This is a genomic window from Dendronalium sp. ChiSLP03b (genome assembly GCF_034531165.2).
Classification (GTDB): domain Bacteria; phylum Cyanobacteriota; class Cyanobacteriia; order Cyanobacteriales; family Nostocaceae; genus Dendronalium; species Dendronalium minutum.
Map to the genome: position 1 here is coordinate 1 of NZ_JAVRBR020000018.1, position 57,671 is coordinate 57,671.

At 43.0% G+C, this 57,671-nt stretch carries 57 protein-coding genes and 3 pseudogenes (1 of these 60 running past the window's edge); 28 read left to right on the top strand and 32 right to left on the bottom strand.

All coding sequences use genetic code 11. The features are described from left to right. Nucleotides 1-348 precede the first annotated feature (348 nt). A complete protein-coding gene (locus tag RMY31_RS04655) occupies nucleotides 349-1,149 on the top strand; it encodes a PhzF family phenazine biosynthesis protein (protein ID WP_322665307.1) in 801 nt (266 codons plus the stop codon). A gap of 117 nt (nucleotides 1,150-1,266) precedes the next feature. Further along, nucleotides 1,267-2,481 (top strand): calcium-binding protein, encoded by a 1,215-nt coding sequence (locus tag RMY31_RS04660; RefSeq protein WP_322665305.1) that lies wholly within the window; start codon nucleotides 1,267-1,269, stop codon nucleotides 2,479-2,481. 121 nt (nucleotides 2,482-2,602) lie between these two features. On the opposite strand, the gene ureC is transcribed toward RMY31_RS04660, so the two are convergent. Beyond that, a complete protein-coding gene (gene ureC, locus RMY31_RS04665) occupies nucleotides 2,603-4,318 on the bottom strand; it encodes an urease subunit alpha (RefSeq protein ID WP_322665303.1) in 1,716 nt (571 codons plus the stop codon). 79 nt (nucleotides 4,319-4,397) lie between these two features. Between ureC and RMY31_RS04670 the strand changes: the two genes are divergently transcribed. Next, on the top strand, nucleotides 4,398-4,772 hold the full coding sequence (locus tag RMY31_RS04670) for a GxxExxY protein (protein ID WP_322665301.1): 375 nt from the start codon (nucleotides 4,398-4,400) through the stop codon (nucleotides 4,770-4,772). A 30-nt stretch (nucleotides 4,773-4,802) separates the two neighbouring features. On the opposite strand, the gene RMY31_RS04675 is transcribed toward RMY31_RS04670, so the two are convergent. The 3 genes from RMY31_RS04675 to RMY31_RS04685 are packed head-to-tail and all read right to left on the bottom strand — an operon-like array spanning nucleotide 4,803 to nucleotide 6,290. Further along, the gene (locus tag RMY31_RS04675) at nucleotides 4,803-5,108 is read right to left on the bottom strand and encodes an urease subunit beta (protein WP_322665299.1); all 306 of its coding nucleotides are present in this window, start codon (nucleotides 5,106-5,108) and stop codon (nucleotides 4,803-4,805) included. A 21-nt stretch (nucleotides 5,109-5,129) separates the two neighbouring features. After that, on the bottom strand, nucleotides 5,130-5,432 hold the full coding sequence (ureA, locus tag RMY31_RS04680) for an urease subunit gamma (protein WP_322665297.1): 303 nt from the start codon (nucleotides 5,430-5,432) through the stop codon (nucleotides 5,130-5,132). Nucleotides 5,433-5,450: 18 nt separating this feature from the next. Beyond that, entirely contained in the window at nucleotides 5,451-6,290 is an 840-nt protein-coding gene (locus tag RMY31_RS04685; protein ID WP_322665295.1) for an urease accessory protein UreD, read from the bottom strand. Nucleotides 6,291-6,733: 443 nt separating this feature from the next. Here RMY31_RS04685 and RMY31_RS04690 point away from each other — a divergent pair, with 443 nt between their 5' ends. Next, nucleotides 6,734-7,423, top strand: coding sequence for an SHOCT domain-containing protein (locus RMY31_RS04690; protein ID WP_322665293.1), 690 nt, complete (start codon nucleotides 6,734-6,736; stop codon nucleotides 7,421-7,423). A gap of 120 nt (nucleotides 7,424-7,543) precedes the next feature. Here RMY31_RS04690 and RMY31_RS04695 read toward each other — a convergent pair whose 3' ends face one another. The 4 genes from RMY31_RS04695 to groES form a co-directional block, all read right to left on the bottom strand. Next, complete coding sequence (locus RMY31_RS04695) at nucleotides 7,544-7,849, bottom strand: hypothetical protein (protein ID WP_322665291.1); 306 nt, start codon at nucleotides 7,847-7,849, stop codon at nucleotides 7,544-7,546. Between the two features lie 125 nt (nucleotides 7,850-7,974). After that, complete coding sequence (gene groL / locus RMY31_RS04700; RefSeq protein WP_409877335.1) at nucleotides 7,975-9,609, bottom strand: chaperonin GroEL; 1,635 nt, start codon at nucleotides 9,607-9,609, stop codon at nucleotides 7,975-7,977. Between the two features lie 49 nt (nucleotides 9,610-9,658). After that, nucleotides 9,659-9,787 carry a hypothetical protein gene (locus tag RMY31_RS04705; RefSeq protein WP_409877337.1) on the bottom strand — a complete coding sequence of 43 codons (129 nt, stop codon included), beginning with the start codon at nucleotides 9,785-9,787 and terminating at the stop codon, nucleotides 9,659-9,661. A gap of 143 nt (nucleotides 9,788-9,930) precedes the next feature. Further along, nucleotides 9,931-10,242, bottom strand: a complete 312-nt coding sequence (gene groES / locus RMY31_RS04710; protein ID WP_322659061.1) for a co-chaperone GroES — start codon at nucleotides 10,240-10,242, stop codon at nucleotides 9,931-9,933. A 246-nt stretch (nucleotides 10,243-10,488) separates the two neighbouring features. Between groES and RMY31_RS04715 the strand changes: the two genes are divergently transcribed. The 3 genes and pseudogenes from RMY31_RS04715 (at nucleotide 10,489) to RMY31_RS04725 (ending at nucleotide 13,297) form a co-directional block, all read left to right on the top strand. After that, the gene (locus RMY31_RS04715) at nucleotides 10,489-10,962 is read left to right on the top strand and encodes a ferredoxin (RefSeq protein ID WP_322659062.1); all 474 of its coding nucleotides are present in this window, start codon (nucleotides 10,489-10,491) and stop codon (nucleotides 10,960-10,962) included. 326 nt (nucleotides 10,963-11,288) lie between these two features. Then, entirely contained in the window at nucleotides 11,289-11,966 is a 678-nt protein-coding gene (locus RMY31_RS04720) for a response regulator transcription factor (protein ID WP_322659063.1), read from the top strand. Nucleotides 11,967-12,524: 558 nt separating this feature from the next. After that, nucleotides 12,525-13,297: pseudogene (locus RMY31_RS04725) on the top strand (Rpn family recombination-promoting nuclease/putative transposase). 547 nt (nucleotides 13,298-13,844) lie between these two features. Here the strand turns inward: RMY31_RS04725 and asnS are convergent. Together asnS and RMY31_RS04735 are read right to left on the bottom strand one after the other, a co-directional pair. Continuing rightward, nucleotides 13,845-15,236, bottom strand: coding sequence for an asparagine--tRNA ligase (gene asnS / locus RMY31_RS04730; protein WP_322659064.1), 1,392 nt, complete (start codon nucleotides 15,234-15,236; stop codon nucleotides 13,845-13,847). A 2-nt stretch (nucleotides 15,237-15,238) separates the two neighbouring features. Beyond that, nucleotides 15,239-15,607, bottom strand: coding sequence for a hypothetical protein (locus RMY31_RS04735; protein WP_322659065.1), 369 nt, complete (start codon nucleotides 15,605-15,607; stop codon nucleotides 15,239-15,241). Nucleotides 15,608-15,651: 44 nt separating this feature from the next. Between RMY31_RS04735 and RMY31_RS04740 the strand changes: the two genes are divergently transcribed. Continuing rightward, a complete protein-coding gene (locus RMY31_RS04740; protein WP_322659066.1) occupies nucleotides 15,652-15,933 on the top strand; it encodes a DUF6439 family protein in 282 nt (93 codons plus the stop codon). Nucleotides 15,934-16,025: 92 nt separating this feature from the next. On the opposite strand, the gene RMY31_RS04745 is transcribed toward RMY31_RS04740, so the two are convergent. Together RMY31_RS04745 and rlmD are read right to left on the bottom strand one after the other, a co-directional pair. After that, nucleotides 16,026-16,478 carry an anti-sigma regulatory factor gene (locus RMY31_RS04745; RefSeq protein WP_322659067.1) on the bottom strand — a complete coding sequence of 151 codons (453 nt, stop codon included), beginning with the start codon at nucleotides 16,476-16,478 and terminating at the stop codon, nucleotides 16,026-16,028. A 402-nt stretch (nucleotides 16,479-16,880) separates the two neighbouring features. Next, nucleotides 16,881-18,272, bottom strand: coding sequence for a 23S rRNA (uracil(1939)-C(5))-methyltransferase RlmD (gene rlmD / locus RMY31_RS04750; RefSeq protein WP_322659068.1), 1,392 nt, complete (start codon nucleotides 18,270-18,272; stop codon nucleotides 16,881-16,883). 160 nt (nucleotides 18,273-18,432) lie between these two features. Here rlmD and RMY31_RS04755 point away from each other — a divergent pair, with 160 nt between their 5' ends. Next, on the top strand, nucleotides 18,433-18,918 hold the full coding sequence (locus tag RMY31_RS04755; protein WP_322659069.1) for an allophycocyanin subunit alpha-B: 486 nt from the start codon (nucleotides 18,433-18,435) through the stop codon (nucleotides 18,916-18,918). A 261-nt stretch (nucleotides 18,919-19,179) separates the two neighbouring features. On the opposite strand, the gene RMY31_RS04760 is transcribed toward RMY31_RS04755, so the two are convergent. Then, nucleotides 19,180-19,314 carry a hypothetical protein gene (locus tag RMY31_RS04760; RefSeq protein ID WP_409877341.1) on the bottom strand — a complete coding sequence of 45 codons (135 nt, stop codon included), beginning with the start codon at nucleotides 19,312-19,314 and terminating at the stop codon, nucleotides 19,180-19,182. Between the two features lie 584 nt (nucleotides 19,315-19,898). On the opposite strand from RMY31_RS04760, the gene RMY31_RS04765 reads away from it, so the two are divergent. The 6 genes from RMY31_RS04765 to RMY31_RS04790 all read left to right on the top strand — a co-directional run bounded on the left by RMY31_RS04765 (nucleotide 19,899) and on the right by RMY31_RS04790 (nucleotide 25,107). Next, a complete protein-coding gene (locus RMY31_RS04765) occupies nucleotides 19,899-20,066 on the top strand; it encodes a hypothetical protein (RefSeq protein WP_322659070.1) in 168 nt (55 codons plus the stop codon). After that, entirely contained in the window at nucleotides 20,053-20,454 is a 402-nt protein-coding gene (locus RMY31_RS04770; protein WP_322659071.1) for a type II toxin-antitoxin system death-on-curing family toxin, read from the top strand. Before RMY31_RS04765 ends, RMY31_RS04770 begins: the two co-directional genes overlap by 14 nt. A gap of 33 nt (nucleotides 20,455-20,487) precedes the next feature. After that, nucleotides 20,488-22,848, top strand: a complete 2,361-nt coding sequence (gene purL, locus RMY31_RS04775) for a phosphoribosylformylglycinamidine synthase subunit PurL (protein ID WP_322659072.1) — start codon at nucleotides 20,488-20,490, stop codon at nucleotides 22,846-22,848. 203 nt (nucleotides 22,849-23,051) lie between these two features. After that, the gene (purF, locus tag RMY31_RS04780; RefSeq protein ID WP_322659073.1) at nucleotides 23,052-24,551 is read left to right on the top strand and encodes an amidophosphoribosyltransferase; all 1,500 of its coding nucleotides are present in this window, start codon (nucleotides 23,052-23,054) and stop codon (nucleotides 24,549-24,551) included. Between the two features lie 160 nt (nucleotides 24,552-24,711). Further along, complete coding sequence (locus RMY31_RS04785) at nucleotides 24,712-24,927, top strand: TetR-like C-terminal domain-containing protein (RefSeq protein ID WP_322659074.1); 216 nt, start codon at nucleotides 24,712-24,714, stop codon at nucleotides 24,925-24,927. A gap of 30 nt (nucleotides 24,928-24,957) precedes the next feature. Continuing rightward, a complete protein-coding gene (locus RMY31_RS04790; protein ID WP_322659075.1) occupies nucleotides 24,958-25,107 on the top strand; it encodes a hypothetical protein in 150 nt (49 codons plus the stop codon). A gap of 210 nt (nucleotides 25,108-25,317) precedes the next feature. Here RMY31_RS04790 and trxA read toward each other — a convergent pair. Both trxA and RMY31_RS04800 read right to left on the bottom strand, forming a co-directional pair. Beyond that, a pseudogene (trxA, locus tag RMY31_RS04795) lies at nucleotides 25,318-25,665 on the bottom strand (thioredoxin); the annotation flags it as partial. Between the two features lie 395 nt (nucleotides 25,666-26,060). After that, entirely contained in the window at nucleotides 26,061-27,224 is a 1,164-nt protein-coding gene (locus RMY31_RS04800; protein WP_322659076.1) for a GuaB3 family IMP dehydrogenase-related protein, read from the bottom strand. Nucleotides 27,225-27,557: 333 nt separating this feature from the next. Between RMY31_RS04800 and RMY31_RS04805 the strand changes: the two genes are divergently transcribed. From RMY31_RS04805 to RMY31_RS04815, 3 genes are all read left to right on the top strand, one after another. Continuing rightward, nucleotides 27,558-30,026 (top strand): endonuclease MutS2, encoded by a 2,469-nt coding sequence (locus RMY31_RS04805; RefSeq protein ID WP_322659077.1) that lies wholly within the window; start codon nucleotides 27,558-27,560, stop codon nucleotides 30,024-30,026. Nucleotides 30,027-30,745: 719 nt separating this feature from the next. After that, entirely contained in the window at nucleotides 30,746-31,351 is a 606-nt protein-coding gene (locus tag RMY31_RS04810; protein WP_322659078.1) for a DUF3038 domain-containing protein, read from the top strand. A 104-nt stretch (nucleotides 31,352-31,455) separates the two neighbouring features. Further along, nucleotides 31,456-33,117, top strand: coding sequence for a DUF4335 domain-containing protein (locus tag RMY31_RS04815; protein WP_322659079.1), 1,662 nt, complete (start codon nucleotides 31,456-31,458; stop codon nucleotides 33,115-33,117). A 145-nt stretch (nucleotides 33,118-33,262) separates the two neighbouring features. Here RMY31_RS04815 and RMY31_RS04820 read toward each other — a convergent pair whose 3' ends face one another. The 8 genes from RMY31_RS04820 to RMY31_RS04855 form a co-directional block, all read right to left on the bottom strand. Beyond that, complete coding sequence (locus RMY31_RS04820) at nucleotides 33,263-33,724, bottom strand: ferredoxin (RefSeq protein WP_322659080.1); 462 nt, start codon at nucleotides 33,722-33,724, stop codon at nucleotides 33,263-33,265. Further along, entirely contained in the window at nucleotides 33,724-34,110 is a 387-nt protein-coding gene (locus RMY31_RS04825) for a DUF1257 domain-containing protein (RefSeq protein WP_322659081.1), read from the bottom strand. The genes RMY31_RS04820 and RMY31_RS04825 overlap by 1 nt, the downstream gene beginning before the upstream one ends. 38 nt (nucleotides 34,111-34,148) lie before the next feature. Then, nucleotides 34,149-34,358 (bottom strand): DUF2997 domain-containing protein, encoded by a 210-nt coding sequence (locus RMY31_RS04830; RefSeq protein WP_322659133.1) that lies wholly within the window; start codon nucleotides 34,356-34,358, stop codon nucleotides 34,149-34,151. A 687-nt stretch (nucleotides 34,359-35,045) separates the two neighbouring features. Then, the gene (locus RMY31_RS04835) at nucleotides 35,046-35,369 is read right to left on the bottom strand and encodes a type II toxin-antitoxin system PemK/MazF family toxin (protein WP_322659082.1); all 324 of its coding nucleotides are present in this window, start codon (nucleotides 35,367-35,369) and stop codon (nucleotides 35,046-35,048) included. After that, on the bottom strand, nucleotides 35,363-35,623 hold the full coding sequence (locus tag RMY31_RS04840; protein WP_322659083.1) for an AbrB/MazE/SpoVT family DNA-binding domain-containing protein: 261 nt from the start codon (nucleotides 35,621-35,623) through the stop codon (nucleotides 35,363-35,365). Before RMY31_RS04840 ends, RMY31_RS04835 begins: the two co-directional genes overlap by 7 nt. A gap of 125 nt (nucleotides 35,624-35,748) precedes the next feature. After that, nucleotides 35,749-35,922: a hypothetical protein gene (locus RMY31_RS04845; protein WP_322659084.1), complete on the bottom strand. Its 174-nt coding sequence runs from the start codon at nucleotides 35,920-35,922 to the stop codon at nucleotides 35,749-35,751. Between the two features lie 39 nt (nucleotides 35,923-35,961). Beyond that, nucleotides 35,962-36,087, bottom strand: coding sequence for a hypothetical protein (locus RMY31_RS04850; protein ID WP_409877348.1), 126 nt, complete (start codon nucleotides 36,085-36,087; stop codon nucleotides 35,962-35,964). A gap of 52 nt (nucleotides 36,088-36,139) precedes the next feature. Then, on the bottom strand, nucleotides 36,140-37,261 hold the full coding sequence (locus tag RMY31_RS04855; RefSeq protein WP_322659085.1) for a Fic family protein: 1,122 nt from the start codon (nucleotides 37,259-37,261) through the stop codon (nucleotides 36,140-36,142). A 473-nt stretch (nucleotides 37,262-37,734) separates the two neighbouring features. Between RMY31_RS04855 and RMY31_RS04860 the strand changes: the two genes are divergently transcribed. Continuing rightward, complete coding sequence (locus RMY31_RS04860) at nucleotides 37,735-38,757, top strand: saccharopine dehydrogenase-like oxidoreductase (RefSeq protein ID WP_322659086.1); 1,023 nt, start codon at nucleotides 37,735-37,737, stop codon at nucleotides 38,755-38,757. A 68-nt stretch (nucleotides 38,758-38,825) separates the two neighbouring features. Here the strand turns inward: RMY31_RS04860 and RMY31_RS04865 are convergent, their stop codons facing one another. The 4 genes from RMY31_RS04865 to RMY31_RS04880 form a co-directional block, all read right to left on the bottom strand. Beyond that, nucleotides 38,826-39,386 (bottom strand): hypothetical protein, encoded by a 561-nt coding sequence (locus RMY31_RS04865; RefSeq protein ID WP_322659087.1) that lies wholly within the window; start codon nucleotides 39,384-39,386, stop codon nucleotides 38,826-38,828. 76 nt (nucleotides 39,387-39,462) lie between these two features. Next, nucleotides 39,463-40,686 carry a type II secretion system F family protein gene (locus tag RMY31_RS04870; RefSeq protein ID WP_322659088.1) on the bottom strand — a complete coding sequence of 408 codons (1,224 nt, stop codon included), beginning with the start codon at nucleotides 40,684-40,686 and terminating at the stop codon, nucleotides 39,463-39,465. Nucleotides 40,687-40,817: 131 nt separating this feature from the next. Next, a complete protein-coding gene (locus tag RMY31_RS04875; protein WP_322659089.1) occupies nucleotides 40,818-41,942 on the bottom strand; it encodes a type IV pilus twitching motility protein PilT in 1,125 nt (374 codons plus the stop codon). Between the two features lie 56 nt (nucleotides 41,943-41,998). Beyond that, nucleotides 41,999-44,011, bottom strand: coding sequence for a GspE/PulE family protein (locus RMY31_RS04880; protein WP_322659090.1), 2,013 nt, complete (start codon nucleotides 44,009-44,011; stop codon nucleotides 41,999-42,001). Nucleotides 44,012-44,431: 420 nt separating this feature from the next. On the opposite strand from RMY31_RS04880, the gene grpE reads away from it, so the two are divergent. The 3 genes from grpE (at nucleotide 44,432) to RMY31_RS04895 (ending at nucleotide 47,810) form a co-directional block, all read left to right on the top strand. Beyond that, on the top strand, nucleotides 44,432-45,175 hold the full coding sequence (grpE, locus tag RMY31_RS04885) for a nucleotide exchange factor GrpE (RefSeq protein ID WP_322659091.1): 744 nt from the start codon (nucleotides 44,432-44,434) through the stop codon (nucleotides 45,173-45,175). A gap of 294 nt (nucleotides 45,176-45,469) precedes the next feature. Further along, nucleotides 45,470-47,431, top strand: a complete 1,962-nt coding sequence (gene dnaK / locus RMY31_RS04890; RefSeq protein ID WP_322659092.1) for a molecular chaperone DnaK — start codon at nucleotides 45,470-45,472, stop codon at nucleotides 47,429-47,431. Between the two features lie 157 nt (nucleotides 47,432-47,588). Then, the gene (locus RMY31_RS04895; protein WP_409877353.1) at nucleotides 47,589-47,810 is read left to right on the top strand and encodes a hypothetical protein; all 222 of its coding nucleotides are present in this window, start codon (nucleotides 47,589-47,591) and stop codon (nucleotides 47,808-47,810) included. 82 nt (nucleotides 47,811-47,892) lie between these two features. Here the strand turns inward: RMY31_RS04895 and RMY31_RS04900 are convergent, their stop codons facing one another. Then, on the bottom strand, nucleotides 47,893-48,159 hold the full coding sequence (locus RMY31_RS04900; RefSeq protein ID WP_409877355.1) for a hypothetical protein: 267 nt from the start codon (nucleotides 48,157-48,159) through the stop codon (nucleotides 47,893-47,895). 51 nt (nucleotides 48,160-48,210) lie between these two features. Between RMY31_RS04900 and dnaJ the strand changes: the two genes are divergently transcribed. The 6 genes from dnaJ (at nucleotide 48,211) to RMY31_RS04930 (ending at nucleotide 54,043) form a co-directional block, all read left to right on the top strand. After that, nucleotides 48,211-49,341, top strand: coding sequence for a molecular chaperone DnaJ (gene dnaJ / locus RMY31_RS04905; protein WP_322659134.1), 1,131 nt, complete (start codon nucleotides 48,211-48,213; stop codon nucleotides 49,339-49,341). Further along, nucleotides 49,341-49,595: a sulfurtransferase TusA family protein gene (locus tag RMY31_RS04910; RefSeq protein ID WP_322659135.1), complete on the top strand. Its 255-nt coding sequence runs from the start codon at nucleotides 49,341-49,343 to the stop codon at nucleotides 49,593-49,595. The genes dnaJ and RMY31_RS04910 overlap by 1 nt, the downstream gene beginning before the upstream one ends. Continuing rightward, entirely contained in the window at nucleotides 49,595-50,728 is a 1,134-nt protein-coding gene (gene rsgA, locus RMY31_RS04915) for a small ribosomal subunit biogenesis GTPase RsgA (protein WP_322659093.1), read from the top strand. The genes RMY31_RS04910 and rsgA overlap by 1 nt, the downstream gene beginning before the upstream one ends. A gap of 217 nt (nucleotides 50,729-50,945) precedes the next feature. Beyond that, the gene (locus tag RMY31_RS04920; protein ID WP_322659094.1) at nucleotides 50,946-52,535 is read left to right on the top strand and encodes a glycoside hydrolase family 57 protein; all 1,590 of its coding nucleotides are present in this window, start codon (nucleotides 50,946-50,948) and stop codon (nucleotides 52,533-52,535) included. A gap of 85 nt (nucleotides 52,536-52,620) precedes the next feature. Then, entirely contained in the window at nucleotides 52,621-53,277 is a 657-nt protein-coding gene (locus RMY31_RS04925) for a hypothetical protein (RefSeq protein WP_322659095.1), read from the top strand. A 148-nt stretch (nucleotides 53,278-53,425) separates the two neighbouring features. Continuing rightward, nucleotides 53,426-54,043 carry a 2OG-Fe(II) oxygenase gene (locus RMY31_RS04930; protein ID WP_322659096.1) on the top strand — a complete coding sequence of 206 codons (618 nt, stop codon included), beginning with the start codon at nucleotides 53,426-53,428 and terminating at the stop codon, nucleotides 54,041-54,043. Nucleotides 54,044-54,099: 56 nt separating this feature from the next. Here RMY31_RS04930 and RMY31_RS04935 read toward each other — a convergent pair whose 3' ends face one another. The 4 genes and pseudogenes from RMY31_RS04935 to RMY31_RS04950 form a co-directional block, all read right to left on the bottom strand. After that, the gene (locus RMY31_RS04935) at nucleotides 54,100-54,555 is read right to left on the bottom strand and encodes a hypothetical protein (protein ID WP_322659097.1); all 456 of its coding nucleotides are present in this window, start codon (nucleotides 54,553-54,555) and stop codon (nucleotides 54,100-54,102) included. Nucleotides 54,556-54,633: 78 nt separating this feature from the next. Then, nucleotides 54,634-55,899, bottom strand: coding sequence for a hybrid sensor histidine kinase/response regulator (locus RMY31_RS04940; protein WP_322659098.1), 1,266 nt, complete (start codon nucleotides 55,897-55,899; stop codon nucleotides 54,634-54,636). Between the two features lie 30 nt (nucleotides 55,900-55,929). Further along, nucleotides 55,930-56,294, bottom strand: a pseudogene (locus RMY31_RS04945) (four helix bundle protein). Further along, on the bottom strand, nucleotides 56,291-57,671 hold the 3' portion of the coding sequence (locus tag RMY31_RS04950; protein ID WP_409877358.1) for an ATP-binding protein. Its footprint extends 527 nt past the window's final position; the window shows 1,381 of its 1,908 coding nt (coding positions 528-1,908); its start codon lies beyond the right edge, outside the window; its stop codon occupies nucleotides 56,291-56,293. The pseudogene RMY31_RS04945 and the gene RMY31_RS04950 overlap by 4 nt, the downstream one beginning before the upstream one ends.

Genomic DNA, 57,671 nt, shown 5'->3' on the forward strand with positions numbered 1-57,671 from the left:
CCTTTCGAGGCTTTAATTTCTAAGTTTTGGCTATAAATTTTAGTTACTGTTAGAAAATAAAGGCTCAAAGCTTGACTCAATCAAAGTTTCAGAATCTTGCTTCGATTATTGTTTTCCGAGAGTGACAGAACAGGGATAAGCATCGCCTCTCAATGATTGCAGAGTGTCAAGATTGATTCGATGGGTAAAATTTTCAATGATTTCTCCCTTGCCCCATTTGAACTCGTCAGTTCAAAGTTGACAGACTATTACTATGTGAACATTTGATTGTCAGTGCTTTAATCTCTAACGCACTCATGATATATATACAAAGCTGCAAATTTGCTGGACTCACTTCCAGAGTGACCTATGGGACAAATCATTACTCAGGTTGATGCCTTTACCAATCAGCCCTTCGCAGGTAATCCTGCTGCTGTCTGTGTTTTGCCTACTCCCCGGGATGATGCCTGGATGCAAAACGTAGCGCACGAGATGAATTTATCTGAGACAGCTTTTCTGGTTAGACAAGACAATGGTTTTAATCTGCGTTGGTTTACGCCAACTGTGGAAGTACCGCTTTGTGGTCATGCAACCTTGGCTAGTGCCCATGTACTCTGGTCAGAGGCACATCTTTTACCCGATGAAGTCGCGCGTTTCCATACCAAAAGCGGAGTACTCATCGCTAAGCGGCAAGGTGAGTGGATTGAGTTAGATTTTCCAGTAAATCACTCACAAGTAAGAGTTGCCCCTCCAGAATTTAGCGAAGCCTTGGGTATACCTTACAAATCTGTCTTCCAGAATTCCCTAGGCTATTTGGTAGAAGTAGAATCTGAAGATTTGGTGCGGCAGATGCAGCCTAATTTCCAGCAGCTAAAAACATTGCCTGTTTCGAGTGTTATTGTTACAAGTGCTACTCACCCTGATTCTAAATACGATTTTATCTCTCGCTTCTTTGCACCAGGATTAGGTATTAATGAAGACCCGGTTACTGGTGCTGCTCATTGCTGTCTGGCTCCCTTCTGGCGCGATTGCCTGGGTAAAGATGAGTTCTTAGCATATCAAGCATCAAGTCGTGGTGGCGTGGTGAAGTTACGTTATAGGGGAAGCGATCGCGTTTTTCTCGCCGGCCAAGCTGTAACCGTGATGCGAGGAGAATTAACCGTCACCTGACCGAACGTAATTTAGTCAAACTCATCCTTAAGATAGTTACACTCGTGAAAATCTACAACTTTTAATATTAAGTGTGTTTTTTAATACAGCAGTTGCATTACAAGGAAATTCACGATTATGCCAGTTTTTGTTGGAACTTTGTTTAACGATACTTTAACTGGATATGTATACGATGACACAGTTAGCGGTTTAGCAGGAAATGATATATTACTCGGCAAAGCTGGCAACGATGATATCAGTGGCGGGGAAGGTAGCGATTGGCTTGATGGTGATGCTGGAAACGACACCCTACGTGGCGATCCTTTTATTAGTGAAGATGAAGATGAGATTTTGAGACTCAGTCCTAAGGCACGAGATGCTCTAAGAGGTGGCCTTGGTAATGATTTGCTGGAGGGCGGCGCTGGCAAGGATACCTTGATTGGCAGTGCAGGGGATGATGTTTTATGGGGTGGTTATAACGATTATGAAGGTGTACTACCATTCTCATCTGGAGATTATGGTAGTTTTATTGAAAAATACAACGACAATGGTAACGATCTTTTAGTAGGAGGATCGGGAAACGACACCTTACACGGCGATTCCATTTTTGCAGATATCCTCTTTAATGGAGTTTTTGCCATTGGTGGAAATGACACACTCGATGGCGGTTCCGGAAACGATCTTTTAGAGGGCAGCTTAGGAGAAGATTATCTCTATGGCGGCTCTGGTAACGATCGCATATATGGCGGTACTTTGAATCCCAACCGACGTCAAAGTGATGCTGGCGACGACCATCTCTATGGTGGCTCCGGTGACGATCTCCTAGCGGCCAGTATTGTAGATATCTATTTTGGTAGTGGGAGGAATGACTTTCTAGATGGTGGTGCAGGCAACGATACATTATATGGAGAGGCTGGAAGTGATTTCCTAGATGGTGGTGCTGGTAATGATGTGCTAATTGGTGATACTGATTTCGTTTTTTTTCGACAAAATACTGTTGATGTGGTTGACACCTTGACAGGTGGTGCTGGGTCAGACCAATTTATTCTAGGATCGGATGTGCATGGATTAACTCTGTATGGTCTAGCGTTTGGTGAAGAAAGTACTTTTACTGAATACGCAATTATTACTGACTTCAACACTAACCAGGACATTATCCAACTTGCCAAATCATATTATCCTAGCGATTTGGGTTTATATTACCCGGCCAATTATGTTTTGGGTTCTGCTCCTGTTGGTCAAACAGGGACAGGCATATATATTGACCAAGAAGAACAGGCAGATGTACTAGTTGCGGTTGTACAAGGAGTTTCCAATTTGAGTCTTAGCGAGAGTTATTTTCGTTTCGTTTAGACTAGACTAAAGCCGTTCTGTACAAGTGGGTTAATCGTTAGAATTCCAGAAAGCTGGGAAAATATAGCTCAATGACTTCTTTCCAAGGATTATCGTAATCACTGGATCGCTCGATCGGGAATTAAAACAAAAAGTACCTTTGCGCCATTGGTAAAACTGTTGCAGGTTCACAAATAAGCAACTCACCGTCTGCCCTGACTTCATAGGTTTCGGGATCGACTTCAATCTTAGGTAGGACATCATTCAGTTTCATATCCCGCTTACTGAGTTGACGTGTCCCGGAAACTGCAACTGCGGTTTTTCGCAAACTCAATTGTCTAGGAATATCCTTGTCTAAAGCCGTTTGGGAAACAAAGGTTAAAGAAGTTGCATGACGCGCACCTGCAAAACTGCCAAACATTGGTCGCATATGCACAGGTTGCGGTGTTGGAATACTGGCGTTGGCATCACCCATTTGCGACCATGCGATCGTGCCGCCTTTAATCACTATTTCTGGTTTCACACCAAAAAATGCTGGATGCCACAAACACAAATCTGCTAGTTTTCCCTCTTCCACCGATCCAACATACTGGGCAATACCATGTGTAATCGCCGGATTAATAGTATATTTAGCAACATATCGCTTTGCTCGGAAATTATCTGCCCTTTGTTCTGCTCCTTGTGGATTAAGGATTCCTCGCTGCACCTTCATTTTGTGGGATGTCTGCCAAGTCCGAATTATTACTTCTCCTACTCTTCCCATCGCTTGGGAATCGGAAGAAATCATACTAAACGCGCCTAAGTCGTGCAAAATGTCTTCGGCGGCAATGGTTTCTCGGCGGATGCGGGATTCAGCAAAGGCAACATCTTCGGCGATCGCTGGGTCGAGGTGATGGCATACCATCAACATATCCAGGTGTTCGTCTAAGGTATTGACGGTGTAAGGGCGGGTAGGGTTAGTGGAAGATGGCAAGACGTTAGCTTCACCGCAAACTTTGATAATATCTGGTGCGTGTCCACCACCTGCGCCTTCGGTGTGGTAAGTGTGGATTACGCGATTCTTGAAAGCGGCGATCGTATCTTCCACAAATCCAGCTTCATTGAGGGTGTCGGTATGAATTGCCACCTGCACATCATATTCATCAGCAACGCTGAGGCAAGTATCAATTGCTGTGGGTGTAGTTCCCCAATCTTCATGCAGTTTTAACCCCATCGCACCAGCTGTCACTTGTTCTGTAAGTGCTTTGGGTTGGCTAGCGTTACCTTTGCCTAAAAATCCTAAGTTCACAGGAAAAGCATCAGCGGCTTGCAACATCCGGTAAATATTCCAAGGGCCTGGGGTACAGGTAGTGGCGTTTGTACCTGTGGCTGGCCCCGTCCCCCCGCCAATCATTGTAGTAATACCGGAAGCGATCGCCACTTCAATTTGTTGGGGACAAATAAAATGAATATGACTATCAATTCCGCCAGCAGTGAGAATCATTCCTTCGCCTGCTAAGGCTTCAGTTCCAGGGCCAATAATGATATCTACATTATTTTGAATATAAGGATTTCCAGCTTTACCAATTTTGAAAATCTTGCCATCTTTAATGCCAATATCTGCTTTGACAATACCCCACCAATCGAGAATTAAGGCATTAGTAATTACTAAATCTACAGCACCATCCGCGTTAGAAATTGGAGATTGTCCCATCCCATCTCTGATAACTTTACCGCCGCCAAATTTCACTTCGTCGCCGTAAGTGGTGAAGTCTTGTTCAACTTCAATAAATAATTCTGTGTCTGCAAGTCTAACGCGATCGCCTACTGTCGGCCCATAAGTTTCGGCGTAGGCGCGGCGATCCATTCTGTAAGGCATAATACATTCCTTGAAACTAAGGTTAGAATCGAGTTTAAACGCAAAGGAGCGCAAAGATACGCGCAAAGGTACGCAGAGTATGGATGAGAATGATTTGAGTGGGACAATAATTGGTTGTGGAATGCGAGTGCATACGGCGTTGGAACCAGGGTTATTGGAGTCAGCTTATGAGGAGTGTTTGTATTATGAATTGAAGAAGAGATTTAATGTTGGTAAGCAAGTTCCATTACCGCTTATTTACGAAGAGGTGAAATTAGATTGCGTTTATCGATTAGATTTAATAGTCGAAAATAAAGTAATTATTGAAGTTAAATCTGTGGAATCGATTCACCCAATTCACTCCGTACAACTTTTAACTTATCTCAAACTGACTAATTGCAAACTTGGTCTTATTCTCAACTTTAACGTCCTCCACCTCAAAGAAGGCATTAAACGTGTAGCCAATAAACTCTAACTTTGCGTACCTTTGCGTTTACCTTTGCGTTTAAAGATTGCCATTAACTTTGCCATTAAAACCGTAAACTTGTCGACTACCAACCAAGGGTACTAATATAACTTCTTTTTCGTCGCCTGGTTCAAAGCGGACTGCGGTTCCTGCGGGGATATCGAGGCGCATTACTCGCGCTTGTTCTCTATCAAAGTTTAAAGCGGTGTTAACTTCATAAAAGTGAAAATGAGAACCGACTTGTATGGGGCGATCGCCTGTATTAGACACTTGTAATTTAACAGTAGAACGACCAACATTTAGTTCTATTTCACCTTCTGGTGTAATGATTTCTCCAGGAATCATAATAATTGCAAAATCCTCAAACTAACGAATTGGATTATGTACTGTTACTAACTTTGTGCCATCAGGAAAAGTTGCTTCCACTTGCACCTCATGTACCATTTCTGGTATTCCTTCCATCACGTCATCGCGTGTTAACAGTGTTACACCATAACTCATTAATTCTGCTACAGTTTTCCCATCTCTCGCACCTTCTAAAATAGCAGCAGAAAGATAAGCAACTGCTTCTGGATAATTCAGTTTCAAACCTCTTTCCTTACGTCTTTCTGCTAATAGTCCAGCTGTAAAAATTAATAATTTGTCTTTTTCCTGCGGCGTAAGTTGCATTCTTACCTCCTCTGGGGTTCAAACCTGCCAAACTCTTGGTATGCAATTACCACGACTCAAAAAATTAACTCGTAGCATTTGCCAAACAGCTGTAAACCAGTTTCTCACCTCAGATGTAGAATAACCACGATATCTACACAAAAATCCATTTTGTAATTGACTAACTCCAGCTTCGCCTTCCCCATTCCATAAATTTCGTGTTTTTTCGACGATTTCCACTGAAACAGGATTTCCAACCCAAACTAGACTACCCACTATGGGTTTTCCAAACAATCCGTGGGGACTGTGGAAAATTTCTTCGTTACCTAGTAGCCATTGCCGATCGATCCACAAGGGAACGCCTTGCTGCCAAATTTCGGTATGCGATCGCCATTCTCCCTGCAAGAATTTTTCTCCTCTAGCACTGCGACCAAATCGAGTAATTTCCCAACCTAAATAATTGGCTCCGGTTGCTAATTCTACCCGTAAATCTTGCCGATAAATCGCACCGTTAAATAAAATTGTTTCCTGTGGCAACCATTCTAAACAAGCACCAGCATCAACTTGTATTTCGATGGTTTGTCTAGCTTGCAAGCTGTTACTGCGATATATCTTACTGGCGGCGGCTGTGGTAATTAAAGCTTGTGCATCGGGTTGAAGGTGAAAATTCAGGGAAAGGCGATCGCCTCCCACAACTCCCCCAGCGGTATGTAAAATTACGCTATGGCAAACTTTTGCGCCTTCTGGATAAAACGGGCGTTGCACCTTTAGCGGTGCTTGATGGTGATTGTAAATTAGCTGGGTTGTGTTTTGGCGATCGGCATAAACTAAGTTAAGTTTGCCATGCCAGCTTTCTGCTGTTTGCGAGTTGCAAGTCATTTATAAATTAAACATTAAATTTCAGGTGCATTATATTTCGTGAAAGTACCTCACTACTTATTAACCTGAAATTTATTATTTTTTCGTCAAAATTCCTAATGAATGATAACCGCTAATATTGTCATCCAATGTTAAAAAAAATTAATAAATTTACGCTTTTACTCAATGGAGTATAAATCAGTAAATTCCCTCAAGCTTCTAGCAATATAGTTTTGATAAAAATTATTATGCAATTTACTTTTTTCTAAATATCACAAATTATGACTAAGAAAAATTATCAAAATAAAAACTGTGATTTAGATGTTTTAGTTCAGGATGTTCAATCTTGGTTCGTCCAGCAAGGATATCAAGTACAATTTAATAAAGCAGAAGGAGCATAGATTATACAACCTCAGAAAACAGAGACTTGGAGAAAAGTCGTTGGAGCATCAAGAGCTTTTAATGTGTTAATTGAGGGATATTCTAATAACTTTTCTATTGAATTAGGAACAGGAGAGTGGGCAACCAACTTAGCAGCTGTCGGTGTTGGTACTTTGTTGACGGGAGGTGTTAGTTTGATAGGCAGTGGATTAGCTGCTGGATGGTCGAAAAAAATAGAAGGAGATATTTGGAATTTTATTGAACAAAAGGTGATATTTGGTGAAAGAGCAAAATCGAACAGAGAAATTGCTGTTATAAAAACACAAGAATCTTTAGAAGAGAAGCTTAGGCAACTAAAAGAAGTATTTGAGCAGAATTTAATAGATGAAGTAACTTATAATTCCAAAAAAAAGGAGCTTGAAAATCAAGCAATAGACCAGAAAAAAAATAACGAACTGAACGAGAAATTGATGAAGCTTAAGAATGCTTTAGATACTGGTATCTTAAGTCAAATAGAATATGAAACAAAGAAATCAGAATTAATGACACAGACTTCAAATGCTGATTTAGAAAATAAACTTGCTCAGTTGAAAGCTGCTTTAGCTACAGGCATCTTAAGTCAAGAAGAATTTAATAAAAAAGCTGCTGATATTAAAAGAGAGATTTCCTTTAGTGAGAAATTGAAGCAACTTGAAGGTGCTAGGAATTCTGGAATTCTCACAAATGAAGAATTTGAACAAAAGAAGTCACAAATACTAGCTACTAATATCTAATACTAAATTAATTAAAACTAAACTATGATGGCTGTAGTCAATACAGATAATCATAACGGCGATCGCACTCTCTTTCAGATTGCAAGGTGCGATCGCTTTATTATCAAGCTATATAGATATTTAAAAACTGCACATAAATAATGTGTCAACATCAAAAAACATAGCAAAATGTCTAATGGAGTATTCTAACAGTCTTATTGCTCTTTCCACTTCTTGATGCATGTAGGGACTTTTTTGTATTTGTTGTCTAAATTTAATCGTAATCCATGTTAACTGATCAGCTTCATTCCATCTCAGATACTCAAGCTGACCTAGTGTATTTGGACTTAGACTTTTATCTTTAGCAGCTGCATTAAGGACATCTTCTAGTTTTAGATCGAGAAATTTTCGTGCATACATTGCTTGTATTTCTAATGTGTAATTCATAAAAAGTTTCCTTAAATAACTCGATTATAACTATTATTTTTTGTCTTATTATTCGCAGGTTATACAAAAAAACAGCCGCCTCCACAAGGGAAGCAACTGTTTTACAAATAGGAGGCTACAGGGTATTAGTAATCGAAGTCACCACCAGCACCAGCACCAGCAGCAGGAGCGCCGTCTTTAGGCTCAGGCTTGTCAACTACGATACATTCGGTTGTCAACACCATACCAGCGATAGAAGCAGCGTTTTGCAGAGCAGAACGAGTCACCTTAGCAGGGTCAACAATACCAGCGGCTAACAAATCGACGAATTCGTTGGTCGCAGCGTTGTAGCCAACGTTAAATTCTTTTTCTTTAACGCGTTCGGCGATGACAGCACCATTCTGACCAGCGTTTTCAGCAATCCGCTTCAGAGGCGCAGGCAAGGCACGAGCTACAATCAAAGCACCAATCAACTCTTCACCTTTGAGGTTGCCGTTTGCCCACTCTTCCAGAGAAGGAGCGAGGTGAGCCAGAGTTGTACCACCACCAGGAACGATACCTTCTTCTACAGCAGCTTTGGTAGCGTTGATAGCGTCTTCTAAACGCAGCTTCTTGTCTTTCATTTCGGTTTCGGTGGCTGCACCCACTTTCACCACAGCTACACCACCAGAGAGTTTAGCAAGACGCTCTTGCAGCTTTTCTTTATCGTAGGAAGATTCGGTTTCTTCGATTTGACGACGAATTTGCTCGACACGAGCCTTGACTGCAACTTCGTTACCTTCGGCAACAATTGTGGTGTTGTCCTTGGTAATGGTGATGCGGCGAGCTTTACCCAGACCATCAATCTTGGTGTTTTCCAGCTTCAGACCAGCATCTTCGGTGATTAATTGACCGCCAGTCAATACAGCGATATCTTCTAGCATAGCTTTGCGGCGATCGCCAAAACCAGGAGCTTTCACAGCAGCAACGTTGAGTACACCGCGCAAACGGTTGACCACTAAGGTTGCCAAAGCTTCTTTTTCAATATCTTCGGCGATAATCACCAAAGGACGACCAGCACGCGCAACTTGCTCTAACACTGGTACGAGGTCTTGTACTAAAGCGATTTTCTTATCGGTTAGCAGGATGAAAGGCTCATCGAAAATTGCTTCCATCCGCTCAGGGTCGGTTGCAAAGTAGGGAGAGATGTAGCCTTTATCAAAGCGCATCCCTTCGGTGATTTCCAACTCGGTGAACATAGATTTCCCTTCTTCTAGGGAAATTACGCCTTCCTTACCTACCTTGTCCATTGCTTGGGCAATCATCTGACCGACTTCTTCGTCGTTACCAGCTGAGATAGAACCGACTTGGGCAATAGCCTTGGAATCTTCCACCGGACGGGCGTATTCAGCAATTTTATCTACGAGGAAGCTGGTAGCTTTGTCGATACCACGCTTCAGCAAAATCGCATTAGCACCAGCTGCAACGTTCCGCAAGCCTTCTTTAACAATTGCGTGAGCTAAAACGGTAGCGGTGGTGGTACCATCGCCCGCAGCATCGTTGGTCTTAGAAGCAGCTTGACGAATCAGAGCTACGCCAGTGTTTTCAATATGGTCTTCTAATTCGATTTCTTTGGCGATGGTTACACCGTCATTAACGATTTGGGGAGCGCCAAATTTCTTTTCTAGGACTACGTTACGACCTTTGGGACCAAGGGTAACAGCTACAGCCTCAGCCAGGATATCGATGCCTCGCTCTAAGGCACGACGGGCGTTTTCGTTGTAGATAATGCGCTTTGCCATAGTTGTTTAGTTGTTAGTTGTTTAGTTGTTAGTTGTCTTTTGTTAGTTGTCAGTTGTGAGCCAGTACGGTCTTGGGGAGGCAGTGCGGTGGACGGGTTCCCCGGCATAAAGCACCTGCCGTGGTTTCCACACCACTTGCTTCAACGCTTTTAACCCGCACAACGCAGTGTCTCTCCAACGCAGTAGCTCCTCATAAGTAGCTAGCGTTAGCGATAGCGAAGTGTTAGCGAGTCATCGAGCGTCGGAACGAGCGTCATCCGAAGGAGCAGTTGTCAGTTGCCACTGACCACTGACCACTGACCACTGACTAATGACTCTTGACTAAGCAACGACTGCTAAAATGTCTTTTTCAGAAAGCAGTACATATTCTTCGGTGCCGAGTTTGATGTCGGTGCCAGCGTACTTGGAGTACAGCACCTTATCTCCGACTTTAATTTCCAATTCCTGACGGCTACCGTCGTCATTACGTCTGCCAGGGCCAAGGGCGACTACTTCCCCTACTTGGGGCTTTTCCTTGGCCGTGTCGGGCAAATACAGACCACCTGCGGTCTTTTCTTCAGAGGCGCTCACTTTCACGAAAACGCGATCGCCTAAAGGTTTGACTGTAGATACGCTTAGAGATACAGCTGCCATACAAATTTTCTCCAGAGTTAGCACTCTCAACTCCTGAGTGCTAATTTACCGAAGAGCGGCATGAAATGGCAATAATTCATTGTGTACGGGTTCCCGAACTAGGTAATCGCAGTCCCACGTAGGTACTAATACCTAATTATTTAGAGCTTGCGGGTTCTCTTCCGTAAGTTACGAATATTTTTATATGGTCAACTTTATTTGCAAAGCTTGGAAATTGTTATAGAACTGTAATCAGGGAGCCGCTCAATGAGTAACAATACAGTGATCCAGCCCAGCCGAAAAATCCCCAAAACCACTAAAAATCCAGACAATAAAGCCTTAAGTAATTGTGTAGAAACTCTAGGACTTGCAAAAATTCAGCGACACATTTTTATTTGTGCTGACCAGACAGTTGCTAACTGCTGTTCAAAACAAGCTAGTCTTGAATCTTGGGAATACTTAAAAAAGCGTCTGAAAGAGCTAAAACTCGATCGCCCGCACGAAAGTCGTCCCTTTTGCATCTTTAGAACCAAAGCCAACTGCTTGCGAGTTTGTTGTTCTGGGCCGATAATGGTTGTTTACCCGGATGGTGTCTGGTATCGCCAAGCAAACCCGGAAGTTATTGAGCGGATCATCCAAGAACACTTGATAGGCAATAGGGTGGTGGAAGAATATGCATTTTTAACCCATCCTTTGCCGGAAACTCCCTTACTTGCTTGCGATCGATTGATAGAGGCTTAACATCCGGAGGATATAGTAAAGCGGTAAGCCAATGAAAGCGCGGGTTGTTTTGTAGCTAGGGTCATCTTAAGCCAATACTTACTTGTGAACTAGAAGGATTATTATTTAATCAGTGTTTTTCCACCCGCTACTTTCAAAGGGATATATAATAGCGCATTATAAACACTACTGCTCTACGTATCCTTACTGGACTTTTGCCAATGAGCTAGTGGTCTCCCAGAAAGTAATTAATACTTTTGAGACTTCGAGGACGCAAAGGCAAGTTAAGTGGGAAAAAGAACAACATCTCGATAATCCACGATAGAGGATAACCATTCAAGACCTTGATGGACCGAAGCGCGACAAGTGCCACTGCTATGAAAGAGCCCAGCATGAAAGATCACAAACGACTTCTATTAATTGATGATGACCCTAACCTCATCTTGCTGGTGAAGGATTACTTGGAATTCAGAGGATATGAAGTCATCACTGCTGAAAATGGACGAGAAGCTCTGGAAATCTTAGAACAAGAAGTTCCAGATATGATCATCTGTGACGTAATGATGCCGGAAATGGACGGATACACTTTTGTCGAACAAGTCCGGCAAAACGAACGTACTGGCTGGATTCCCGTTCTCTTCCTTTCAGCCAAGGGACAAAGTGCAGACCGAGTTAAAGGGCTGAATAAAGGTGCTGATGTATATATGGTCAAGCCCTTTGAACCAGAAGAACTCGTAGCGCAAGTAGAATCTTCGCTGAAACAAACTATCCGTTGGAAAGAACACCAAGCCAAAGGAGGAGAAAACGGTTCCCGCATCCAAGTACCTTTTGATGTACAGTTAACCCCAACCGAGCTAAAAGTGGTGCAGTTTGTAGCTAGGGGTTTAGCTAACCGGGAAATTGCTGAAGAATTAAATGTCAGCCAGCGTACTGTTGAAAGCCATGTGTCCAACATGTTGGGCAAAACCAATCTCCACAACCGCACTGAATTAGCGCGGTGGGCGATTGAAAATCAAATGGCTTAAATAGCTATCAGCGTTCAGCCGTCTTTAACTGACTGCTGACAGCTGATAGCTTTATTATTGGTCTGTTGTTTTGGGGTAGATTGGCAGAAAATTGCAGCTAGCCAATCTCCACTTATTTTTGTGGCGTTGCATAGTTGCGGGATGATTTAGCAACTTCTAAAATTCTCCCCCTGCTTCCCCTGCATCCCCTGCCTCCCCTACTTACCCCAATTTATCCCACTGTTATGCAACGCCATTTTTGTTTATCCTATCAAACTTTTAGGTATTACCAAGGCAAGCGATCGCTAACACACATCCGACCAAGAGGGTAACTCAACCAACTTACACATGTTGCCCAAACAACCTCCATTTATTGGTAAAATAGCAGTTCTGCTCGTGGACAAGCATCTGTACCATGTTTTGCAAGCGATATTGCATTAATAACATTGTATACACATCCGTTCATTAAATTCTGCTATTAAAATGCTGAGAGTTTTAGGAAATTCTACTACGCCTCAACCCAACACAAAAAATTTAATTTTTAACAATAATACCTGATACCTTTTATTTAAGGTTGCCATGTATGACAATATCTGTAAATTCATTACCGAAAACTTCAAAGATGACTTGGCAACTTGGTTATTAGGTTCACCGATTTAATTAACAGAACTTAGCCCTACTGAATTATCAACTGAACCAATTCGTGCTGATTCGTTAATCTTATTACAATCTGATAATTTAGTTCTACATACAGAGTTTCAAACCGACGCTGATGAAGATATCCTCTTTAGGATGTTAGATTACCGGGTTAGAGTTTATCGCCGCTTTCCTAATAAACAAATGCGTCAAGTAGTAATCTATTTAAGAAAAACAAGTTCAGAACTAGTCAGTAAAACTAGTTTTAAATTAAACAACACTTACCACCAGTTTGAGGTAATACGGCTGTGGGAACAACCAACAGACAGATTTATGAGTATTCCAGGCTTATTACCCTTTGCCGTGCTAAGTCAGACAAACGATCCTACAATGGTATTAATCCAAGTAGTTAAAGCAGTTGAAGCAATTAGCGATCGCCAGCTACAAAGAAATATAGCAACTGCTAGTGGAATTCTAGCAGGTCTAGCTTAAAGAAAAATGTAATTAGCAAGATTTTAAGAAGTGAGATGATGCGCGAATCAGTCATTTATCAACAAATCCTAGAAGAAGGCGAAGCCAAAGGTAAAGCAGAAACAACAAGAAAGTTGGCTTTAGATTTGTTGCGAATTGGAATGAGTTTAGAGCAAATTGCTCAAGTTACGGAATTATCTATTGAGCAAATTCAAGTTTTACAAGAGGAGATTCAAAAAACTTAAATAAATCGGTGAGAAGAATACTGAGTTTCAAACCGACACTGATAAAGATATGCCCTTTAGCAAACCATTGATAATTACTGAGTAATTCTGGGAATACTTGTCTTAGGTCAAAAGTATCATACAGGGCTTCAGTATAGATTTGATGTCAGAAAACAATAAATCATCAGAATTAATCTATTTAGTCCACTGGGAATAACTATCGCCCTTGCTATTACGGGTGTATTGTGGAACTAACGGCAAATCACCTTTATTCTTCTGTGTCAATTGTCGCTTTTTTCAAGATATAGTGGCGTGGCAAGCTTAAATTTGTGCATTAGCAAACTCTTGTGGAATGGGTGTCCTCACCCCTCCTCACTGGCGGGCAAGATGCCCGCCCTACAAGAAAATTTATTGCATCATTTTAGTCTTGTTAATCCACTACTGGCGTGTCAAGGCTAAAGTAGTGCAATAGAAAAATTCGATTATGTGTCTAAACTTCAATTTTTCAGAGATTTTTAATGCAACATTTTAGCCTTGCCATGCCACTACATTGACTGTAGGAACTAATCTAAAACTCGGCATTTTGTGGTGTACGCGGGAAGGGAATTACATCGCGGATATTTCCCATTCCGGTGATAAATTGCACAAGTCTTTCAAAACCCAAACCAAAGCCAGCGTGGGGAACAGTACCATAACGACGCAAATCTAAATACCACCACAACTCTTCTGGATTTAATCCTTGTGCTAACACACGACGTTCTAAAACTTCTAAACGTTCTTCTCTTTGGGAACCACCAATAATTTCGCCAATTTTAGGTGCAAGAATATCCATAGCGCGGACGGTTTTTTCATCCTCATTCAAGCGCATATAAAAGGCTTTGATTTGCGCTGGATAATCTGTGACGATTACTGGCTTTTGAAACAGTTGTTCTGCTAAGTAGCGTTCGTGTTCTGATTGTAAATCTAAGCCCCAGCTTACAGGATATTCAAACTTTACATCAGCTTTTTCTAAAAGTTTAATGGCATCTGTATAAGTTAAGCGTTCAAACTCATTATTAATAATATTGTCGGCTGTTGCCAAGACGGTATTATCAATGCGCTGATTAAAAAATTCCATGTCTTCTGGGCAATTTTCCAACACGTATTTAAATATATGTTTGAGAAATGCCTCAGCTAAATCCATGTCCCCTTCTAAGTCACAAAAAGCCATTTCTGGCTCAACCATCCAAAATTCTGCGAGGTGGCGCGAGGTGTTGGAGTTTTCTGCACGGAAGGTAGGGCCAAAGGTGTAGACGTTAGAAAACGCCATTGCCATAACTTCCGCTTCCAATTGACCGCTAACTGTTAGATATGTGGGTTTACCAAAAAAGTCTTGCGTGTAATCTACAGCTTGGTTATCTGTGCGGGGAATTTTCTTGAGATCCAAACTGGTAACGCTAAATAGTTCACCTGCACCTTCGCAATCACTAGCTGTAATGATGGGTGTGTGTACCCACAAAAAGCCTCTTTCTTGGAAGAATTGATGAATAGCTGTAGAACAGGCATTTCTGACGCGGAAAACTGCACCAAAGGAGTTAGTACGCGATCGCAGATGTCCAATGGTTCGCAGAAACTCAAAGGAATGGCGTTTCTTTTGCAGGGGATACGTATCGGGATCGGCTTCTCCGTATACTTTCACCGCTTCTGCTTTTAACTCAATGCGCTGTCCTTTACCCAGAGATGCCACCAGCACCCCTGTCACCTCGACTGCTACACCTGTATTCAATTTTTTTAAAATAGCTTCGTAGTCTGGCAAATCCTGATTGATGACGACTTGCAAATTAGCTAGTGATGAGCCGTCATTGACTTCAATAAAAGCAAATCCTTTTGACTCGCGTTTCGTCCTTACCCAGCCTTGAACCAGTAGAGACTCATCAGGTTGACCACTTCGCAATGTTTCTGCAATCCGTCGATTTACCATATTTACCCAGCACAGGACTTTAATATCCAGCCTATAATAACGCCCATTCCACCAAAGCGGATGACTTGCCAGAAAGGTTTCTTGAGACTCGTCCAAGAGAATAACTGGCTTTCTAAGTTTATTTCTAACACTTCTAAATGCTGTTGAATTTGCCGCAACTCCGCTTTGATTTCTGGTGTCTGGTGTTTATTTTGTTTCAATTCGTGGCGGCGTTGTTGCCATTGTGCCTTTTGTTGGCGATCGCGTTGTACTTGAGTGTAGCGTTCTTTTAAGGATAGGAGCGATCGCTCTACTTCCTCTAGTTCTTTTTCAAAATCTGGTTCTTGATTTTCCTCTAGGGAATGCTGAGAAGATTGTTTAGGCGGCTTCATTTACAAGTAGTACAGTAGAGGTAAATGCAATTGTGCCAATAGTTATGTCTCAATTTACCCAGCTGCCTAAATCCAGTCAACTGAATGAATTTACCACTCTGGAACTAGCCCAAGCCCTCATGGAAAGGCTGAGTATTTCCCCTAACGATTGGCATCGCCTCAAGTCTAACCGCAATTCCCGCGCTAGCGAACAAGCAACCGCAGCTCTTGTGTATCTCCTCAACAATCAGCCACAAGAAGCCCTCGCCAGATTAGAACAAGCCGCTGGTTGGTTAGATCGCTCTATTTCCGCGCCTCCCTGTCCGACTCACGGCGAGAAGAGATGAGGAGACGCAGGGACACGGTGACGCGGGGGCGCGGGGAATATAAATGAAAAACTCTCCGCGTCTCCCTGTCTCCTCCTCTCCACGTCCTCTTCTCACCGTCGCAGAGATAAACGGGGACGGGTTTCCATTTGTTTACAAAGCCTAAGTTCTGTGCCTTTGCGGTTCCACTCTACCTGGTCGAAAATTTGGTGGAGAAGACATAGACCACGACCGCTTTCTGCTTCATCGGGTGGTAGATAGTCTGTTGGCTCATCATCATCATTAGCCGATGAGGGAGTAAAGCCTTGACCTTGGTCTGATATTACCCACCAATATTGATTATCTATAAGGGAAAAACGAACTACAACCGTTTTACTAGGATCGAGATTATTACCGTGTTTGGCTGCATTTACTAGAGCTTCTTGAAGCCCTAGCCGCAGCTCTGCTTGCAACTTTGCTGGTATCTCCGCCAGCAGTAAATCTAAAATAGGACAAAGATAGAGAGTTGAGGCGAAACTAATTGTGCCCCAATAACGTCCAACCGGACGGAGGGAAATGGTAATCACAAGAGAAACCCCGTAGCTTTCAGTTAGCTAGACATCAGTTTGCTTTTACAGGCACCCTGATAAAATTTGAGGTGGTCATGCTGCCTTCAAACTTGCGTCTTTAATACTAAAATTTTGAAAATGCTAGGGAGCATGGACTCTATTCATGACTTTAGATTGCTGATAGATAAAACGGCTGTGGGAAATCTGCTAGCGCAGTTAGCAACTTGAAAGATGCTGGAGATGCAAAAGAGTATTGGAATGCTCTTTGTATTGCCGATTCGTACTTTAGACAAGCCTAATTCACGCTTTTTAGAGCTAATGCAACTCTAATTTTTTTAACAAAATCATTTCTATTTCTAGGTTAATTCGATTTTAGCATTTTTATGATGCACTAGACTACAAATTTGAAATTTGAGTTTTTTAGAAAAACTCAGAACCCTTGCTTAAATGTGATAACACAAGAAAAGCGGCTGCTTCCACATGAGCTGTTTGGGGAAAAAAGTCAGCAGGTTGTACCCTTGCGATCGTGTACAGCCCATCTTGGCACAGCAGTTTCAGGTCGCGAGCAAGAGTGGCTACTTTACAGCTGACGTAAACGATGCGCGGAGGTTTCGATTTCATTAAAGATTCGATAACAGCGCGATCGCATCCTTTACGGGGCGGATCGAGTAAGACCACATCTGGTATTATGCCCATCTGCGGCAGCAATTTCTCTACTGCTCCGACTTGAAATGTCACATTCTTAATTTCATTACATTGGGCATTCAAAATGGCCTGCTGAACAGCTTCTGGTTGTAATTCCAATCCTGTCGCTTGTCGTACTTGTTTGGCTAGAGGCAACGTTAAAGTTCCAATACCACAGTATGCATCAATTAGAACTTCATGCCCTTGAAAATTTAGTTCTGATTGAATTACCTGTAATAGTAATTCTGCTGTTTCTGTATAAACTTGGAAAAATGTATCTGGGCGGACTTGAAATTCTAATTCAGCAAACTTTTCTCGCAGATAAGGAACTCCAACAATACAACGGGTTTCGGTTCCAAATATAGTATTGGTGCGATCGCTATTACGATTTAAGGACACTCCCACGAGTTGAGGATAGCGCTGTAACCATTCCTGCGCTTGATTTTCAATTTCTGGTAAATTCCAGTCCTTGACTACCAAAGTCAACAACATCTTCCCAGTGCGCCGCCCAATACGTAAACTGAGGTGGCGAACTTGTCCTTGATGACGCTGTTCGTCGTAAATTTGCCAACCGTGCTTTTGAATATCTTGCTTAACTTCAGCCAGTAGAGGATTTAATCGTGGGTCTTGTACTGGGCATTGATTCAAGTTAACTAATTGATGGCTACCTTTTTGGTAGTAACCAGCTTGTACTTGACCTGTAGCGGAAATACCCAGAGGATAGGTAGCTTTATTGCGATAGCCTAAAGGCGAGGTAGCAGTCAGCACCGGATCTACTGGTGGATCGACGAAACCGCCAATACGCTGCAAAGCTTGGATAACTTGATTTTGCTTGGCTGCTAATTGATATTCATAATTAATATGCTGCCACTGGCAACCACCACACTTATCAGCCACAATGCAACTTGGTCGAATCCGGTGAGGAGATGCTTGCAATAGCTGCTCGAGTTTGCCGTGAGCATATTTAGGTTTGACATGTACTAAGCGAACTATAACGCGATCGCCTGGGACAGTATCTGGGACAAATACCACACGTTCGTCAAAACGTCCTACCCCATCGCCAGTATCACTCAAGTCAGCGATCGTCACTTCAATTAATTCACCTTGTCGCCAAGTTGTTTTAGTCATTAGTCAGTGGTCAGTAGTCAGTAGTTAGTGGTTAGTAGTTATTCTCCTTATCTCCCCCTGCTCCCTCTGCTCCCCCTGCTCTCTTGTCCCCTGCCCTCTTCACTTGTGTACCTCAGACTCGTTAAACTAGCAAATAATATTTCGTGTGATTGCAATAATCATGACTGTAATTAGCCAAGTTATTCTCAAAGCCGACGACGAACTGCGCTACCCCAGCAGTGGCGAACTCAACAATATCAAAGACTTTTTGCAAACCGGCGAACAACGGACGCGGATTGCTGCTACCCTAGCTGAAAACGAAAAGAAGATTGTTCAACAAGCAACTAAACAGCTTTGGCAGAAACGTCCCGACTTTATCGCACCCGGTGGCAACGCTTATGGAGAACGTCAGCGTTCTCTCTGTGTACGTGACTTTGGTTGGTACTTACGCCTAATTACTTATGGTGTACTTGCTGGCGATAAAGAGCCAATTGAAAAAATTGGTTTAATAGGTGTACGGGAAATGTACAATTCTTTGGGCGTTCCTGTGCCTGGAATGGTGGAAGCCATTAATTCTCTAAAAAAAGCCTCCCTTGACTTACTAAGTGCAGATGATGCCTTAGAAGCAGCACCCTACTTTGATTACATCATTCAAGCGATGTCTTAATGCAAAGTGTGTGCTGATTCTAGGAATCTACTTCCGCTCTCATAGAGTGAGTGCAAGGTATTAGCACTCAATATCCATAAGATTTCTAATTTGATCATAACTTCCCCACGTTTGGTAGTGGCTCTGGCAAATTTGTCAAGTTATCAACCAAAGGTGGGGATATTTTATGCAATAGTCAATATTCAGTAGCTATTCAGTAAAGGACAACTGACCCTACCCTGCGGGTTCTGCTTTAGCAGTACGGGTGACGCTCCTGCGTCGCTAGCGCTTCGCTAACGTCAGTTGTTCATGGGGGAAACCACGCCACTTGCTACCCTGCGGGAAGCCGCGCAGAGCGCGTCTACAAGTCGGCAGAGCCGCCCAACGCAGTGGCTCCCCAAGACCACACTGACTCACAACTGACCACTAACCAATTACAAAAAGCCGACAGTCCTTTAGGAAAGGCTGTCGGCAATTAGTGTGTTCCCTATTAATGACTCGGCTAGAGTTCAGTTAGGTATAATTATGGCAATTAACTAATTGAAAAGAGACGATCTTAATCATTGGGTCTATGTGATTTTCATCACTTGATTGTTAACAACAAGCTGTATTTGCTTAAGTGATTTATTTTTCTTAGAATATATATACATAACATTCGATTTTAAATGTATTTAAAAATACAAAATTAGTATTTTTACTGAAATATTAAATTTTTGAACGATCAGGTTATTTGAATCATATTAATAATTCTATTAGATTGCGATCGCTCTTCCGAGGTAAATTGATTAGTTCTAAGCTAGAGTTAGCGGCAAAACGGATTCACAATGCTTTGCACGAACAATAGCTGGAGAATAACGATGGCAGCAGAACAAACGCATAGCCCCTACCTGTTAGAAGCAGAAACTCGTTTACATCAGCTTTCTGCTAAAAAATTACAATTAGCACTTGCTTTTCTGGCTTATTTGCAATAAACAGGAGAAAACGAAGTAAAAGAAAAACTATTGAGCATTCCTGGTTTAGCAGCGTCTTTGAGTGAAACCAACAACAGCAAAGACAAAGTTGGGGATACTGCCTCTAATCTAATTGCAGAAGACGCAGAAGTATGGCAGGCTTATTTAGCTTCTAAACAGAAATGGCAGGAGGTCTACCGTCGCTTTGCAGACTCCTAAGTTCCTTTATATTTCTCAAGTCTTAGCCATACACCAGGATCAGATAATTAGCTTTGGTGGTACTTCTGGTATTAGAGACGAAGGTTTACTAGATTCAGCTTTAGCGCAACCTCAAGCGACCTTTGCGGGCAAACTTCTCCATTCCACAATTCACGAGCAAGCCGCAGCTTATCTGTACCATCCAGCAATGAACCATCCCTTTGTGGATTGTAACAAGCGCGCTGCTTTTGCTGTTATGAATACCTTCATCACCTTGAACGGGTACAGCTTGAACTTATTAGAGGAAGAAGCCTACAACTTAGTAATTAGAGTAGTTCAAAGGGAAATATCCAAAGATAGAGTCATCTGCATTTCTAGAACTGCACCTACAGGGCAAGTAAATCGATAGAATAATCCTCTGTCCCCTTGGTGCATTACTTCCATGACCGCCACCTCAAGAGATCCGTTTTCCCCCCAAGAAATCGCTGGCGAAGGTCTGAAGCCAGAAGAATACACAGAAATTGTTCGACGGTTAGGCCGTCATCCCAATAAAGCTGAACTGGGAATGTTTGGGGTGATGTGGTCGGAACATTGCTGTTATAAAAATTCACGACCTTTACTCAAACAATTTCCCACTACTGGGTCGCGCATTCTTGTGGGACCAGGTGAAAATGCGGGTGTCGTAGACTTAGGCAACGGACTGCAACTAGCGTTTAAAATTGAATCCCATAACCATCCCTCAGCTGTCGAACCCTTTCAAGGAGCTGCCACTGGAGTAGGAGGCATTCTCAGAGATATTTTTACAATGGGTGCGCGTCCCATTGCTATATTAAACTCGTTGCGCTTTGGTTCTCTAGAAGATGCCAAAACCCAACGGCTGTTTAATGGTGTTGTGGCTGGGATCAGTCATTATGGTAACTGTGTGGGTGTACCCACAGTTGGTGGCGAAGTTTACTTTGACTCTGCTTACTCTGGTAATCCCTTAGTGAACGTCATGGCGTTGGGATTGATGGAAACGCCAGAAATTGTCAAATCTGGGGCATCGGGTTTAGGTAATCCTGTTCTGTATGTCGGTTCCACCACTGGACGCGATGGCATGGGAGGAGCGAGTTTTGCCAGTGCAGAATTAAGTGATGAGTCAATAGATGACCGACCCGCAGTGCAAGTGGGCGACCCCTTTTTAGAAAAGTCGTTAATTGAAGCTTGTCTGGAGGCGTTTAAGACAGGTGCGGTTGTTGCTGCACAGGATATGGGTGCAGCTGGTATTACGTGTTCTACGTCAGAGATGGCAGCTAAAGGCGGTGTGGGCATTGAACTGGATTTAGATAAGATTCCCGTGCGGGAAACGGGTATGGTTCCCTATGAATACCTGCTTTCAGAATCTCAAGAACGCATGTTATTCGTTGCTCACAAGGGATGCGAACGAGAGCTAATTGACATTTTTCACCGTTGGGGACTTCATGCCGTTGTCGCGGGTACAGTAATTGCTGAACCCATCGTGCGGATTCTCTTTCAAGGTGAAGTCGCAGCCGAAATTCCCGCTGAAGCATTGGCGGAAAATACTCCACTTTATCATCGGGAGTTATTGGCAGAACCACCAGAATATGCTGTGAAAGCTTGGCAATGGACACCCGAATCTTTGCCTGCTTGCACAACTGCTGGTATTGAAATCCAAGGACGTTTGCAAAGTTGGAATGATATTTTGTTAACTTTACTCGATACACCGACGATCGCTTCTAAAAACTGGGTCTATCGTCAGTACGACCATCAAGTGCAGAATAATACTGTCATCCTCCCAGGTGGTGCAGATGCAGCTGTTATCCGTTTGCGTCCGCTTGAAGAAATTCCCAATCTCAAATCTCAAATCCCAAATCTCAAATCAGGAGTAGCGGCTACAGTCGATTGCAATTCTCGTTATGTTTACCTCGATCCCTATGAGGGAGCTAAGGCAGTGGTGGCAGAAGCAGCACGCAATCTCAGCTGTGTGGGTGCAGAACCTCTGGCGGTGACAGATAACCTGAATTTTGGCAGTCCAGAAAAACCGATTGGATATTGGCAGTTGGCAGAAGCTTGTCGAGGTTTGGCAGAAGGTTGTCAAGAATTAGCAACACCAGTGACTGGTGGAAATGTTTCTTTATACAATGAAACCTTCGATTCCCAAGGAAACCCACAACCAATTTATCCCACCCCTGTTGTCGGTATGGTGGGATTGATCCCCGATTTAAGCAAGATTTGTGGTCAAGGTTGGCAAACAGCAGGCGATGTAATTTATTTATTAGGATTACCCATACAATCCAAAATTGAATTGGGAGCATCCGAGTATTTAGCCACTATCCACGACACTGTAGCCGGAAAACCCCCAAGAGTAGATTTTGACTTGGAACGCCGCGTACAGCAAGTTTGCCGCGAGGGAATTCATGCTGGTTGGGTACGTTCGGCCCATGATTGTGCGGAAGGAGGAGTGAGTATTGCTATTGCGGAATCTTGCATTGCTGGCAACCTCGGTGCTGAAATTAATCTAGAAACAACAAATCAGTTACAACGCTTAGATGAAGTTTTGTTTGGCGAAGGTGGTGCCAGAATTTTAGTTTCTGTAGTCCCAGAGCAACAAGAAAGTTGGGAATCTTACTTACAGGAACATTTGGGTCAAGAATGGCAAAAATTGGGTAAAGTTGGAAATTCCGATACAGGTTTGGCGGTTTTGACCACTGACAACCACATCTTAATAAAAGTTAGTATTGAAGATATGAAAGCTCGCTATGCCGATGCGATCGCCAGACGTTTAGCCATGCACACTACCTAAGTAAGGATCGAGTCTCAAGTTTAAAGAATGAATTGTTTTTACTTCACACTTTATACTTCATGCTAGCCTTCGGCAAGCCGCTATGCGTCTACATCCTTCTTAAGGTACTGTTTTAATAGATGGTTAAAGATTTGTTAAGAAATCACCAACTATCCAGCGACATATCCCTGTGACTTGACACCAACACCAGGAGCAAAGCCCGCATGATTCCCATCCATCCAATTACTTCGGATGAATACCCCCGACAGACCAACGACCCAATGAATAGTCTTGAAAATCATTCTGACAAGCCAGAAGAAGCTTGCGGTGTTTTTGGCATCTATGCACCCGGAGAAGATGTTGCTAAACTAACCTACTTTGGATTGTATGCCCTGCAACACCGGGGTCAAGAATCAGCTGGGATTGCTACCTTTGAGGGTACGCATGTACACCTACATAAAGACATGGGTCTGGTGTCTCAAGTCTTCAATGAATCTGTCTTAGAGCATCTGCCTGGAAGCTTAGCTGTTGGTCACACCCGTTATTCCACTACTGGTTCCAGCCGCAAAGTTAATGCTCAGCCCGCTGTGCTAGAAACTCGTCTGGGTTCAATAGCTTTAGCACATAATGGCAATTTAGTCAATACAGTGCAATTGCGCGAAGAGTTACTCCAGAGCAAATGTAACTTAGTCACGACTACAGACTCAGAAGCGATCGCTTTTGCGATCGCTCAGGCGCTCGACGCTGGTGCAGATTGGCTAGAAGGCTGCATTCAGGCATTTAACCGCTGCCAAGGAGCCTTTAGTTTAGTCATTGGTACTCCTATTGGTGTGATGGGCGTTCGCGATCCTAATGGCATTCGCCCTCTAGTAGTCGGTACTTTGCCTGGTAATCCCATCCGTTACGTTTTGGCTTCTGAAACTTGTGGTTTAGATATTATCGGAGCGGAATACCTTCGAGACGTGGAACCAGGCGAATTGGTTTGGATTACTGAAGAAGGTTTGGCCTCATACCACTGGAGTAAACAGCCCCAGCGCAAACTGTGCATCTTTGAGATGATTTACTTTGCCCGCCCTGATAGCGTCATGCACAACGAGAGTTTGTATAGCTATCGGATGCGGCTAGGGCGACAATTAGCGGCAGAATCTCCTGTGGATGCCGATATTGTCTTTGGTGTTCCTGATTCTGGTATACCGGCTGCCATTGGATTTTCTCAAGCTTCAGGTGTAGCTTACGCTGAAGGATTGATTAAAAATCGCTATGTTGGCCGAACCTTCATTCAGCCAACACAAACCATGCGCGAGTCGGGTATTCGCATGAAACTTAACCCTCTCAAAGATGTGCTGGTGGGTAAAAGGGTGATTATTGTCGATGACTCGATTGTGCGAGGTACTACCAGTCGTAAACTAGTCAAAACTTTGCGCGAGGCTGGTGCAGTGGAAGTACATATGCGAATTTCTTCTCCACCAGTAACTCACCCCTGCTTCTACGGTATCGATACCGATAGCCAGGATCAGCTAATTGCTGCTACTAAGTCAGTAGCAGAAATTGCTCAGCAACTGGAAGTAGATACTTTAGCCTATCTCAGTTGGGAAGGAATGCTAACAGCAACAGGAGAAGACCCCAATAGTTTTTGTTCAGCTTGCTTCACTGGAGATTATCCTGTGGCGATTCCTGAACAGGTGAAGCGCTCGAAGTTGATATTAGAAAAGGCAGGGGTTTAGGAACTGGGGATGGAGGGACAAGGGCGACAAGCAGGACAAGAAAGAATTATTAAAGAAGTTTCTCCCTTGTCTCCCTCCTCTACCTTGTCTCCTAGTAACCATTATGTTCATTTTTAGTTAGTTTAATTAACTAAATCATTGACGCAGTAGAATGTGATTAATGCTGCGATCTATCGTCTGTCTTCAAAGAATCAACGGACTAGACGATCCCCAGGCATTACTAAGGACAGAGGAACAGGCAACGAGGGACTTTGCGCGATCGCACCACAATCGCTATCGAGTTATGACCCAATTTCAACTCAATCTCCAAGATCCAGAAGCAGTACCACTGATTCAAGAAGTTTTCAGCTTCCTCAAACGCGTGCTGCAATCCTAAAATCTTAGGGAAACTAAATTAATTGACGCGATGCAAATGGTTAATGCAGCGATTGCTGGTTTGATCGCGAGCAAACAGGCTGGATTAATGACATTAGAACGTTTTACTGATGCTAGTTATGAGGTGATGATAGATAAGCTAGTAGTCGCAATCCAACATATTCAACAAGTTGACTCGTGATATCCAAATAGCTATCAACTAGAGAAATAGACTAAGGATTGCTTCTCAAGAAGTAACATATTAGTTTAACAGTAATAATCTGATACTGTTTACCACAGCAGAAAGTTTTTTGGAGACGCGAAGTTTCGCGCTCCGCAAACTTGTTGACAAATATTTACGTAAAGCTAAAGCAAAAAGACAAATCAAAAGGACTTGACTGCCGATTGAGTTTCAAAGATACTTTTCCACAGTATTAGCTAATGTAGATTTAGGTACGGCACCAACGACCATATCAACTTTTTGCCCACCTTTAAAAATCATTAATGTGGGAATGCTGCGGATACCGTACTGGCTGGCAACATTAGGATTCTCATCGGTGTTGACTTTCACAACCTTTAATTGACCTTCGTATTGACCGGCAATTTCATCTACAACAGGAGCTACCATCCGGCAGGGGCCACACCAAGGTGCCCAAAAGTCAACTAAAACTGGTACATCGCTGTCTAGTACTTCTTGCTTAAAAGTAGAATCCGTAACTTGTGTGGCTGTTGACATGCCTAAAAACCTTTGCCAATTATATTTCTGAGTTTCGTGAAAATTCTACCATAGCAAAAACAGCAGCTTGGAAGTGAAGGATGTACATTTGCAAAGAAGCTCTAGAATCTAGAATTTATTCACAAACATAAGGAACCGCCCGAACAGTAGTCCGGGCGGAGTGTGGTGTGAGGAGTGAACGGAAACATGCGTCTCCGCTATCTCTATTGTAGGCTACATATGGGATTTTTCCAGTGATTGTTTAAGAGTCTGGAAAAATTTCCTTAAGAATTTTAAGTTGATATTTGTTAGAGATTGGGAAAAGATAAGAGTTAGTGGTCAGTGGTCAGTGATCAATTGTCAGTTGTCAGGAGGCAAAAATAGTTATTATTTCTTCCTCATTTTCCCCTGCACCCTGCTCCCCTTGCTCCCCTGTCTCTTCATTTACCCATGCCTAATTGTTGGGCTTTTTGGTAGACTTTGCCTTCAGTTAACAGAGAAGGAGCGATCGCAACTTCAACTTGCTGCATTTCCTTGATATTTTTGGCTCCTAACGTTCCCATACTAGTTTTTAAGGCTCCTAAAAGATTATGAGTCCCATCATCTAATCCTGCCGGTCCGATGAGTATTTGCTCTAGGCTACCAGTACTTCCAACACGAATCCGGGTACCACGGGGCAATACTGGGCTGGGAGTTGCCATCCCCCAATGATAACCCCGTCCTGGGGCTTCGGCGGCTCTGGCGAAGGGAGAACCAATCATCACACCATCGGCACCGCAGGCGATGCACTTGCAAATGTCGCCGCCAGTGATTAAACCCCCATCAGCAATCACTGGGACATAGTTACCAGTTTCCTGGAAGTAATCATCTCTGGCAGCGGCACAATCCGCGATCGCTGTTGCTTGGGGTACGCCTACACCCAAAACACCACGGGAAGTACAAGCTGCGCCAGGGCCAATCCCTACCAATATCGCTGCGGCCCCAGCTTTTAACAAATTCAAAGTCACTTCATAAGTTACACAATTCCCCAAAACCACAGGGATAGGCATAGAACGGCAAAATTCTGCCAAATCTAATGGAATCACAGATTCCGGTGACAGGTGCGCTGTAGAAACAACTGTAGCTTGCACAAAAAATAAATCTGCCCCTGCTTTGGCTACTACCTCACCATATTTGCTTGCACCTGCTGGGGTGGAACTCACCGCCGCAATGCCACCTTGTTGTTTAATTTCCTGAATACGTTTTTCAATTAATTCTGGCTTTATCGGTTCGGCATAGAGTTCTTGCATTAGAGAAACAAATTCATCTTTACCCACAGAGACAATCCGATCTAATATCGGCTCTGGGTCAGCATAACGAGTTTGGATACCTTCTAAGTTAAGTACGCCTAATGCTCCCAACTCTGACAAACGTACAGCCATGCGAACATCTACTACGCCATCCATCGCACTAGCAATTATCGGGATTTCTCGCTCAATATTGCCAATACGCCACTTAGTTTCTGCCAAACTCGGATCGAGTGTTCTGTTACCGGGGACTAGAGCAATTTCATCAATTCCATATGCTCTACGAGCTGTTTTTCCCCGCCCAAGTTGAATTTCCACGCTTTAACTTTTCTCACATCTGTTTAAGCTAGGGTATCAAATTGTGGATGGATTTGGAGCGACCGTTCGAGAAGTTTTAAGTGTAAAGGATAAAGGATGAAGTGAGAACTTGTTGGGACATCATATCTGACCCTTTGTAGCTGAAACAAATCATATTTTTCCATCTTTATGCCTCATAGCTTTATGAATGAAGTAATTTCATACTTGATACTTCAGCCTTTATGCTTCATCCTTCAGCTTGACTATTGACTAAATCAAAATTTCACCCTTTAAGGTTAAGCCATTTAAGGGCTAGAATTGTTACGATCCCTTCAGATTAGATGATTTGCAGCCTTGATCCAATCTGATACTTTAGAACTACTTGAATGGCATCGCCTTTGCCAGCATCTTTCTACATTTGCGGCAACTAAACTGGGGGCGATCGCATCACTTCATCTGAAACTACCTGAATCTCAGGCAGTAAGCGAGCAGTTGTTAGCGCAAACCAAAGAAGTTTACCAACTAGAAAGTCGTTTGACTACAGGACTTTCGTTTGAGGGAATTCAAGATATTGGTGATTCTCTAGAACGGGCAGAACGCAGTGGAATTCTGGCAGGGGATGAACTTTTAGCACTGGCTACTACCCTTGCAGGTGCTAGAAATTTGCGGCGTGTAATTGATAACCAAGAAGACATACCAATACTGACTGAATTAGTTGCCGATTTACGAACTTACCCGGAACTAGAGCAGGAAATTCACCGTTGTATAGATGAACGCGGACAAGTAACCGATCGCGCTAGTCAAAAACTCGGAGAAATTCGCACGGAACTGCGGCGATTGCGGAGTCAAATTACCCAAAAGCTGCAAAATATTTTACAAGCGAAGTCAGGGGCAGTCCAAGAACAGCTCATTACTCAACGAGGCGATCGCTTTGTAATTCCTGTGAAAGCACCCCAGAAAGATGCTATCCCTGGCATTGTTCACGATACCTCCACTAGTGGTGCGACTCTGTATGTGGAACCCAACTCTGTCGTGCCCTTGGGCAACCAACTGCGGCAGACAATCAGAAGAGAGCAAGCAGAAGAAGAAGCGATTCGCCGCATCTTAACAGAGCAAGTAGCAGCAGTCAAACCAGATTTAGAAAGATTGTTAGCCATTGTCACCACTTTGGATTTGGCAACCGCGAGAGCGCGATATAGTTTTTGGCTGAGAGCCAATCCCCCACGATTTATTAACCGCGAGGAGCGAGAAATCATTACCTTGCGACATCTGCGCCATCCGCTATTAGTGTGGCAGCAGCATCACGAACAAGGGCAACCCGTGGTTCCTGTAGATTTATTAATTGCCCCGCATATTAAGGTAGTCACAATTACAGGGCCAAATACTGGTGGTAAAACTGTAACTTTAAAAACCCTAGGCTTAGCAGCATTAATGGCCAAGGTAGGTTTATTCGTCCCCGCCCGCGAACCAGTAGAAATTCCCTGGTTTGACCAAGTATTAGCAGATATTGGTGATGAACAATCACTACAGCAAAGTCTGTCTACATTTTCTGGTCACATCCGCCGTATTAGTCGGATTTTAGATGTTTTAGGTGAGGATGAGGGGACACGGGGACCTGGGGACGCGGGGACGCAGGGATTGGGAGATGAAGGGGATGAGGGAGAAAAATCTCCCCAATCCCCAGTCCCCAATCCCCAATCCCTAGTCCTACTCGATGAAGTAGGTGCAGGAACCGATCCAGTTGAGGGTAGTGCCTTGGCGATCGCTTTATTGCAATATCTCGCTAACCATGCCCAATTAACTATTGCCACAACTCACTTTGGCGAACTGAAAGCACTGAAATATGAAGATGAGCGGTTTGAAAATGCCTCTGTAGAATTTGATGAAAGTACTTTGTCGCCTACCTATCGCTTGTTGTGGGGCATACCTGGACGTTCTAATGCCTTGGCGATCGCGCGGCGTTTGGGATTGAAAGCAGAGGTGGTAGAACAAGCAAAAACCCAAGTGGGAGAGGCGACAGACGAAGTTAATCAGGTGATTGCTGGGTTAGAAGCCCAACGTCGCCGCCAGGAAACCAAAGCTGCTGAAGCACAAAATTTGTTGCAACAAGCAGAACGTTTATACAAAGAAGTATCCGCAAAAGCCGCAAATTTGCAGGAGAGAGAACGCGATCTGCGGGCTTCCCAAGAAGTAGCAGTACAGCAAGCGATCGCCCAAGCCAAAGGTGAAATCGCCCAAGTGATTCGCCGCTTGCAGCAAGGTACACCCACAGCGCAGGATGCTCAGCAAGCAACTAATGCTTTGAATCAAATTACCCAAAAGTATCAGCCCGCACCGCCACAAAAACCAAAAGTTGGGTTTATGCCCAAAGTAGGCGATCGCGTCCGTATTTCTCAATTTGGGCAAACAGCAGAAGTGTTAAATGCTCCCGATGAAGACGGTGAATTAACTGTCCGCTTTGGAATCATGAAGATGACGGTGAAGTTAGAAGACATCGAATCTCTTGATGGACAAAAACCAGAGCCAATTGTTAAACCAAAACCAGCAGTAGTAGTTACTCCATCACCTCAAAGTAGCCCAGCAATTCGTACCTCCCAAAATACAATTGATTTGCGTGGTAAGCGAGTATCTGACTCTGAATTAATTTTAGATAAGGCAATTTCAGAAGCTACAGGCCCAGTATGGATTATTCACGGACACGGCACTGGTAAGCTGCGGCAAGGTGTTCACACATTTTTGCAACAGCATCCCAGAGTCAGTCATTACGAAGCAGCAGAACAAGCAGATGGTGGTACTGGGGTTACAATTGCTTACATGCATTGAAGAAGGCAGGGTAGCAGAGGGGAGGACGCTTCCGTGTGGGGGTTCCCCCCGTTGAGGAAAGTGTCCGTCGCAGACAGGCTGGGGAGCAGGGGAAGATAAAACTTTTAACTCTTGTACAAACGCGATTAATTGTGTCTCTACTGCTCACTTCCAATTCCTGTATGGGTGCAAGGTCTTACATCCCTCTTAACTCAGCACTTTTTCAAGTATTGCCTTTGTGACTTATCCGAAGAACTGGTGAGTTGGCAATAAATATAACTAGTGAAAGTTACTGATTATTAATTACTAATTACTATTGTTCCGCTAGGAGGAGCAATTAGTAATTAAAAATTAACTCTCAAAAGAGATGTTTATTTATACTATTGTACTGAAATAGCAGCTAAGAATAACTAAAGTACCATTGGGTAGATATTTTTCTTCTCTGTTGAAAATAAATTTTCATCTAGTAGAGTAAGACAGAGATACTGCTGTTTACCAAAATCAAAAAAGCTAGTTGCAGCTCATAATGCAGTATGGCAAAAATAACTATGCAGTTGAAAGCTGAGTCAGAAATCGGGAGTTAATAGTTAGTAGTTATTAGTCAGTAGTTTTATCTCCCCTGCTCCCCTGCTCGTTTTGCCTCCTGTCTCCTCTCACTAGCTATAGGAAACCAACTTTAATGCTTGAGAGTCTGGTTTCAAAATGGGTAACAGCAACATCCCCTATCAGCCCGATCACCTATGCTAAAAGTTATGCACTTGACCGCCAATTCAACTACTCCAAATTCCCAGTGGGAGGATTTAATCAAGCTTCCAGCCCCAAACACAGTTCAATGGGATAATATCAAAACCCAGTTAGACTTGGTGCTGTTGGCGCTAGAAACTTTAACTGGCATTGGTTCTGAAGCAATGCTCTCGGCGGCAGTTAATCTCAATTTAGAGTCAAGAGTGCCAGACCGCGTAGCATTGTGGCGATTACGTCAGTCAAATCCTCTACGTAAAGGTCAAGGAGGGCGAAAAAAGCTAGATGTGGAAGAAGCACGATCGCTTGTTCTGATTATCTGCTACCTCGCCAAACAGCACCAAGAATTGATTCGCCGTGCTGTTGGTCTATTAGAACAAATGGCGGAAAACAACCGGGAACCTCATCAGGCTGCCTTACTTGGAGATTATATCGATGCTTTCTGTAACATCTACCAAGAGCGGATGGAAGAAGACGAACAAATCTCGACAGATTTACTTACCCGTCTGGCACTAAAACTGCTTGTAGATTTACTGTTTTACAGTGCCCCTGGTGGACACCGCCGTCTCTGGCTAGCACTTATAGACCGTTCTGCAAAATTTTAGATTTTAGATTTCTAATCCAAAAGACGCTAGCGGACTCGCGCTTCGCTGCGCTATCGCAAATCCAAAATCCAAAATTTCAAATCGTTTCCCTCGCAGTTCTTGCCATGCCTTTAACAAATTCTGTCATTCGTCGCTACACACCCCCTACTTGTACGCTAGAAATATTAGCCCAAAGTTCGCCCTTATCTAATTGGATGGGGAAAACTGTTCTCAAACAGCTAAGCTTTGAGCTACGCTTTGACGATCCCCAATTACCTGAAGAACGTAGAGTTCCAATTCGGGGCGATCGCGACCAACTCGAAGCTTTGTGTGACGCAGTTACCACCTACGTACAAGAATTCTTGCAACAGCCTCCAGAAAGCTTTTGGGTGAGTTTCTCTGGACTCAAAGATTACAGCAAAGTACCCAACGACTCAGAATTAACAGATTTTAATCAATCTTCATCACCAACTAAGACATTCCAATCTTTTACTTCCCAGCTACCAGGGAAGATATATTTAGAATCAAGCAGTTATTTAACTCACAATTTATACCTCGGTTATCTCGCTAACCAAGCATCTGGCCCTGTAATTCAACTCAGTCTGCTGCAACTGTTCGATTTAGCAACAGCCTTGGATGAATACTCAGCTGATGTGATGGCATTACCAACTCTCAACAACAGAAGTTACGTCCGGCAGTTGCCCAGTTGGGCACCTGTTGCCGCAGTACTGGTGGTAGGTGTAGGTTTACTACCAATGACATTTCAATATGCCAACAATATCAGGGAATACAAACCGCAAACCGCCACAAAAACTGCTCCCGCCCAAGAAGAAATTGCCCAAGCACCTTCACTCGACTTTCCCACACCGCAACCTGGACTTACTCCCCCAGACAATTTGCAATCGCTACCATCCATAGGGACTACCTCTCCGCTTTCTACCTCCACTTTGCCCCAACAGCCCCTCACATCCTCTAATTCCAGTTTCTCTAACAAGTCCCAATCCCCTATTTCTGGTTTGCCTCCAGCATCCCAGCCATCTGCTAACAATGCGTCGAATATACCTCCTGGGACAATTCCTGGTCTGAGTAGCAATCAACAAGGTACAGCATCTACCACAATTCCAGGTCAGCAAATTGCTATTGCGCCAAATCTCAAGCAAAACTCTACAAGGGCAAACTCCCAAAGCGAAATTGCTCTTGCCACCAAGCGGAATTTGCCATCTAGCCTTTCTTCGACTAGAGGCAGTTTATCCCCCAATATCCCAATAGTTCCTCCATCTGGGGCCACCATACCTAGTAACAGTAGCGCTCTTCCTCCAGGCTATTCAGCAATAGACCCAAGCCAATTAGAAGAAAGAATCAATTCCTCAGGTACATCCTCTACTGCAAAACCCTCGTCAAAACTACCATCTACACCTACCTCCTCCAATGATTCCTTAGCTGCGAGATTAAGGGGTGAATCTAAAACCCCCACATCGCCAGAGGTTGCTACTGGCACATTATTTGACACCCCTCAAATAGCAGAAGCTAGAAACATCCTGACAAAGCGCTGGCAGCCACCTTCTGGATTAACACAAACACTAGAATATAGTTTGATAGTGGGTGTTGATGGCACAATTGAACGAATTTTACCCCTGAATAAGTCAGCTAGAGAATTCGTTAACAGCACTGGGATGCCTGACATTGGTAAACCCTTTGTTTCTGCTAATAGATACGGACAAAATGTCAGAATTCGAGTAGTTCTCACTCCTGATGGTAAGGTGCAGACTTTTCCAGAGTCTGAATAATTACAGCAGAATTCAGAACTCAGGATTCAGTAGCTTTTAAACTTAGGTACTGTACTTCATTTAGTTACAAACTGCTGTAAGTAGATAACAAAACATAAAGGACTGGTTAAACCAGTCCTTTATTATATTTATTAAATTTTTTTATTTAATAACGGGATTTTTTGCTTTTTGACTTTTGCTTTCTACGTCGCTTTTCAGCGGTAGATACTGCCTGTTCCACCGGATAGCCCACAACAGGAATTACCTGATATTTACGCTCTTCTTCTAACTTTTTCAGTTCAGTGTAATCAACCCAATGGATGCAATCAACTGGACAAGTATCAATTGCTTCTTGAACAACTTCTTCTGCGTCCCCGTCTTGGCGAATCACACGCGATCGCCCATAATCTGGTTCAATGTAAAAGGTGTTACGCGCTACATGAGCGCAATGCTTACAACCAATACAGGTGATTTCATCAACATAAACACCCTTTTGACGCAGCATACCACCCAATTCCGGTTCTAAACCAGAACGTTCTGGGGCATCCCGTAAAAAACCCCCTAATTCTGGTTCAAAACCGGAACGATTGTCTTCTTGTTCTTCCGGTGACGGCAGAAAATCAGCCATTACGCACTCCAGCGTTGTACTACCAGACGAATAGAGCCATCTTCATTTTTTTGCTGTTCCGCAACTTGAAAGCCAACACGAGCAGTTTCTTTCACAACTGTCTGGAAAGCATAGCGCTGGGTTACTTGACGCAAGAAACCATCCACAGACAAGTCTTGCTGCCAATATTGTAGATCGGCCACCAGTTCATATTCTTTGCCATTCCATCTAAAGCCGATGTCATAGCCATTTTCTTGTTCAATAGTCACTTCGGCAGGATGGGTTTGACCGCGATAGCCACGTACTTCGCGCGGGCCTGGTTTCCAATCTATACCCAATTCAGTCAGAGCATCTTTCAAGGAGTCAAGGTTACGGATTTGAGTCTTAATTTGGCTAAAGTGTGACATGGTGGTGTGAGTTAATTACACTAAACTACTGTGAAAACTTACCAATCGCTGTAGGTGGTTTGCGCGTTCGCCACATTAGATTGCTGTACCTTAGCGGCGAAAAATTCTGAGGTTGGCTCATGAGTGAGTACTTGCCCCAGCTGTGCCTCTATTGCCGCTGTAACTTCGGCGCAAGAAGCACCCACAATGCCAGTGACTTTCTCTTGTACCCGACCGTCTGGATAAATTATGAACTCTAATGTCTCCATGTGTTGGCCAACCACGATAGTACGCTTGAATTGTACTGCCTTAGCAGAAGGCTAAAAATATAGCCGTCGGAACATTTTTACTTAGATACAAACTTACCTTTTGTTAACTAATGTTCCATCTCTCAAAATATATATCTCAGAATCTTTACAAAAATTATTAATTTTATAAGTGCATACGTCTGTCATTAGTTAGTTTCTCTTAACCTCATAGATTAGTCAAGGTGACAATCGAGGTTGCAGTGTAAGTGTCTAAAGTCCTAAAAATCAAGCATTATCAGTGGTGTAGCTAGCTATGGTAGTTACAAAAATATAAAATTTATTGAAAAAATTTATCATTATTAGGATTAACCTATTCATTTAGGATTTCCCACGAGATAGTAGTTATCGGGACTTAGACATTTTTGAGGCAAAAACAAGCCTCAAACCCATGCAGGGTAAGTAAAATACACCAAAGGCTCAAAAATGCATGAAACCCACATATATCAAGAAACTAAGCTTAACGATGTCACAATTTCTCTGTATACACATTTAAGGGTTTTTGCTGGCTACTTTTTGTCTAAGTCCCATTAGTAATTTGCGATCGCCTGTTCGCCGCATTTCTATTCGCTGTACTACCAATCTTCTTAAGACAAAATGTGAACTTGGGTGTTACACAAAGATATGGTTCAAGACTGGTGTGTTTACAACTCACTCGGCAAACATCTCAGCCAAAGTATCGAGAACTGCTCTTTGCTCATGGTCGCTAATTTGGCCAAGTTGTTTGACTAATCGAGTTTTATCCACTGTGCGAATTTGATCGAGAACAATCTGCCCTTCTTTGCCTTGAAATTGACAAGCTATGCGTGTGGGATATGCCTGCCCCTTTGTAGTCATTGGAGCAACAATAACGGTAGCAATATGACGGTTCATTTCGTCTGGCGAAATCACTACACAGGGGCGCGTCTTCTGAATTTCACTGCCAATAGTGGGGTCGAGATTAACTAGGAAAACATCAAAACGTTTGACTACCATTCCCACTCGACCCGATCCCAATCTGTTGTGCTAAAGTCATCTAGCAGAACATCATCGTTTCGTTCTGCCATTTCTGCAAAAGCTTCGTCCCATCCAACCCGTAATTTTGGTGCTGCGCGAAGAATTAAGCGATCGCCATGAACTTCAATTTCCACCTCTGTGTGAATACCACTTTGCTCTAACAGAGGTTTGGGAATACGAACACCTTGGGAATTACCGATTTTTACAATTCGGGTTCTAATAGCTGCGCCCATATTTAGGTTACTTTAAAAAGGAATAGTAATTACATTGTGGGCACACGATCGTGAATCGTCAAGTGTAGCGAAAAGCCAGGCGATCGCTTTAAACTGTCGGGACAATGGCAAGATTATTTTTTTGTCTAACGTTGCTGCTCAAACCGATCTAAAATTTGATTGACAAATGTCTCACCGTCAATAGGTGCTGTATATTCGGAAACTGCGATCGCAGCATTAATTTTTTCTCGTACATCCTTCACCCATTCAGCCTCAGCGCGATCGTACTCATCCAGCAACCGTAGGGCGATTTCCAGCACTTCCTCTACAGATTGGTATTTCCCAGTTTCGAGCTTTTTTTAAATAAAGCGTTCTTGGTTAGGAGTGAGACTGATGCTCATAGGAAATTTCAATTCAGGATGTACATGAAAGTCAGTATTGACAGCACTCACGCTCATCCGACGCAGATGACCTTTGCCACTCAACCGACCATATTGTTACGATCCAGTGCAGCGCGGTTGTTAGACACATTCGCTACTAAACCCTAACAAGTTTCATTAGTGGTTCAAAAGAATATAGAGCTGGTCTTCTTCCAGATGGCTCTTCCAAGGTAGTAAGAAGATTTTTTTCCAGAAGTATCCTGGTAAATCTCGCAGCAGTAGCGGTCGGAATGCCACTATTTGCTGTAAATTTATTGTTCCTAAATACTGTATTCGTAAATACAAAATCAAGAGCATTAACACTCCATCTTGAAGACAAAATCTTTGAGAACACGGTTTTCATTTCTTCGTATAGATTTCGTATATTTTCTGCAATTTCAAGATTTCTAATTGCCTGTTGTTCAATTGCTTCAAGAAAGAATTTGCACCATTCTTCCCAGTCATTATTTTCAGAAACATTTCTCATTGCATCTATATATAAATCTTTGTGGTATTCCAGATATCCACTAATGTAAAAATGAGGCTCTGATATCGTACCGAAAGACCACAGCATTAATGTAATTAACATTCGACCTATACGTCCGTTTCCATCTTTAAACGGGTGTAGTGCTTCAAATTCAACATGAGTTATAGCAGTTTTAACCAATATCGGATGTGTACTTTGTTCAATATATTGAAATAGTTTATCTAATCCATCCTGTAGTTTTTCAGGACTAACTGGAATGAACAAAATGTTCTTCTTCAAGGTGTCGGCAATATAATTTTGCTCTTTTTTAAACTCACCTGGTGATTTTGATGCTCCTCGACCAAACCACAACAACCTTTCATGAATTGTTTTTATTAAAAATTGAGAGAGGGGATAGCCCTCTTTCATCATTTTCTGCACTGACTTTAGCGCTCTTTGATATAAAAGAGTTTCAATGACTTCTGATCTAACGTTTGGGGAAGCTTCTAATTTATCATCGTGATCTGCTTCATACTTTAGAATCTCATCCATCGTACTCACAGTCCCTTCCATTCTTGAGGATATAACTGCTTCTTGGTTCCTTAGAGGTGCTAATAGAATTTCACTGTTGTGCATGTTCTTTAACATCTGGTCATATCGAGCCACAGCATCAGTTGCTTTTACCAATGGCTCTATAAATTTCTCATAATCCAGGCTATTCGGTGGAAATTTATCGTAATGGTAGTTTACTGCATTATTTAGATTGAGCTCCATTGCTCTACAACCCCAGTTGCTTCAATTAGATGTTAATATTGAACAATATTTTTACATCAAAATCTTTAGCTGTCAATATTTGTTCAAAATTGAGAGACAAGAGGGCTAGACGTTAACGGATTTATCTCAAAAAACCTTGTCTATCATTTCTATTATCTTATGAGAGACAAGAGGGCTAGACGTTAACGGATTTATCTCAAAAAACCTTGTCTATCATTTCTATCTGCAAAAAGTCGATAAACTGTTAATTCTATTGCGTCTAACTATTAATTATACGGATATTTTCAGTATAATTTTTTTTGAGAATATACAAACACTCCAGCTATTAGCTAGTAATGGATCTATTAGGAGAATAAACCAGAATAATAACGGATAATTAATCCTTATAGCTTTTAGCTATTAGCCGTCAGCCACAAGCACGAAGCTGACATGGTAGATACTGAAGCCATTAGATTCAACTTAACTACTTGACTATGAATTCAGAACAAGTCAAAGGTTCTACTAATCTCTCACCAGCGATACGCATAGGAGTACTAGGTTTTGGTGGACTAGGACAAGCAGCTGCCAAAGTACTATCTCCTAAGCGGGAAATGATTTTAGTCGCAGCGGCAGATCAAAAAGGCTACGCTTACGCCACTGAAGGTTTGAATATTCAAGAATGCATTGCAACCTACCAGTCTCAAGGCTCGGTAGGTTATCTAGAGCCAGTCGGGACGTTAACAAATCGCAGTATTCAGGATTTAATCGAAACTAGTCATCCTGTGGATGGGTATTTCCTGGCTTTACCCAACTTACCTAATGACTTTATTCCCTCTGTTGCCAAGCAATTTATTCAATCCGGTTGGCGTGGGGTGCTAGTGGATGCAATTAAGCGCACCAGTGCCGTAGAACAACTATTGACAATGAAAGAGGAACTGCAAGCAGCAGGAATTACCTACATGACAGGATGCGGGGCGACACCAGGATTGTTAACCGCCGCCGCCGCTTTAGCCGCCCAAAGCTACGCCGAAATTCACAAGGTTGAAATTACCTTTGGTGTGGGGATCGCCAACTGGGAAGCTTACCGCGCTACTGTCCGTGAGGATATTGGGCATATGCCTGGTTACACAGTGGAAACTGCCAGGGCAATGACTGACGCGGAAGTAAAAGCATTACTAGATAAAACTAATGGCGTGTTGACCTTAGAAAATATGGAACACGCCGATGATGTAATGCTAGAGGTAGCAGGGATAGTAGGGCGCGATCGCGTTACTGTTGGTGGTGTAGTCGATACCCGCAATCCCAAAAAGCCCCTCAGCACCAACGTTAAAGTCACAGGGCGTACCTTTGAAGGTAAAATTTCCACCCATACCTTTACTTTAGGAGACGAAACCAGCATGGCAGCCAATGTTTGCGGCCCTGCCTTTGGCTATCTCAAAGCTGGTAGGCAATTGCACCAGCGCGGCATCTATGGCATATTCACCGCTGCTGAAATCATGCCCCAGTTTGTCAATTAAAAATTAAGAATGAAAAATTAAAAATGCTAGAGAAATTCTTCTTTTGGCATTTTTAATTTTTCATTGCTTTATGCTGATGGACTTTCTGGAGCGCAAGAGTCTATGAAATTATCTTCAATTAGTGATTGTGTTGTTTGAATAATAAATGGGAGTTCTGCTCCTATGAGACCTCGTTGAATGCGTTCTGAAGTTTCGTTAAAGACTACAAACAGAGGATATATAGTATTAGCTCCCTCACTTAAAATATGACTGTGGCGAGGAGGCATTAACCACTCATAATCTTTATCTAGCCACACCTGAGTTTGTCGCCAGCGTCCCAACAAATCGGAAAAATCTTCGTGAGGACGATGAATAAATACCAAGATTTCAACACCAGTTTTGATTTTCCACTCTGGGTCGCACATTAAAATTGCCACATCACAAGGTAAACAATTTGCCTGTGGATCTGTTGTCGCAGTGCTACGAAAGCGAACAATTGGCAAGGGAATGGCGATTACACTATCATCTGGACGGCGCAGACTGGGAATCATTTCCAAGTATGGTCGATGTTGCTTGAGTAAAGCGATCGCCGCTAAATTATTACTGTACTCTGCTAAACTCGCTTCATAGTAAGATTTTTGCACAGGCATGGTTGAAATTTAAAGTATGAAGTGTGAAGTATAAAATGTGAATAATCCAGGACGAAATATTAAACTTCATCCTTTTTTATCCCAACTTTTCAAACACCTTGAATAGAGGCAGATACATCGCTAGAATAATCGTGCCCACCATGCCCCCAAGAACCAAGATCATTATCGGTTCCAAAATACTGGTTAGTGCTTTTACTGCTTGCTCAACTTCATCTTCATAGAAATCGGCAATTTTCATCAACATGGCATCTAATTCCCCAGTTTCTTCGCCGATACTAATCATTTGAATTGCCATCGAAGGAAAAACTTTTTCTTTCTGCAAGGCAATACTAATCATGCCTCCTTGTTGAATTTCTAAACGTGCTGCATCTATGGCATTAGAAACCACTTGGTTTCCTGATGTATCCCGCACAATTTCCAAAGAAGTCAGAATGGGTACACCTGAGCGAGTTAAAGCACCGAAGGTTCGGCTAAAGCGAGCAACTGAAGATTTTTGAATTAAATCACCAAACAACGGCATTTTCAAGGACAAACGGTCAATAGTTTCCTTACCGACTCGGGTCTTGTAGTACTGCTTATAGGCAATTCCTACACCTATTAAAATGCCTACGATCGCTAAAGACCAATAACTTCTCAAAATTTCACTACAAGTCATCAAGAATTGAGTCAGAGCAGGTAATTCAGTTCCTAAATCTTTGAAAATGCCAGCAAAAATTGGAATGAGAAAAACTGTCATCCCGATAAAGATAGAGGTAGCTAAAAAACCCACAACAACTGGGTAAGCCAGAGCTGATTTAATTTGGTTTTGTAATCGAGCAACATCTTCTAATAACTTGGCTAAACGACTCAGTACTTCGTCTAATACACCGCCGACTTCACCAGCCTGAATCATACTGACATACAAACCATCAAAGCAGTCAGGATGCTTACGCATTGCATCTGAAAGGTTGACTCCACTTTGAACATCGTTGCTAATATCAATTAAGGCTTGTTTCATTTTTGGATTGGTACACTGATCGGATAGCACCCCCAAACCTCTAACAATTGCCACTCCAGCATTTACCAAGGTAGCAAGTTGACGAGAAAAAACTGCTTTTTCTTTAATCGGAACCTTGGCGAAGGAGTTCTGAAATTTTTTTAAATCAAAGCTTGCCTGAAAGCCTTGAGATTGTTTGAGTTCTTGGACTACAAAACCTTTATCTCTGAGGTTAGTACGGGCTTGTGCCAAGGATGCGGCACTAATTTTTTCTGTTCTAGATTGTCCTTTTGAATCCCGAACACGGGCAACAAATGTTGGCATGGGTTAATAAATACAAAGTTTAAAATGAGTAAATTGGTAATTTTAAAAGTTAGGAGTTAGGAATTCAAATCTCTAACTCATAACTCATAACTTTCCGATTAGCCACGACCAGTTTTAATCAAAGGTAAAGTTTAATGAACTTTGGCTGCCCCAACACCAGGTTTCGCAGCTCCTGGTGGTGTAGCAGTACCAATGAGGCGTTGAATTTCATCTGGCTTAGAAGTCTTAGACATCGCTGCTTCAAAGGAGATAGTTCCGGCTTTGTATAAATCAGCTAAAACTTTCTCTAGAGTTTGCATTCCCAATTTGCCACCAGTTTGAATAGCTGAGTAAATTTGAGATGTTTTGCCTTCTCGAATCAAGTTAGAAATAGCGGGAGTGACGATCAAAATTTCTTGAGCCATTACCCGACCATATTCACCTGGTTTGGGATTTTTCTTTGATACTAAGGTCTGACTAAAAACTGCTACCAGTGAGTTAGACAACTGCACTCTTACTTGTGTTTGTCTTTCATGGGGGAAAACGTCAATAATCCGGTCAACAGTTTGTGCAGCAGAACTGGTGTGTAGCGTACCAAATACTAAGTGTCCTGTTTCCGCTGCTGAAATCGCCAAAGAAATCGTTTCCAAATCTCGCATTTCCCCCACCAGAATAATATCTGGGTCTTCCCGTAGGGCTGCTTTCAAAGCATTAGCAAAGCTTTTAGTATCTTCACCCAATTGCCGCTGGTGGACTAAGCTTTTGATGGGTTCGTAAACAAATTCAATCGGGTCTTCCACCGTTAAAATATGCTCTGCTTTGGTGCGGTTAATTAAGTCGATCATTGCCGCTAGGGTAGTTGTCTTACCAGAACCAGTAGGGCCTGTAACCAAAATCAACCCTCTTGGCTTATCAGACATTTCCCGCACTACATCTGGCAGACCTAATTTTTCAAAGTTAGGAATTTTAGAACTTAATGCCCGCAAACAAGCGGCATAAGCACCACGCTCTTTATAGACATTGACTCGGAAGCGAGCTAAACCCTTTACACCATATGAACAATCCAATTCCCAGGTCTGTTCTAAGGTTTTACGCTGGGTATTGTTAAGCATACTAAAAATTAGTCTTTGACACTGATCGGCGGACATAGCCTCATCGCCGATGGGAGTGAGTTTACCACTGATGCGGAAGTAGGGAGGCAAACCTGCGGATAAATGCATATCTGAGCCACCCATTTCAATCAGTTGCTCCATCAAGTCTTCAATCATCAATTCCATAGTTCTACTTCCTTTTGTCAGTTGTTTTTGCTTTGTTACTGAACGCTGACTATTGACTAATCTTGAAACCGAGGTGTCATACAATAGGGACAATCCAGCCATTCTGGTTTTAATTCGGCACTACAAGTCCGACAAGTAAGACCGCTCTTGCGTTTGGCTTTTAACTCAGCTTCCAAACCTGTATCAGTAAAAGTCACTCGTTCTACTTCTTCAAGGGTGGTGGCACCTTGGCGCACTAAGTCTAAGCTGTAGGCCAGTAAGGTTTTCATGCCTTCTTCTACTGCTACTTCTTTGATGCGTTCTGTGGGTGCTTCTTGGTTAATTAGGGTTTGCAGGTTTTCGGTGATACGCATGACTTCATAAACACCACAACGTCCTCTGTAGCCAACGCCATTACATGTAGGGCAAACCTGATTTTTAGCTTTGGCTTCTGTAAATGCTTCTAATGTCAAGGTATTAGCTTTGTAGAAGGTTACTCCCACATCTTGAGAAGCAGATAGACCATAGCGAGCCAGTTCTTCAGTCGTGGGAGTATAGGGAATGCGGCAATCGGAACATACACGCCGCACCAAACGCTGTGCTAAAACGCCAATTAAGGAGCTAGAAACCATAAAAGGTTCAATGCCCATTTCTCCCAAACGAGCGATCGCTCCTGGGGCATCATTGGTATGTAAGGTAGTTAATACCAAGTGACCGGTCAAAGCAGCTTCAATGGCTGTTTTTGCTGTTTCTTTGTCTCGGGTTTCTCCCACTAGTAAGACATCTGGGTCTTGTCGCAAGAAAGCCCGCAAGGCAGTTGCAAAATCCAGCCCTTTTTCCCGAATTACCTGTACTTGAGTAATTCCTGGCAAACTGTACTCAATCGGGTCTTCTACGGTACTGATATTAATTCCAGGAGAGTTTTTTTCTGCCAGCGCTGAATACAACGAGGTTGTTTTACCAGAACCAGTCGGCCCTGTTACCAAAATCAGACCGAAAGGCTTGCTCACCATATCCTGGACAATCTGCAAAGTCTCCGGGTCAGTAATTAATTTATTTAATCCAAGTTGTGTGGAAGAGTTATCCAAAATCCGCAGCACTACCTTTTCCCCATAGCGACTGGGTAAGGTATTCACACGAAAATCTACCTTCCGTCCCTCAAATATTCGACGGATGCGTCCATCTTGAGGTAAACGCCGTTCTGCAATGTCTAGGTTGGAAATGATTTTAAATCTGGCTGTGACCGCAGGGATGATCTTTTTTGGTAGTTCGGGGAAGGCTTCACTCAGCACACCATCCTTCCGAAAACGAATGCGTAAATTTTCTTCCTGTGGTTCGATGTGAATATCAGAAACTTTCTCATGTAAAGCTTTAGCAAGAATTCTATTCACAAGGCTGATGACCGGGGCATCCTCCGCACCCTTCATTGCCGCCCCCAAGTCAGCCTCCATATCCTCAGGGGCATCTTCTAAATCGAGATTGCCAAGATTTTCTAAATCCTGATTGATATCTGTAAACTTTTCTTGTTCTAGGTGCTTTTGCCGTACAGCCAACTCATCCAAGTATTGGTTGATCAGCTGCTGATAATCTTCCTGTGCGATCACCATCCGCTGTAATGCCAATCCTTGTGGGCGCAAAATGCGGTTCAAGTCATCCGAAGCTTCTAGATTATCCGGAGCAACCATTGCCACTAAAACACATGGAGGGTTTTGGTCTTCGTTTTTTGATAGTGGCACTAAGCGATGACGACGACAGATATCGATGGGGATCAGGGTTTCAATCAGGTTCCCCACCATCGTGCTGCCAATGTTGTTGACTTCCGGATCGAGGAATTCAACACCGTAAAGTATTTTAAGTTCAAATAGCTGCTGTTTCTTATACTGCCTAAGGAACTCAGGTGATAGTTGTCGCCCAGTGATTGACTCCAGCACTTCCGTTAGGGGTCTGCCAGACTTGCGGCTTTCAATCAGCGCCTGCCTCATCTGTTCGGTATTGACATAGCCAGACTGTACTAGCTTGTTGCCAAAGGGCGAAAACTCTGTTCTTGTAGTTAGAGCGGTACTGCGCCGTTGTGGTGACGAGTGGGTCATAAGTGAGCAATGAGTAGGGAAAACCTCTGGTTAAAGTATTCCCAGGCTGGGGCACAGAATTTTCATTTACACTTAGCAAATTCATTGCAATCGTAGGATGAAGTGTAAAGGATGAAAGATAAAAAATGAAGTGTGAAGGGGGTGCAAGGGCGTAGTACCTGTACTGTGAAGTGTGAAGTATAAAATTTCAATCTTCACCCTTTTGCCTTGATATTTAGTCTTTCATCCCTACTCGTTCGGGTTAACCGCCCTTAGAGCGTCTGCGCTAAGGTGTTCACCATTTGTCACAATAAGAGGACGGTGGCATCATTTCCAGGAATATGTCGGCAAAAAAATCAGCTTCAGCTGCAAGCCTTGAATAGCAATGGTTGCAAGTTGTGGCAATTCACTGCCGTAAACAGCATCTGGGATGAGTAGACAATGATGGACGAAAATAAACAAATAAACAATACAAGCCAGCAATTGGGTGAACCAACAGAGGTAAAGCAAGTAATGATGAGCGACTCCCCAACCCAAATCAATTTCAACGAATCTGGCAGCGAGGTTACTGAGCAAGTGGCAGCCCCAAATAATGTGGGAGATACGACACTTACACCAGAAAATGGCATCGCTGCATCTGAGAAAACAGAAGCAGAAACAGCAGCTTTGACAGAATTGACTCAACAAATCGAGTCTCTCAAAGCGCAACTAGAAGAACGCAATACTCAATACATGCGGATTGCCGCAGATTTTGAGAATTACCGTAAACGTACTAGCAAAGAAAAAGAAGAACTAGACGCACAGGTGAAGCGGAACACGATTCTGGAATTGCTGCCAATAGTCGATAATTTTGAACGGGCACGATCGCACCTCAAGCCGCAATCTGAAGGTGAGATGACAATTCACAAAAGTTATCAAGGAGTTTACAAACAATTGGTAGATTCCTTGAAACGCTTAGGTGTAGCACCCATGCGTCCTGAAGGTCAAGAATTCGATCCCAACCTGCATGAGGCAGTAATGCGGGAACCTACGGATGAACATCCTGAAGGAACAGTGTTAGAAGAGTTAGTACGCGGATATTATTTGGGCGATCGCGTGCTGCGCCATGCCATGGTGAAGGTGGCTGCTCCCAAGGAAGACACACCACCTGCATCGGAAGATCGGGCGAGTCCAGCTGACAGTTAGGCTGTAGTTGCTCGCCTCATTGACCAAAAGTGCCTAGGTTCTAGCAAGGGCGAGCATCGCATATCTTCACAAGGATGAGGCTGTTGAGGTTTATCAAACTTTAGCAGCCTGCCTTTTGATACCAGCTCGTTCGTATGTAGAAAGCGGTTTTCTCAAAACCAGCCGACCCTAGGGCAACTTTCTGTGTTTCTACTGCAATAGCAGACTCACACAAGTTGTTGTGCGCTTTAGCCCGTACAAAAAGATAGCCCGCGAAATATCACGGCAGAAGCATTCAGTAAAAATACTGTACGTATGGGAAAAGTTATTGGGATCGACTTAGGCACAACTAACAGTTGCGTCGCAGTTTTGGAAGGTGGACAACCGATTGTAATCGCCAGTTCTGAAGGCGGACGAACCACTCCTAGTATTGTGGGATTTGGCAAGGGTGGCGATCGCTTGGTCGGTCAGCTGGCAAAGCGCCAAGCCGTAACTAATGCTGAGAACACAATTTACAGTATCAAGCGATTCATCGGTCGTCGCTGGGAGGATACTGACACCGAACGCGATCGCGTACCTTATAGCTGTGTCAAAGGTAGAGACGATACCGTTGATGTCCACATTCGCGGACGTAACTACACACCCCAAGAAATATCCGCCATGATCCTGCAAAAGCTCAAACAGGATGCGGAAAACTTCTTAGGTGAAGCCGTGACTCAGGCAGTAATTACCGTACCAGCATATTTCACAGATGCTCAAAGACAAGCAACTAAAGACGCTGGTACGATTGCTGGGCTAGAAGTCTTGCGGATTATCAACGAACCAACCGCTGCTGCTTTAGCCTTCGGGTTGGATAAGCAAGACCAAGAGCAGTTAATTTTAGTCTTTGACTTGGGAGGCGGTACCTTCGACGTATCTATCTTGCAACTGGGGGATGGAGTTTTTGAAGTTAAGGCCACTTGCGGCAACAACCAACTGGGTGGAGACGACTTTGACAACTGTATCGTTCGTTGGATGATTGAACGCTTCCAGCAACAAGATAAAATTGACCTTTCTCAAGATAAAATGGCGCTGCAACGCCTACGCGAGGCGGCAGAAAAGGCTAAAATTGAACTCTCCAACATGGCGAATACCTCCATCAACTTGCCATTCATCACTGCCGATGAAACAGGACCGAAGCACATGGAGATGGAACTCAGTCGCTCTAAATTTGAAGACCTGGCAGCACAGTTAATCGAAGCTACCATCGAACCGATGATCCAGGCGTTGAAGGATGCAGACCTGAAACCACAAGATATAGATCGGATTATTTTGGTGGGTGGCTCGACTCGGATTCCCGCAGTCCAAAACGCCCTCATCAAGTTTTTTAATGGTAAAGCCCCCGATCGCTCTGTTAATCCTGACGAAGCAGTAGCATTGGGAGCTGCTATTCAAGCTGGAGTACTAGGTGGTGAAGTTGATAATCTTCTTCTGTTAGATGTCACCCCGTTATCCTTGGGAATTGAAACTTTGGGAGAAGTGTTCACCAAAATTATTGAACGTAACACTACAATTCCTACCAGCAAGTCCCAAGTGTTTTCCACAGCAGTTGATGGGCAAACCTCAGTGGAAATTCACGTTCTCCAGGGTGAACGAGCAATGGCAAGGGATAATAAGAGTCTCGGCAAGTTTCTCTTGGCAGGAATTCCCCCTGCTCCCCGTGGCGTACCACAAATAGAAGTATCTTTTGAAATCGATGTCAACGGTATCCTCAAGGTTGGTGCTCAAGACAAAGGCACAGGTAGGGAGCAAAGTATTCGGATTACTAATACGGGTGGCTTGAGTACTAATGAAGTAGAACGAATGCGGCAAGAGGCAGAAGTCTTTGCTGAAGACGACAGAAGACGCAAAGAATTGGTGGAACTCAAAAACCAAGCAGATAATCTTTTGGCTAGCTATGAATCTACCTTGAAGGATAATGCCAACTTGATTGGCGAGCAGATGAAAGCTTTGGCTCAGGAAAAAGTCACACAACTCCGAGCTGTCATGAATAATCCTGGAATTTCCCTCCAGGAATTTCGCGCCTGCTTGGATGACTTCCAACAAAATCTGTTTGCAATTGGTGCAGATGTTTACAATCGAGCTAACGATCAAAACAGTGATGAGGTTGAAGAGGTTTCAGATAGTCAGTTGCCTTCAGACTTGGATCGTCACATGAATGGAACGCTAATACCACAATTCAACTTTGATTTTGATGATGAAAACACTGCACAGGCTGATTACGAGGCGATAGATTAGAGATTAGGGATTGGGTATTGGGTATTGGGGATGAGGGATTAAAAAAATTATTTCCTAATTACCCAATCTCCATTGTCCCTAATTCCCAGAGAGAACCCCGAGTTTCCCAGTCCCTAAGTTTGCTAGATTGTAGAAGCAAATTGGTGTGAACTAAATTGTGTCCAAATACAAAAGCGATCAAATGCATATGGGGGGTTTTCCACACCTGATGGTGCGGCTAGCCCCTCTAGTTCATAAGGGGGGTTTTCCCATTCTACGTAGCACAATTGTAAAAGAGACAGGCTCAGGTAGAGATAAATCTAACGGTCTGCTTCCTCTACTGCTAAATTGGGTAGCTTTTTTCGTCTTTGATGGGAAAGCACCTGTTCCTAAAAACTAACTAGTGATTTTTGTAAAAGGTAAAAGGTAAAAGGTAAAATCAATTATTAATAAAAATTAACTTTTGCCTCCTGCCTTCTGCCCTACCCTTCTCCTAACGGAGACGCTACGCGTAGCTTGCTTCCCCGTTGGGGTACGGGAACGCTAAGAGCGAATGGGTGACGCTCGGTCGCGTCGTAGCGTCTCCCCTTGGGAGAAGACTCGCGTTTCGCTGCGCTAACGCTCTTAGCGTCTCCCCTTGGGAGAGGACTCGCGTTTCGCTGCGCTAACGGCAGTTCCTCTACTTGGGATCTTCCCAAAACGGACTGCCTCACCGCCAAGACGGGGGCTACCTCACCGCACTGCTTCACCTCCTGCTTTCTGCCTTCTGCTTTCTTCCTTCTAACTTTTACCTTTGTTATATGGCCCGCGACTACTACGAAATTCTGGGTGTCTCTCGTGACGCCGACAAAGAAGAAATCAAACAAGCCTATCGCCGTTTAGCCCGGAAGTATCACCCAGATGTCAACAAAGAACCGGGGGCGGAGGAACGCTTTAAGGAAATTAACCGCGCTTATGAAGTACTTTCCGAGCCAGAAACTCGAGAGCGTTACAACCGTTTTGGTGAAGCAGGTGTCTCTGGTGGTGCTGGTGTCGGCTTTCAAGATATGGGTGACATGGGTGGTTTTGCCGATATTTTTGAAAGCATTTTCAGTGGCTTTGCTGGTGGCGGCGTGGGTGGTCAAACGCAAAGACGGCGCAGCGGACCGGTGCGGGGCGATGACTTACGGCTAGATCTGAAGTTAGATTTTCGAGAAGCGGTATTTGGTGGTGAAAAAGAAATTCGGATTTCGCATCTCGAAACTTGTGAAGTCTGTAGCGGATCTGGTGCTAAACCAGGAACTCGCCCTCGGACTTGTGCAACTTGTAGTGGTTCGGGTCAAGTACGTCGTGTCACCAGAACGCCTTTTGGTAGCTTTACCCAAGTCTCCACTTGTCCCACCTGCAACAGCACGGGAATGGTAATTGAAGACAAATGTGATTCTTGTGATGGTAAGGGTACAAATCAAGTCACCAAGAAACTCAAAATTACTATTCCAGCCGGGGTAGACAATGGTACCCGTTTGCGGATATCCCAAGAAGGAGATGCAGGTCAACGTGGTGGTCCTCCTGGGGATTTGTACGTTTACTTGTTCGTAAATGAGGATGAAGAATTCCAAAGAGATGGCATCAACGTTCTTTCAGAAATTCAAGTTAGCTACTTACAAGCGATTTTAGGCTGCCGTCTGGAAGTCAACACAGTAGATGGGCCAGTAGAACTGATTATTCCAGCTGGAACCCAGCCAAATACGGTTATGAAGTTAGAAAATCGCGGTGTACCTCGTTTGGGAAATCCTGTTAGTCGAGGCGATCATCTGCTAACGGTATTAATTGATATTCCGACCAAAGTGACCCCAGAGGAGAGAGAACTGCTGGAGAAGCTGGCTAAAATTAAGGGAGACCGTACTGGTAAAGGTGGTCTAGAAGGATTCTTGGGAAATCTATTTAAGTGATGAGTCTATCTTCCTTATCAACTCCCGATGCTCAACTCGATTTGCGCGGCACCCCTTGCCCGATCAATTTTGTTCGGACAAAACTACGTCTGGAACAAATGTCGCCGGGAAGTTTGCTGGAAGTTTGGCTAGATACCGGAGAACCAATTGAGCAGGTTCCTGATAGCCTCACAATGGCAGGTTATCAAGTAGAACAAATTATAGACTGCACTGGCTATTTTTCCCTGTTAGTCCGCCGTCCTGTGACTGCCTAATGAAAGGGGAAGTTATTTCTACTACCGGACAGTTAGTCGGTACGGTACTAGCTGTACAAGCAAATTTTTATCGAGTACAGCTGGATTTAGAAGACACGGAGACACAGGGACGCGGAGACACGGAGAGTTTTTTCTCCGCGTCCCCGCGTCTCACCATTTCCGTTTCTTCCACTCCCCCTATCCTCCTCTGTACCCGCAGAACACGCTTAAAAAAAATTGGGCAACAGGTGATGGTAGGCGATCGCGTAGTCGTGGAAGAGCCAGATTGGGCTGGAGGACGAGGAGCAATCGCTGATGTCTTAGCTCGTCAAACTGAGCTAGATCGTCCACCAATCGCTAATGCCAACCAAATCTTACTAGTATTTGCTGTCGCTGACCCACCGTTAGAACCTTATCAACTCAGTCGATTTCTAGTTAAGGCTGAGTCTACTGATTTAGATGTGCTTTTATGCTTGAATAAAAGCGATTTAGTCTCACCAGAGGAACAACAACAAATCAACGATCGCCTTTTAGCTTGGGGCTATCAACCGTTATTTATCAGCGTCAAAAATCAGATAAATATCGACCAAGCAGCTAAACATTTGAGCAATAAAATTACTGTAATTGCTGGCCCTTCTGGTGTGGGTAAATCTAGCCTAATTAATGCGCTGATTCCCAACACTAACCTGCGAGTGGGTGAAGTTTCCGGCAAACTAGCTCGTGGTCGCCACACTACTCGCCATGTAGAATTATTTGAATTACCAAGTGGTGGGTTGCTGGCAGATACTCCTGGCTTTAATCAACCTGACCTAGATTGTCCACCTGAAGAATTAGTACATTATTTTCCAGAAGTCAGAGAACGGTTAGCAGGTACTAACTGTCGATTTAGTGATTGTCTGCATCGAGATGAACCTGATTGTGCAGTGCGGGGAAACTGGGAACGTTATCAACATTATTTAGAATTTTTGGATGAAGCGATCGCTCGTCAAACTCAGCTTAATCAACAAGCCGATCCTGAATCTACTCTGAAGTTAAAAACCAAAGGCAAAGGGCAGAGTCAATACGAACCCAAGCTGGAAAGTAAAAAATATCGCCGTCTTTCTCGGCGGACTCAACTGCAAGCATTGCAAGATTTGTATCAGAACGAGGAATAGGGATTGGGGAACTCGGTACCTCTTTTGGGGATTGGTAAGTGAGGAACAGTTTTACCAATGCCCAATCTTTTAAAAACAAACATTTTCCGGTGTGGAAAGGTATTGTATTGGGAAAAAATCACGAAATACTATAACGATCCCGATAAAGTCTTAAAATATTGTTAATTTCGGCCACACTCCTCGACCTTCAACTTACAAGTACCACCCCAGAATCATTATGGCTATTGGCTACGTCGCGCTTGTACTCCACGCACACCTGCCCTTCGTTCGTCACCCAGAAAGTGACTATGTGTTGGAGGAGGAATGGCTCTATGAAGCCATTACTGAAACCTACATTCCTTTATTGAAAGTATTTGAAGGCTTAAAGCGAGACGGCATCGACTTTAAAATCACGATGAGTATGACACCACCTTTAGTGTCAATGCTCCGCGATCCACTGCTACAAGAACGCTATGACGCACACTTAGGTCAACTAGAAGAACTTATAGAACTGGAGGCTGAGCGTAATGTCCACAATGGCCATATTCGTTATTTAGCTGAGCATTACGCTACTGAGTTTAACGAAGCACGTCAGATATGGGAAAGCTACAAAGGTGATTTGGTAACAGCTTTTAAGCAGTTCCAAGACTCCAATAACCTAGAAATCATCACTTGCGGTGCTACTCACGGCTATTTACCGCTGATGAAAATGTATCCGCAGGCTGTGTGGGCACAGATTCAGGTAGCTTGCGAACACTACGAGCAAACCTTTGGAAAAGCGCCCAGAGGCATTTGGTTACCGGAATGCGCCTACTATGAAGGTGTAGAGCGAATGCTGGCAGATGCTGGCTTGCGCTACTTCCTTACCGATGGGCATGGTATCCTTTATGCCCGTCCCCGTCCGCGCTTTGGCACATACGCACCGATTTTTACAGAAACTGGTGTCGCCGCTTTTGGTCGAGATCATGAATCTTCCCAGCAGGTATGGTCTTCTGAAGTGGGATATCCTGGTGCAGCCGAATATCGGGAATTTTACAAAGATTTGGGCTGGGAAGCTGAATATGATTACATCAAGCCTTATATCATGCCTAATGGTCAGCGGAAAAATACGGGGATTAAGTATCACAAAATTACTGGACGTGGCTTAGGGCTTTCAGATAAGGCACTCTACGATCCTTATTGGGCGCGGGAAAAGGCTGCCGAACACGCTGCTAACTTCATGTATAATCGGGAGCGACAAGCTGAACACCTCCATGGTATAATGCAACGTCCACCGATTATTGTTTCACCCTACGACGCAGAATTATTTGGGCATTGGTGGTATGAAGGTCCTTGGTTCATTGATTACCTGTTCCGCAAATCATGGTATGACCAAGGAACTTATGCGATGACCCATTTAGCAGATTATTTACGGGCAGAACCGACACAGCAAGTTTGCCGTCCTTCCCAATCGAGTTGGGGTTATAAAGGATTCCATGAGTATTGGTTGAATGAAACGAATGCTTGGGTTTACCCGCATTTGCACAAAGCAGCAGAACGCATGATTGAGATATCGCACTTGGAACCAGAAGATGAATTGCAGTGGCGAGCGCTTAACCAAGCAGCACGGGAACTACTATTAGCGCAATCTTCTGACTGGGCGTTTATTATGCGGACAGGAACAATGGTGCCTTATGCAGTGCGACGGACGCGATCGCACCTCATGCGGTTTAACAAGCTCTACGAAGACGTGAAAATCGGTAAAATCGACAGCGGTTGGCTAGAAAAAGTAGAGTTAATGGATAATATCTTCCCTGAAATCAACTACCGCGTTTACCGTCCTTTGTAATCACAATAAAGATTTCGGCACACCCTCCAAAAAGCAAAACCCCTAGTCTTGCTACTGGGGGTTGTTTTTATCGACATACTAGCAAGTGACCTTTACTACTATTATTGATAATATAAATAAAATGCATTTTTCCGCTTTAGTTTTAATACCACCAGATACAAATAATATAAAAGCAAAAGTGGAAGAAATACTTCATCCATATTACTCAGAACTAGAGGTTGAACCATACAAAGAATATTTAACTGAAGACAAAATTACAGAAGAAATAGAGTATTTAGCAACTCTTACCCCAGAAGAGATTAAAAAAATAGCAGCAGATTGGGAAATTCCTAGTCATGATTTAACGACTCTAGCCAAAATGGAACTAGGAAATAAACTAGGTTGGTTTGAAGAAGAGGCAGATGGAATTGACTCAATCGGTTTATATAAAATGACAACCATTAATCCTCAAGGCAAATGGGATTATTATCGCTTTATAGAAACAGAGCCTTTAGATTCAGGAACAGCCATAACTTATCCTTGTAGAGTTGCTGATTTACCTAAAGTAGTACCTTATGCAATTGTCACTCCTAACGGGAGATGGCATGAATTAGGAGAAATGGCAGGTATACAAGCCTTTTTAAGGGAACTTCATGGAGATATAACAGTTAGTGAAGAGGAAATTTTATGGCAAAATAAAATATCGGAAGTTATTAAATATTATTCAGATTATATTTGTGTTGCTTTAAGATGCCATATTTAAATTATTAAATTATAAAAATACAAAAGTATTTAGTGTAATTTCATTTTAAAAACTTAGGTAATATCATTAAAATTATAAATAATTAACAGTAAAATAATAAGCTAACAAGCTGCGTAATCAAAAAAGCGATCGCTCCCCATACCCACCTGTGAAATACTATCAACAACAACCAAACGCTTTCCCCAGCGATTATCTAAATAATTTGTGGGGAGAAATCCAAGCTTGTCCTTACTTTGCTATCAACAACCTCAACCGCGATTTTATCGGTACTAAGGGATTTTCTCTGGCATTCCAACGATCGCACTTAGCACAAGTCGAGCAGCAGTTTCCCTACTTCAAGCCTTATCTGGATTTAGCTCTCCAGACTAACTGTAACGCTTTTTACCTCAATCCTTTACAGCTAAAGGAAGGCTCCCGCGTCGATCCGCATATCGATCGCTCTCTGCGTTCCTACTGCAAAACCATTGAGCCGCCTTTACTTGTCAGTGTCCTCTATGTGCGAGTACCTCCCAACCTGGAGGGAGGAGAACTCGTATTGCGATCGCACAAACGTCAACTTGGGCAGATTAAGCCTCAGGTGAATACTTTACTTTATTTTCAGGGTGATTTAACCCACTCTGTCAATGCTGTGAAAACCCCAGGAAATCGCCTGAGTTTAGTTTGTGAACAGTATAGTTTGAGCGAGGCTGAACTCCAAGAAATCCCAACATTTACAGTAGAGTCAAGAGCAGTTCAGTCTCCGAAAAAGCAAAGAAAGTATGCCTAATAGCCTGGTTCTTCACCTGCTTCCTAATCCACAAAATCGAACTTTTAGCAAGCAATTCAGATTGATGGAAAAGATGTGAGCCAGCCAAATTGAATAGCGGTATCAACAGCGATCGCAGCTATTGCAAACCATAGTACACTTTCACCAGCTAGCACTACACAAGGTAAAATATCGGCATTCCAACCAACTTCTATCTGAGTTAATCCCCGTACAAAGCCAAAGGCCAGCACACCACCAGCTTTGAGTTGAGGATTTTTATCTGAGCGGATGATATAGCGATAAGTGACACCAAACAGCAAACCGCAAATAGCTGCGATCGCTCCACTCACGCACCAGTGCCAATCAAAATCAATTTGTAGAGAGGCGAGTCTGGGAAAATACTTTGCCAAAACTAAAGTGTTTATAAGACTGGCGATCGCGAAAGCAAAACATAAAGAAAAACCCCCAACCAATCCAGCTTTCAGAGATTCTAAGCGTTCAGCCATGAGTTGACGATCTGAAATTCCGTTCATTTTATACCGTTTTTTTTTGAAGCTGCGCCAAACTCTCTTAATCTCTCATTTCTTGGCATTCTTGGCGGTTCGTTATTTTTATATATTCGGAATTTCGATCGTAAATTCGGTTCCCATACCTGGCTGAGACTTGACTTTTAATATGCCATTATGTTTTTCCACGATAATTTGATGAGCGATAGACAAGCCAAGTCCAGTGCCTTTACCAACGGGTTTTGTAGTAAATAAAGGCTCAAACAACCGATGTTTAACTCGTTCGGGAATACCCATCCCATTGTCAGCAATCCGAATTACAATCCATTGTTCAGAATTTATTTCTGTTGCAATTTTAATCTGAGGAATTCCATTGTTCATTTTGCCTTGCATTATGGCTTCATCCATGGCATCAATTGCGTTTGCCAAAATGTTCATAAATACTTGATTCATCTGCCCGATATAACAGTTTACCAGTGGCAATTTTTCATAACACCTAATAACTTCAATACCGGGGCGACCGCCATTAGCTTTGAGGCGATGTTGCAAAACCATCAACGTACTATCTAGCCCTAGGTGCAAATCCGCAGGTAGTTTGGCATCAATATCTGAGCGAGAGAAGCTACGTAGTGAAGTAGAAAGGTGCTGAATTCTTTCCGTTCCGAGTTTGAGTGAATTCAAGATTTTTGGCAAATCTTCGAGAACAAAATTGAGATCCAAGTCTTCAATAGCAGTCATAATTTGGGCTGTTGGGTTGGGATAATTTTGTTGATAGAGTTGAAGAATATAAGTTACTCCTGCAAGGTATTCTTGCAAAGGTGGAATATTACTACTGATAAAGGTAATGGGGTTATTGAGTTCATGTGCAATGCCAGCGATTAACTCTCCCAGTGTTGATAATTTCTCTTGCTGCACTAGTTGGACTTGAGCATTTTGCAAAGCAGTAGTGCGATCGCGAACTTGTTCTTCCAAGGATTCAGTCAGTTGTTTAAGTTGTAAATGCACGCGGACTCTGGCAATGACTTCCTCATGAGCAAACGGTTTGGGGATATAGTCTACTGCACCCAGAAAAAATCCTTTTGTTTTGCTTTCCGTATCCGCTAAGGCTGTGGTGAAAATAATCGGAATGTTTTCGGTAAGAGGGTTGGCTTTGAGGCGACGACAAGTTTCAAATCCGCTAATACCTGGCATTTGTACATCCAGCAAAATCAACTCTGGTTGATTGCGTTCGGCTTGAGCGATCGCACTTTCTCCATCAACTGCAACACGGAAACGAAACCCCTCACTATTGAGTGCTTCGCACAGAACAGATAAATTTGTGGGATTATCATCCACAATCAAAATAAATCCAGATTTTTCGGTCTTACTCATGATGGATTGTTCAATAAAAGAATTCAGTAGTCAGTAGTCAGAATTCAGAATGGAATTAGCATAACTAGTTAGTAACTTACTAACTTCCTCAAGTTGAAGGATTAATTCTGATGTATCACAATATCCAAGATCGTTTGAAAGAATTAGATAGTAGCGACATTCTTCTAAAGAACCTTGTGATATGTTCAAAAATCGTGCTTTATCTGCTGTCCCCTTTTCTTAAATCCTTCTGCTATATTTGCTGGAATCAAAATTGCTGCTCTTCTAAACTGAGATGTTAATCCATATATTTCAGATTTAGAAAATTGATCAGTAAATTGGTATACTGATAAAATAAATCGATGTGCTTTTTGCCAAACTATCAAGTCTTCAAATGTTTTTGCAGGTTGTCTCATTGATTCTGACCTCTGAATTCTGACTCCTGAATTCCGACAATAAAAGTTTCCAAGCGTTTGAGTTGAAAATTGCTAGCAAGCTGCATAATTTGCTGAGCAAAAGTGCTTAGCTGTTCATCAGATGCTGAAAGTTGCTGAGCCATTTCTATAATTATTTGAATATCGCCGTCTTGTGTCAGTTCGAGTAACTGTTGTAAAACTTCGTTAGCAGGATAAATCATCTCAACTGGATTATCCATACCATCTACATCGGTTTTTATGATTGCGTCAGCCTTGCCGTCAAAAATCCATTTTAGTTGCAAAAATTGTCGTAGCAGTTCCAGCAGCGTTTCCGCTTCTACAGGCTTTGGTAGAAATGCATCTGCACCTACATCGATACTCTTATATTGGTCAGTGGCAAACACACTCGCTGACGAAGCGATGATAGAAATCTCTTTAAATGGGGAAGACTGACGCAAACGTGTGATGAACCCAAATCCATCTAATATAGGCATTACTAAATCGGTGATAATCAAGTCTGGTTTGTGGGCTAGAGCTTGTTCCCATCCTTCTTTACCCTGACTAGCTTCTACGACAGTAAACCCGACTGGCTCTAGTAAATTTACAATTACCGAACGGTTTTCCCATTTGTCATCTGCAATCAAAATAGTGCGCCTTGGCCCTTCATAACCAATAATGGTTCCCTGTTCAACTACTCTTGAAACCTTTGCCCACTCTTTAGATTCTGATAATTGCACTTCAAACCAGAAAGTGCAGCCGTTACCAAATTCACTTTGTACTTGAATTTGACCACCCATCAACAAAACAATTTGTTGGCTGATAGCTAATCCCAAACCTGTACCTTCAGTTTGTCGTTTCTGATTTCCTACTTGCTCAAAGGGCAAGAAGATTTTCTCGACTTGCTCAGGGGTGATACCGGTACCAGTGTCTATTACCTCAAAGCGGATTTTGTATGTCATTTTTTCATGGTCATTTAATTCTTGACTTATGACCTTGACCTTGAAAGTAACGCTGCCTTGATGAGTAAATTTAATGGCATTACTAAGCAAGTTAATCAACACTTGCCGCAAGCGTTTTTCATCAGCATGAATGCCTGTTGGCAAATCAGGATCGAGTTGGACATAAAAGGCAATGACTTTTTGTTCTGCGCGGATGCGGCATATTTCAATTACACTATCGATAAATGCAGGCAAGTAGAAATCAACACAATGCAATTCCAACTTTCGGGCTTCTATTTTAGATAGATCCAAGACATCATTAATCAGAGTTAATAGATGGGAACCACATTGGTAAATGACACCAACTCCTTTACGTCCTTTTTCAGTTAAAGCTTCTGTGCGTTGGAGGATTTGAGTGTAGCCGAGGATACCGTTAAGG

Bases quoted from the DNA above. Each gene is read 5' to 3' on its own strand.
- RMY31_RS04660 (WP_322665305.1), top strand. From the start codon at position 1,267: ATGCCAGTTTTTGTTGGAACTTTGTTTAACGATACTTTAACTGGATAT.
- RMY31_RS04695 (WP_322665291.1), bottom strand. From the start codon at position 7,849: ATGAATTACACATTAGAAATACAAGCAATGTATGCACGAAAATTTCTC.
- RMY31_RS04815 (WP_322659079.1), top strand. From the start codon at position 31,456: ATGCCTTTAACAAATTCTGTCATTCGTCGCTACACACCCCCTACTTGT.
- RMY31_RS04860 (WP_322659086.1), top strand. From the start codon at position 37,735: ATGAATTCAGAACAAGTCAAAGGTTCTACTAATCTCTCACCAGCGATA.
- RMY31_RS04835 (WP_322659082.1), bottom strand. From the start codon at position 35,369: ATGGTAGTCAAACGTTTTGATGTTTTCCTAGTTAATCTCGACCCCACT.
- RMY31_RS04790 (WP_322659075.1), top strand. From the start codon at position 24,958: ATGCAAATGGTTAATGCAGCGATTGCTGGTTTGATCGCGAGCAAACAG.
- grpE (WP_322659091.1), top strand. From the start codon at position 44,432: ATGATGGACGAAAATAAACAAATAAACAATACAAGCCAGCAATTGGGT.
- RMY31_RS04840 (WP_322659083.1), bottom strand. From the start codon at position 35,623: ATGGGCGCAGCTATTAGAACCCGAATTGTAAAAATCGGTAATTCCCAA.
- RMY31_RS04735 (WP_322659065.1), bottom strand. From the start codon at position 15,607: ATGAAGCCGCCTAAACAATCTTCTCAGCATTCCCTAGAGGAAAATCAA.
- RMY31_RS04655 (WP_322665307.1), top strand. From the start codon at position 349: ATGGGACAAATCATTACTCAGGTTGATGCCTTTACCAATCAGCCCTTC.
- RMY31_RS04685 (WP_322665295.1), bottom strand. From the start codon at position 6,290: ATGACTTGCAACTCGCAAACAGCAGAAAGCTGGCATGGCAAACTTAAC.
- RMY31_RS04875 (WP_322659089.1), bottom strand. From the start codon at position 41,942: ATGGAATTGATGATTGAAGACTTGATGGAGCAACTGATTGAAATGGGT.
- RMY31_RS04810 (WP_322659078.1), top strand. From the start codon at position 30,746: ATGCTAAAAGTTATGCACTTGACCGCCAATTCAACTACTCCAAATTCC.
- asnS (WP_322659064.1), bottom strand. From the start codon at position 15,236: ATGGTAAATCGACGGATTGCAGAAACATTGCGAAGTGGTCAACCTGAT.
- rlmD (WP_322659068.1), bottom strand. From the start codon at position 18,272: ATGACTAAAACAACTTGGCGACAAGGTGAATTAATTGAAGTGACGATC.
- RMY31_RS04740 (WP_322659066.1), top strand. From the start codon at position 15,652: ATGTCTCAATTTACCCAGCTGCCTAAATCCAGTCAACTGAATGAATTT.
- RMY31_RS04670 (WP_322665301.1), top strand. From the start codon at position 4,398: ATGGATGAGAATGATTTGAGTGGGACAATAATTGGTTGTGGAATGCGA.
- RMY31_RS04920 (WP_322659094.1), top strand. From the start codon at position 50,946: ATGGCTATTGGCTACGTCGCGCTTGTACTCCACGCACACCTGCCCTTC.
- RMY31_RS04910 (WP_322659135.1), top strand. From the start codon at position 49,341: ATGAGTCTATCTTCCTTATCAACTCCCGATGCTCAACTCGATTTGCGC.
- RMY31_RS04865 (WP_322659087.1), bottom strand. From the start codon at position 39,386: ATGCCTGTGCAAAAATCTTACTATGAAGCGAGTTTAGCAGAGTACAGT.
- dnaJ (WP_322659134.1), top strand. From the start codon at position 48,211: ATGGCCCGCGACTACTACGAAATTCTGGGTGTCTCTCGTGACGCCGAC.
- dnaK (WP_322659092.1), top strand. From the start codon at position 45,470: ATGGGAAAAGTTATTGGGATCGACTTAGGCACAACTAACAGTTGCGTC.
- groL (WP_409877335.1), bottom strand. From the start codon at position 9,609: ATGGCAAAGCGCATTATCTACAACGAAAACGCCCGTCGTGCCTTAGAG.
- ureA (WP_322665297.1), bottom strand. From the start codon at position 5,432: ATGCAACTTACGCCGCAGGAAAAAGACAAATTATTAATTTTTACAGCT.
- RMY31_RS04675 (WP_322665299.1), bottom strand. From the start codon at position 5,108: ATGATTCCTGGAGAAATCATTACACCAGAAGGTGAAATAGAACTAAAT.
- RMY31_RS04715 (WP_322659062.1), top strand. From the start codon at position 10,489: ATGAGTAACAATACAGTGATCCAGCCCAGCCGAAAAATCCCCAAAACC.
- ureC (WP_322665303.1), bottom strand. From the start codon at position 4,318: ATGCCTTACAGAATGGATCGCCGCGCCTACGCCGAAACTTATGGGCCG.
- RMY31_RS04720 (WP_322659063.1), top strand. From the start codon at position 11,289: ATGGACCGAAGCGCGACAAGTGCCACTGCTATGAAAGAGCCCAGCATG.
- RMY31_RS04870 (WP_322659088.1), bottom strand. From the start codon at position 40,686: ATGCCAACATTTGTTGCCCGTGTTCGGGATTCAAAAGGACAATCTAGA.
- RMY31_RS04935 (WP_322659097.1), bottom strand. From the start codon at position 54,555: ATGAACGGAATTTCAGATCGTCAACTCATGGCTGAACGCTTAGAATCT.
- RMY31_RS04855 (WP_322659085.1), bottom strand. From the start codon at position 37,261: ATGGAGCTCAATCTAAATAATGCAGTAAACTACCATTACGATAAATTT.
- RMY31_RS04785 (WP_322659074.1), top strand. From the start codon at position 24,712: ATGCTGCGATCTATCGTCTGTCTTCAAAGAATCAACGGACTAGACGAT.
- RMY31_RS04830 (WP_322659133.1), bottom strand. From the start codon at position 34,358: ATGGAGACATTAGAGTTCATAATTTATCCAGACGGTCGGGTACAAGAG.
- RMY31_RS04940 (WP_322659098.1), bottom strand. From the start codon at position 55,899: ATGAGTAAGACCGAAAAATCTGGATTTATTTTGATTGTGGATGATAAT.
- purL (WP_322659072.1), top strand. From the start codon at position 20,488: ATGACCGCCACCTCAAGAGATCCGTTTTCCCCCCAAGAAATCGCTGGC.
- RMY31_RS04820 (WP_322659080.1), bottom strand. From the start codon at position 33,724: ATGGCTGATTTTCTGCCGTCACCGGAAGAACAAGAAGACAATCGTTCC.
- RMY31_RS04880 (WP_322659090.1), bottom strand. From the start codon at position 44,011: ATGACCCACTCGTCACCACAACGGCGCAGTACCGCTCTAACTACAAGA.
- purF (WP_322659073.1), top strand. From the start codon at position 23,052: ATGATTCCCATCCATCCAATTACTTCGGATGAATACCCCCGACAGACC.
- groES (WP_322659061.1), bottom strand. From the start codon at position 10,242: ATGGCAGCTGTATCTCTAAGCGTATCTACAGTCAAACCTTTAGGCGAT.
- RMY31_RS04825 (WP_322659081.1), bottom strand. From the start codon at position 34,110: ATGTCACACTTTAGCCAAATTAAGACTCAAATCCGTAACCTTGACTCC.
- rsgA (WP_322659093.1), top strand. From the start codon at position 49,595: ATGAAAGGGGAAGTTATTTCTACTACCGGACAGTTAGTCGGTACGGTA.
- RMY31_RS04755 (WP_322659069.1), top strand. From the start codon at position 18,433: ATGACTGTAATTAGCCAAGTTATTCTCAAAGCCGACGACGAACTGCGC.